At 71.5% G+C, this 49733-nt stretch carries 36 protein-coding genes, 1 tRNA gene and 1 pseudogene; 9 read left to right on the top strand and 29 right to left on the bottom strand.

Annotated features, from left to right (window positions below; translation table 11 throughout):
• Window positions 1–268: 268 nt before the first annotated feature.
• The 10 genes and pseudogenes from ACFVXH_RS40255 to ACFVXH_RS40300 all read right to left on the bottom strand — a co-directional run bounded on the left by ACFVXH_RS40255 (window position 269) and on the right by ACFVXH_RS40300 (window position 15634).
• Complete coding sequence (locus ACFVXH_RS40255) at window positions 269–1510, bottom strand: hypothetical protein (RefSeq protein WP_387831152.1); 1242 nt, start codon at window positions 1508–1510, stop codon at window positions 269–271.
• A gap of 316 nt (window positions 1511–1826) precedes the next feature.
• Window positions 1827–2024 carry an IS3 family transposase gene (locus ACFVXH_RS40260; RefSeq protein WP_387831153.1) on the bottom strand — a complete coding sequence of 66 codons (198 nt, stop codon included), beginning with the start codon at window positions 2022–2024 and terminating at the stop codon, window positions 1827–1829.
• Window positions 1949–2698 carry an IS3 family transposase gene (locus ACFVXH_RS40265; protein ID WP_387831154.1) on the bottom strand — a complete coding sequence of 250 codons (750 nt, stop codon included), beginning with the start codon at window positions 2696–2698 and terminating at the stop codon, window positions 1949–1951. Before ACFVXH_RS40265 ends, ACFVXH_RS40260 begins: the two co-directional genes overlap by 76 nt.
• Window positions 2695–2964 (bottom strand): annotated as a pseudogene (locus ACFVXH_RS40270) (transposase); the annotation flags it as partial. The pseudogene ACFVXH_RS40270 and the gene ACFVXH_RS40265, both read right to left, overlap by 4 nt.
• Before the next feature lie 130 nt (window positions 2965–3094).
• Window positions 3095–4573, bottom strand: coding sequence for a UvrD-helicase domain-containing protein (locus tag ACFVXH_RS40275; RefSeq protein WP_387831155.1), 1479 nt, complete (start codon window positions 4571–4573; stop codon window positions 3095–3097).
• On the bottom strand, window positions 4566–6581 hold the full coding sequence (locus tag ACFVXH_RS40280; protein ID WP_387831156.1) for an ATP-dependent endonuclease: 2016 nt from the start codon (window positions 6579–6581) through the stop codon (window positions 4566–4568). The genes ACFVXH_RS40275 and ACFVXH_RS40280 overlap by 8 nt, the downstream gene beginning before the upstream one ends.
• Window positions 6582–6774: 193 nt before the next feature.
• A complete protein-coding gene (locus ACFVXH_RS40285) occupies window positions 6775–9717 on the bottom strand; it encodes an RNaseH domain-containing protein (RefSeq protein ID WP_387831157.1) in 2943 nt (980 codons plus the stop codon).
• A 29-nt stretch (window positions 9718–9746) separates the two neighbouring features.
• Window positions 9747–13055: a hypothetical protein gene (locus tag ACFVXH_RS40290; RefSeq protein WP_387831158.1), complete on the bottom strand. Its 3309-nt coding sequence runs from the start codon at window positions 13053–13055 to the stop codon at window positions 9747–9749.
• A gap of 5 nt (window positions 13056–13060) precedes the next feature.
• Entirely contained in the window at window positions 13061–14332 is a 1272-nt protein-coding gene (locus tag ACFVXH_RS40295) for a hypothetical protein (protein ID WP_387831159.1), read from the bottom strand.
• 66 nt (window positions 14333–14398) lie between these two features.
• Window positions 14399–15634 (bottom strand): helix-turn-helix transcriptional regulator, encoded by a 1236-nt coding sequence (locus ACFVXH_RS40300; RefSeq protein WP_387831160.1) that lies wholly within the window; start codon window positions 15632–15634, stop codon window positions 14399–14401.
• 219 nt (window positions 15635–15853) lie between these two features.
• Here ACFVXH_RS40300 and ACFVXH_RS40305 point away from each other — a divergent pair, with 219 nt between their 5' ends.
• From ACFVXH_RS40305 to ACFVXH_RS40315, 3 genes are all read left to right on the top strand, one after another.
• Window positions 15854–16093, top strand: coding sequence for a hypothetical protein (locus tag ACFVXH_RS40305; RefSeq protein WP_387831161.1), 240 nt, complete (start codon window positions 15854–15856; stop codon window positions 16091–16093).
• Between the two features lie 48 nt (window positions 16094–16141).
• Window positions 16142–16456 (top strand): aKG-HExxH-type peptide beta-hydroxylase, encoded by a 315-nt coding sequence (locus ACFVXH_RS40310; protein ID WP_387831162.1) that lies wholly within the window; start codon window positions 16142–16144, stop codon window positions 16454–16456.
• Window positions 16457–16737: 281 nt separating this feature from the next.
• Complete coding sequence (locus tag ACFVXH_RS40315; RefSeq protein WP_387831163.1) at window positions 16738–17985, top strand: tyrosine-type recombinase/integrase; 1248 nt, start codon at window positions 16738–16740, stop codon at window positions 17983–17985.
• 350 nt (window positions 17986–18335) lie between these two features.
• Here ACFVXH_RS40315 and ACFVXH_RS40320 read toward each other — a convergent pair.
• From ACFVXH_RS40320 to ACFVXH_RS40345, 6 genes are all read right to left on the bottom strand, one after another.
• A tRNA-Pro gene (locus ACFVXH_RS40320) sits at window positions 18336–18409 on the bottom strand.
• Between the two features lie 136 nt (window positions 18410–18545).
• Entirely contained in the window at window positions 18546–19883 is a 1338-nt protein-coding gene (locus ACFVXH_RS40325) for an MFS transporter (protein WP_387831164.1), read from the bottom strand.
• 126 nt (window positions 19884–20009) lie between these two features.
• Entirely contained in the window at window positions 20010–20801 is a 792-nt protein-coding gene (locus ACFVXH_RS40330) for a DUF1684 domain-containing protein (RefSeq protein ID WP_074004698.1), read from the bottom strand.
• A 179-nt stretch (window positions 20802–20980) separates the two neighbouring features.
• Window positions 20981–21850 (bottom strand): acyl-CoA thioesterase II, encoded by an 870-nt coding sequence (locus tag ACFVXH_RS40335; RefSeq protein ID WP_117490115.1) that lies wholly within the window; start codon window positions 21848–21850, stop codon window positions 20981–20983.
• A 187-nt stretch (window positions 21851–22037) separates the two neighbouring features.
• Window positions 22038–22727 carry an alpha-ketoglutarate-dependent dioxygenase AlkB family protein gene (locus ACFVXH_RS40340; RefSeq protein ID WP_387831171.1) on the bottom strand — a complete coding sequence of 230 codons (690 nt, stop codon included), beginning with the start codon at window positions 22725–22727 and terminating at the stop codon, window positions 22038–22040.
• A gap of 375 nt (window positions 22728–23102) precedes the next feature.
• Window positions 23103–23921, bottom strand: coding sequence for a transglycosylase family protein (locus ACFVXH_RS40345; protein WP_387831165.1), 819 nt, complete (start codon window positions 23919–23921; stop codon window positions 23103–23105).
• A 591-nt stretch (window positions 23922–24512) separates the two neighbouring features.
• On the opposite strand from ACFVXH_RS40345, the gene ACFVXH_RS40350 reads away from it, so the two are divergent.
• Together ACFVXH_RS40350 and ACFVXH_RS40355 are read left to right on the top strand one after the other, a co-directional pair.
• The gene (locus tag ACFVXH_RS40350) at window positions 24513–25361 is read left to right on the top strand and encodes a hypothetical protein (RefSeq protein WP_375875585.1); all 849 of its coding nucleotides are present in this window, start codon (window positions 24513–24515) and stop codon (window positions 25359–25361) included.
• Between the two features lie 346 nt (window positions 25362–25707).
• Window positions 25708–26460, top strand: coding sequence for a hypothetical protein (locus ACFVXH_RS40355; protein ID WP_387831166.1), 753 nt, complete (start codon window positions 25708–25710; stop codon window positions 26458–26460).
• A gap of 135 nt (window positions 26461–26595) precedes the next feature.
• Here the strand turns inward: ACFVXH_RS40355 and der are convergent, their stop codons facing one another.
• The 3 genes from der to ACFVXH_RS40370 all read right to left on the bottom strand — a co-directional run bounded on the left by der (window position 26596) and on the right by ACFVXH_RS40370 (window position 30342).
• Entirely contained in the window at window positions 26596–28050 is a 1455-nt protein-coding gene (der, locus tag ACFVXH_RS40360) for a ribosome biogenesis GTPase Der (protein ID WP_049658414.1), read from the bottom strand.
• Between the two features lie 231 nt (window positions 28051–28281).
• Complete coding sequence (cmk, locus tag ACFVXH_RS40365; RefSeq protein WP_049658412.1) at window positions 28282–28995, bottom strand: (d)CMP kinase; 714 nt, start codon at window positions 28993–28995, stop codon at window positions 28282–28284.
• Between the two features lie 261 nt (window positions 28996–29256).
• On the bottom strand, window positions 29257–30342 hold the full coding sequence (locus tag ACFVXH_RS40370; RefSeq protein WP_049658411.1) for a prephenate dehydrogenase: 1086 nt from the start codon (window positions 30340–30342) through the stop codon (window positions 29257–29259).
• Between the two features lie 344 nt (window positions 30343–30686).
• Between ACFVXH_RS40370 and ACFVXH_RS40375 the strand changes: the two genes are divergently transcribed.
• From ACFVXH_RS40375 to ACFVXH_RS40385, 3 genes are read left to right on the top strand one after another with little or no spacing between them, the layout of a single operon-like run.
• On the top strand, window positions 30687–32960 hold the full coding sequence (locus ACFVXH_RS40375; protein WP_387831167.1) for a DUF4139 domain-containing protein: 2274 nt from the start codon (window positions 30687–30689) through the stop codon (window positions 32958–32960).
• Between the two features lie 3 nt (window positions 32961–32963).
• Window positions 32964–34511: a mucoidy inhibitor MuiA family protein gene (locus tag ACFVXH_RS40380; protein WP_387831168.1), complete on the top strand. Its 1548-nt coding sequence runs from the start codon at window positions 32964–32966 to the stop codon at window positions 34509–34511.
• Window positions 34512–34567: 56 nt separating this feature from the next.
• A complete protein-coding gene (locus ACFVXH_RS40385) occupies window positions 34568–34930 on the top strand; it encodes a DUF952 domain-containing protein (protein ID WP_049659481.1) in 363 nt (120 codons plus the stop codon).
• Between the two features lie 18 nt (window positions 34931–34948).
• Here ACFVXH_RS40385 and ACFVXH_RS40390 read toward each other — a convergent pair whose 3' ends face one another.
• From ACFVXH_RS40390 to ACFVXH_RS40435, 10 genes are all read right to left on the bottom strand, one after another.
• Entirely contained in the window at window positions 34949–35956 is a 1008-nt protein-coding gene (locus ACFVXH_RS40390) for a helix-turn-helix domain-containing protein (protein WP_049659479.1), read from the bottom strand.
• Between the two features lie 335 nt (window positions 35957–36291).
• Complete coding sequence (locus ACFVXH_RS40395; protein WP_387831169.1) at window positions 36292–37650, bottom strand: pseudouridine synthase; 1359 nt, start codon at window positions 37648–37650, stop codon at window positions 36292–36294.
• Window positions 37651–37712: 62 nt separating this feature from the next.
• Complete coding sequence (locus ACFVXH_RS40400) at window positions 37713–38306, bottom strand: SMC-Scp complex subunit ScpB (RefSeq protein ID WP_234348713.1); 594 nt, start codon at window positions 38304–38306, stop codon at window positions 37713–37715.
• 215 nt (window positions 38307–38521) lie between these two features.
• Entirely contained in the window at window positions 38522–39439 is a 918-nt protein-coding gene (locus tag ACFVXH_RS40405; RefSeq protein WP_375875578.1) for a segregation and condensation protein A, read from the bottom strand.
• Between the two features lie 374 nt (window positions 39440–39813).
• Window positions 39814–40377, bottom strand: a complete 564-nt coding sequence (locus ACFVXH_RS40410) for a hypothetical protein (protein WP_074004691.1) — start codon at window positions 40375–40377, stop codon at window positions 39814–39816.
• 41 nt (window positions 40378–40418) lie between these two features.
• Complete coding sequence (locus ACFVXH_RS40415; RefSeq protein WP_369808367.1) at window positions 40419–41486, bottom strand: ParA family protein; 1068 nt, start codon at window positions 41484–41486, stop codon at window positions 40419–40421.
• 425 nt (window positions 41487–41911) lie between these two features.
• On the bottom strand, window positions 41912–43027 hold the full coding sequence (gene ald, locus ACFVXH_RS40420; RefSeq protein ID WP_049659955.1) for an alanine dehydrogenase: 1116 nt from the start codon (window positions 43025–43027) through the stop codon (window positions 41912–41914).
• A gap of 261 nt (window positions 43028–43288) precedes the next feature.
• Entirely contained in the window at window positions 43289–45484 is a 2196-nt protein-coding gene (locus ACFVXH_RS40425; protein WP_380781871.1) for a tetratricopeptide repeat protein, read from the bottom strand.
• 217 nt (window positions 45485–45701) lie between these two features.
• A complete protein-coding gene (locus ACFVXH_RS40430) occupies window positions 45702–46349 on the bottom strand; it encodes an NUDIX hydrolase (RefSeq protein WP_049658738.1) in 648 nt (215 codons plus the stop codon).
• A gap of 95 nt (window positions 46350–46444) precedes the next feature.
• The gene (locus ACFVXH_RS40435; protein ID WP_375875575.1) at window positions 46445–48124 is read right to left on the bottom strand and encodes a CTP synthase; all 1680 of its coding nucleotides are present in this window, start codon (window positions 48122–48124) and stop codon (window positions 46445–46447) included.
• Window positions 48125–48840: 716 nt separating this feature from the next.
• Between ACFVXH_RS40435 and ACFVXH_RS40440 the strand changes: the two genes are divergently transcribed.
• A partial coding sequence (locus ACFVXH_RS40440; RefSeq protein ID WP_387831170.1) for a glycoside hydrolase family 15 protein occupies window positions 48841–49733 on the top strand: 893 nt, incomplete at its 3' end.

The following is a 49733-nucleotide window of genomic DNA, read 5'->3' on the forward strand; positions in this document are numbered from 1 at the left end:
AGTTGCCTGCGCGTCACATCCAACAGTCCTACCGGGTTCTGCCCCAGAGCGGGGCAGAACCCGAAGATTGATCACAACATCACACAGGCCCTAGCGTCGGCGGTACCCTGGCGGACCTTCCGCTGCTACAGGGGCCAGCGGCGTTGCCGGGCGCTTACTGGTCCGGCACCGTTCGCGATCACGTCATCTACGAGTCGCGCTTCGAACTGGCGAGGCTCCTCCTCGCTGATTTCGATCCATCCGTACGTTCCTATGCTGGTGCCCACGTTCACTCGTTTGGGGACTCCGTTGCCAGCGGGATAGCACACCGCCAGCAGCCGTTCGAGTGGTCGTCCTGGCAGATGTAGCCGATGGCTCCTTCCACGCACCATTCGGCGGCCTCCTCGGACAGCAGGTCAGGCCCGGCATGGAGCAGCCGACGGAATTCCGCGGTGTCCGCAATGTCGGTCGGGCGGTTGGTGAACCATTCGTCGAACCAGGGCTCGTCCCGGTGTATGCGCCAGTGCGCATTCTCCCGGTCGTCGACAGCTGTAAGGAACCGATCGACGATGCGTCCCCAACTCGGTGCTGCGAACCAGCCGTTGTCGAACGCGGAGAGGGACTCGATCAGGGTTCGCAGGCCGAATTCCTTCTCGTGAAGGCGGTACCTTCGCCCCCATGAGATCGCGACCTGTGCAATCTCCGCGAGGTCTTCTCGCGGATCAGCCTCGTGCGCCGGGTCGTCAGGGTTGTGGCAGGCCAGCCCGATCTCGAGCACGGACTGCCCGGTCGGTAGGACCCGAGACGGGTTGACGATCGCGAGACCGACAGCGATCCAGTCGACATGGTCGAACGACAGCATCGAGCGCACGATCCGGGTGGTTGCCGCGTTGATCCTCATCATCGTGCCGTCGTGCAGCGGGCTCTTCCCGGCATGCCAGTTCTCGACGGGTGTGTTGCGCCACAGGGCGAGCGTGATGCGGGTGGCGGCGAGCCAGAGCAGTGCGTCGTCGTCAAGGTGCCCGAAGCGGTTGGCACACTCTTGGGCGCCGTAGCGGATCAACTCTTGCGGGTTCGGCAGCGTGTGGCTGTCAGACCCTTCAGGCTCAGGCACGTACTCGTAGTCGCCGGCGTACTCGTCGAGGAACTCGCTCAACTCGGCTGCGCTGTAGGCCTCGCGGTACTCGGAGCCGTCATCGACGGTGTACCTGTCGTGGTCCCACGAGACATACACGTCGTCCCAGAGCATGACGTCGTCGCACTCGGTGGCGTTATCCGTCACAACAGGCCTGATGGTGATCGGCGCAGTACGCCCGTCGGTTCGCTCGTCATCTTTCTTGGCGGCCCATGCGGTGATGACCCCGAGCGGCTTCGGAACGAGAGGGCCGACCTCGGTGATGCTGAACGGCTCGTCATCGTCATCGGTGTCGAACCGGCTGTTGACGAACGCGACCGCCTCGGAGGGCGTGCTGACGATGGACTCGGTACCACTCTCGTTGTCCACCAGTCGCCACAACGCGCTGTTCTTCACGATGCTCTCCGATCGCGGTGAGGGCACCCGGGGCGGGTACGATGCGCCGGGCCGCTCGGCGCTGACTCCAATTATGAGCTGATCAACCCGTGCGTAGTCCCGCAGGTGCTTGGCGGCGATGATGCTCGGGACGTTCGTGCGCAACCTGCTCTACGCGACCGCGTCGGCACAGCCGAGATCACGCAAAGTGCACCAGCGTTTCCGCGCAACCTGCGCTGCACGCCAACAGGAACTGTAGGGTGTCAGGCCGCGTGGCACGGTCTCAGTCGATGGGGGTGAGCTTGCTCCGCTTTGACGGGCACCGTTGGCGTGGCAGTCAGGCTGCCAGAGCAGTCTCGTATTCGGCGGGACTGCGGTAGCCGAGGCTGCTGTGCAGCCTGCTCATATTGTACCAGCCTTCAACCCACTCGAAGATCGCGGTCTGTGCTGCGGCCCGGCTTAGCCACGGGCAGTTGCCGAGCAACTCCCGCTTGAGAGTGGCGAAGAAGGGATCGGCGAGCGAGTTGTCCAGCACTGGCCGGTCCGGCCGACCGACAGTCGAACTCCGACCTCGCTTGCGAGAAAGGCGAATTCACGGCTGGCGTTTTGGCATCCGCGGTCGGAGTGGAAGACGAGGGGCCCGCTCGGGCGGCGGGTTCGGTAGGCGGCCCGCAGCATGTCGGCGACCAGCTCCATCCGCAGGTGGTCCGCGGTGGCCCAGCCGACCACGCGGCGGGAGGCGATATCAATGACGGTGGCCAGGTAGAGCCAGCCCTCCTCAGTCGGGACGTAGGTGATGTCGCCGCACCAGCACACGTCGAGAACAGCGGCGTCGGGCCGGAAGTCACGCAGGACCAGGTCCTGCCGGGCGGCAGCTCGCGAGTCCGGGACGGTGGTGCGGTGGCGCCGCCTGCGGTGCCGGCCCGCAAGGCCGGCCTGGCGCATCAGCCAAGCGACCCGACGACGACCGCACCGGTCGCTGTTCTTTCGGAGCGCGGCATGGACTCGCGGGGCTCCGTAGCTTCCGCGTGAGTCCTCGTGGACCTTTGTGATCTTCTCGGTCAGCTCGGCGTCGCGGATCGCGCGGGGACCGGGGACGGCGGTGCGGCGTGCGTAGAAGGCGGTTCGGGAGACCTTGAGCAGTTCACACGCTCGCTTGACGTTGTGACCTGCCTGCTTCTCCGCCTCGATGAGCGGGTGCACCGTCACCGGGTCTCCTGCGCGAAGGAAGCCGTGGCCCTGCGGAGGATGTCCACGTCCTCCCGCAGGCGGCAGTTCTCCCTCCGCAACCTCGCCAACTCCTCGCGCTCGTCGCCGGTCAGGCCGTCGCCCTCGCCGCCATCGACCTGGGCCTGCTTCACCCAGTCCCGTACCGCCGTCTCGGTCAGGTCGAAGTCCTTGGCGACCTGACCGACCGAGCGGTCACCGCGCCGGCACAGCTCGATGATCTCGGCCTTGAACTCCGACGTGAACGAGCGACGAGGGCGTGGCTTCTTCCCCCATGCTCTCCATGATGGACATCATCCTTCTCGGGGCCGAAGCCCCAGATCAGAGGTGTCCGTCAAACCGAATCAAGCCCACACCTGGCCGCCCACGCACGGGTAGTCAGGGGTCGACGGCGATCGTCTTGCTGCGGGCCCGCGTCAGCGCCACGTACACCTTGCGGTGGTCCTCGTTGGCTTGGTCCAGCCCGAGGCGAAGCGCACCTGCGTCACCCGGCTTGAGGTGGACGGCCACGACATCCCACTCCCGGCCCTTGGCCTGGTGAGTGGTCAGGCCTGGAATCAGGTTGTCGGTTCCACGCCTGGCTCGGGCGCGGAGGTTGCGCAGGCGCGTGCGGTGACTGTGATGGCGGCCGGGCATCGTTCTGGGTGACTCGGTGGTGACGGCGGCGTGCAAGGCGTCGAGGACGGTGTCCAGAGCCTGCGGGCCAACGAGAGCGGCCAGGACCTCGTCGAGGAGCGGCTCGAGGCGGGAGTGGGCATCGGCGTCCAACTGCAAGGTGGTCAGAGCGTCGTTGGTGTAGACGGCGCGCTCACCGAATGCAGCGCGGGTGAGCTGGTTGAGCAGCAGCGTGGATGCGGCCTCTTGTACGTTGCCGGTCGCTGAGCGGAACGCCAGGGGGAGGACATCGGGGTCGATGTCCCAAAGGGGCTTCCACTCACGTGCCAGGACAGCATCGACGCCGGTGAGCGGTCCGACCTGAACAGTGATGGGTTCACGCTCGCGCAGGGCCGTGGCCAGAGCCTCCTGTTCCGGGGTGCGCCATCGGAAGGAGCGGCTCAACTGCAGTTCGGTTAGGTCGGCTTGCTCGATGAGGCGCGGGACCAGGTCGGGGCGGGCGCCCCGGAATCCGTAAAGGGCCTGCCAGGGATCGCCGACCACCGTGACGGACACGCCGGCGGCAGCGGCGAGTTCAACGAAGTGGAGGTCGAGGTCGTTGGCGTCGAAGATCTCGTCGATGATCAGGGCTCGGGTGGTGGCGGCCAGGTACTCGGTCAGACACGCGGAGACGTCGGGCAGGTTCCAGGCGAGTTCGAGGACGGCACGCACGTCGCTGTGGGTGCACCGGCCTTCGTTCACGCCGGCAGTGAAGTCGTGCAGGCTGACGTAGTTGCCCCGGCGCGGGTGATATGTGACGGCAGGGACGAGGATGTTGTCCTGCAGGATGAGCTGAGGCTCGCCGAACGTGAAGCCAGGGCTGTAGCGAGAGCTCCAGGTGTCGGAGACCTCCAGCTCAGTGTGGCCACCGGGCCAGCGCAGCACGCCTTGGCACAGGAGGTGGGTGAGCAAGTCGCAGATGATGGTGTCGAGGGTGACGATGCGGTGCGGAGGACTGATCGCGGCGCGTCCCCACAGTTGCCAGACGCGCGAGCGCAGTTCGGCGGTGGCGGACCGGGTGAAGCTGACGGCGACGACGGCGCGCCGGTCGCTAATCACTGCGAAGCGCTGGGCGCCGAACCGGTAGGCCGAGACTGTGGTCTTGCCGGAGCCGGGGGCAGCCTCGATGTAGACCCGGGTCAGTGGTGAGCCCGCCGCTATCAACTGCTGATTTGTCAGGGCGTCAAGGGCCGCGTCAGTCATGGTCGGGCTCCTCGTCGGACCATGGATCACTGGGAGAGATCTTCGGCCATTCTGCGGTGGGAGCCGTCGGCCTTGAAGGTGCCGTGGACCCGGCACCGGTCTGATCGTTGTCTTCTGCTTCCTGCCCCGGCCCTCCTGCGGGCGCGGGATACAGGTAGTCGAACAGGGAGCACAGGTGAGCAGGAAGGCGCGGAGGCGTGGCACCGACGTTGGCGTCGGCCAACTGCTGGGCGAGCGCGAGTGCGAACTCACCCTTGCGCTTGGAGCCGGGTCCCGCAGATTCAGCAGGCAAGTCGCCCTTGGCCTTGCGGGCGCTTTGGAACAGCGTGTGGACCGTCTCAGGGGTGATCTGTTCCGGGCCGGCGAGACCAATGTCGTCCAAAGCTGCGGCTATGAGCTTCTCGTTGCCCTCGGTGATGGCGGGCTCGAGGGTGGGGTGGCTGGTGAACACCTGGGCAACGTTCGGGTCGTGGTCCGCGATCCACGAGGGATCGGTTGGCGTCTCCTCGAAGCGCTTGTCGCTGTCACGCAGCACGGCGACTCTGGTGCACAGTTCCGCGTCCCGGGTAGCCAGCAGTCGCACTGCCCACGCCCCGACCTTGGTGCCCATCGGAACGATGCTCAGCGCTTCGACGAATGCCTGCTTGTGCGGGTCCGATTCCGCCCATGTCCTGGCGAATTCGCGCAGCACTGCGGCCTCCGTGACGCCCTCGACCAGAACCAGGCGTTCGGCGAAAAGGGCAGCTGAGCGGCTGGTGTCCAGGTGCAAGCGGGCCATCCGCAAGGTCCGGGCCCGGTCGGCCATCGGCACGCTGGCAATGGGACGACAGACGCGGCGGCCATCGTCGGTGCGGCGCAGCACCACGATTTCCTCGGGGTGGGCCGAGGTGATGACGTCAGTGGCATGGCTGGAGAGCACGATCTGCAGCTCCGGACGTTGGAGCACGGTCTTGCGCAGGTAGCGGACCAGGGCGTGTTGCAGTTGGGGGTGCAAGTGAGCTTCGGGTTCTTCGATGACGATGGTGGCGTGGAAGGGGTCGGCGGGGAAGAAGGAGTCCTCGGCCGATTCGGCCTCGGCCTGAGCCTGCTGGAGCTGTTCCCGGGCCTGCTCCGCGGCCGCTTCCTCATCGGCCGGGACGTCCGGAGGACGTATGTCGGTGTCTTGGTGCGGGGCTCCGGTGGCACGCTTGGCCGGGTCTGGGATCGCGGCCAGTGTGACGGCGATGTGGAGAAGGTTGACGTACCCGAGTCCGGAGACCTCCAGTGGGCGGGCGTTTCCGCGCCCCTCGATCACCGCGAGCATCAGTTCGAGGACCCGGGCCAGGTAGGCATCGTCGATGACCTGTCCGCGCACATAAGGCCACTGCTGGCTGACGCCGGCAGACAGTGCCGTTAGGTGAGCGCCGATGCGTTCCTCGATGGCAGCGATGACACCGTCCTTGGCCAAGTCCTCCAGCAAGTGTGAGGCACGCGCACGCAGCGGTACCAGACTGCGGCTGCCGTCGATGCGTTCCTGTTGGGCCCGCAGCAGCTCGATCAGGATCCGGACCTCGCGCCGGGCGAGCTCGTCCAGCGGGTGGCGCCATGCGGGAAGGTAGAGGACCTTGAACGGGTCAGCTGTGTCCAGAGGCCCCTGTATCGGCCCCATCTGGCTGCTGATGGTACCGAGGCTGCGGCCCAGCTGGGTGCTCCACCGCTGCGCGACCTCGCCAGAAGCTACGTGGTGCGCGCGGTGGAGCTGCTGGCCGAGGGGCCCCTCCGCCTCCGGGGCGTCCGCGAGGGTGTACTCGACGGTGATGCTGCGTTCGCCACGGCCCAGTGCGGCCGCGCTGGTACGCGGTAGAAAGGGAAAGCGCTGGGGATGTGCCAGGTAGAGAGCATCGGTCACCGTTGTTTTCCCGGCGCCGTTTGCGCCGATCAGGATGCTGAACCGGCCCGGAAGCCGGCAGTCGATCTCCGCCTCGGCACTGGCGCGCAGACCATTGACTCTCACCTGGCTCAGATGCACGCGAGCCGCTCCCCTCTTCAAGACCTCGGCTGTCGCACCCATCATCGCCTGCTACACGGACAGCCAAGCCCCGCAGAGAGAACGGAGTGCCGCGGATCCTTCGGCCGCACCGGCCATCCGATCAGTATCTGCTCTCTCGCCTGTCATCGTGCCCAGCCATCCTGGCTGGGCACGATGACGCGGCGCGCTGAGGCTACTCGTCAGCGTCCTGGTCCCCCGGTTCGTCCGGCGGTGCTGATCGGCGGTACTGCGGGTGATCGAGGTCCATCTGCTTTGCCGCGTGCAGCGGTACCGCGTACCGGGAGCGGTCCGCCCAGGCGATCGTCTGGTGGCACAGCCGCGCGGTGGCGCGGGCCAGCATCGTTCGGTCGATGCCGTCCGCGACGCCGACGGGGTAAATCTCGGTTGCTGTCATGGCCCACCACGGGGTCTTGAGTTGGTTCATCTCCCGCTCGCCTTCGTCACCGCCCTTGCCTGGATCGGCGTCCCAGCGGGTGATCTTGCTTCCGAGGTCACCGCCCTTGGCCTGGTAGTTACGTGGGACGTTGAAGAGGACCCAGAACGGGTGTCCGAAGTCCACCTTGGCGCGGTGCAGCTTGGTCGAGGTGAAGTCGATGTCCTCCTTGTGCGTCTTGGGGTCGCTCTCACGGGAGATGGGGACGTACTGGGGGACCTCCGTCGGGGCGACGTTCATCCGGATGACGGCGCTCGGCCTCCTGCGCGGGGCGTTCTTGCCCTTGCCGTACCCGGGTAGCCAGGTACGTGGATCGGTGCTGTCCCCTTCTTCGTAGCTCTGGTTCTCGTTGTGCAGGCCTGTCCACATCCGGCGGCAGGCGTGGCCGTCGACCAGGACGACGTAGCGTGTGCCGGGTTCCAGCTCGTCGCGGACGAGGCTGGCAAGGGCGTCTTCGACCTGGGCGGCGGCCTCCGCCCAGCGTTCCTTGTCCGTCTGGCCCTTGCCGTCGACGTGCAGCGAATAGTCGCTCGCGTGGAAGGCCACGATCGCCTCCCGGTAGGGCACCCATGCCCCGATCAGGGGAGTCCACGCCCGCAGCGTCCAGGCGCCCTCTTCCTCTTCCGGAGGGAACAGGGCCGTGGCGATGATGATGCGCTTGGTGTGCTTGCCGTCAGCCGTCTTGGCCTGTCGGCGGGCGTGGATGCCGCAGTAGACGAGGCTGCCGGCTTCGTCTCCCTTCCTGTCCTTCGCGATGGCCCGCGCGAGGCGCTGGTCGATGATTCCGAGCGAGCGGTACAGGTCGAGCAGTGCCATGTAAGCGGCGTGGTCCTTCCCCGGCTTCGGGGGGCTGATCTCCGTCGCGGGCTTTCCGAATGATCCCGGCTTCATCCCGCTCGTGAACTGGCAGACGAAGCCCTTCTTGGCCAGGAGACGGCGGACCCGGAACTTCCCGTCGTACCGCTCCGTGCGGAGCAGAAAGGCGTTCCGCTTCTCTCCGTCATTCTTCTTCAGGGACGGAAGCTCGGTCTCGCACCAGACGCCGACCATCACGTGCGCGTCGCTGTCGGCGAAGTCGTCTGCGAAGGCCTTGAACTCCACGGCCCGGTCGATGTCGTCACCGTGGGCCAGGAAGCGCTCGGCCTTACGGAAGACTGCGCTGACGCCGGGCGCGAGGGTGATCTCCTCGCCCGGCTGCGGGTCGCCGATGGCCGGGCTGTCCGGGAACGCCAGGGAGAGAGCGTTGACCATGCGCAGACGGGTGCTGTGGCGGTACCACAGGCACACGATCCGCAGGTTTTCGAAGCCCTGGGCGTTCACCGATGCGGTGATCTCCTCGGCCGGAGGGAAGCCGATGCTGTGGAGGACCTCGCCGGCCTTGATCCGGCGGTCCCGCTCCTGCGGGGACATCTTCTGCTTATCCGTGGGGCGCGGCTCGAAGACCATTGGCTCCACCGCGAAGTCGACCCAGGTGGCTTTCTCTCCTAGCACCTTGGTGACGTGTTCGGCGAGAAGCCGCAGGTGCAGGGTGCCAGGGCCGGTGCCGACGGCGAAGCTGTCGTTCTTCGCCATAAGCGGGCGAATGGCACCGGCGTCAGGGGTGATGAACGTGGGGAAGGCTCCGTCGTCCGCGGCCTTCTGTAGCACTGCCCGTTCCTCGGTGACGCGTGCCTGGAGTTCCTGCAGAAGGCTGACGTCCATCTTGTCGCGTGCCAGCAGCTCCAGGGCGCGCTGGTTGACCGCCCGGACGGTGCCGTTACGAACCAGTTCGGTGTGGAGGATCGGCAGTCCGTCGCTGCCCTGGTGGATGTGCGTCGACTTGGCACGAACCATGTTGCTGTCCACGCGGGTGACGTGGGCGTCCAGGAAGATGACGGGGTCGACGATGTTGGGCTCGGTCTTCATGACCACCGAGAGCCGGGACATCGCGTACTGGGCCTTGGTGGCGGCGTTGACCTCGGTTCCGTCGTCGCGGACGTTGTACTTGCGGCCGAAGGGTGCGTCCCAGGCGATGAGCCCGCCCCTGTTGTCCGGCAGGTAGGTAACCTCCCGCTTGTTCGGGTTGGCCTTCCAGCCGATCGTTCGGTTCTTGTGGACCTGGTCGCCGTTGGCGTCGAGTGTGGGGGAGCCGTCTTTCTCCTTGGCGGGTACCTTCTCGGTGATCGGGACGAGGTCGTAGATGGTGAACTTCTGCTCGGCGAGCTTCTTGGAGATCACCCATGGCACGGCGACGTACATCCAGTCGGGGCACTTCGGTTGCTTGCCAGGGGTCGGCTTGAGGAACCGGGTCATCTCGAATTCCTGCTCGGGCGTGCTCGCGATGGCTTCGGCCACTGGCGGCACTTCGAGGAGGACGGCCTGGTCGGTGTTCATCCCCTTGCTGTAGCCGACGATGCACCGGAAGACGTGGCGCAGGGTGTCGTCGTCGATCTTCTCCAGCGAGACCAGGTAGTTGAGGTACCGGTCGAGGTGGACGTATCCGCCGGTCTTGAACTTCAGGTAGGTGATGGCGGTCGAGTACGGCAGGTTCTTCTGCTCGTCGTCCCCGTCGCCCTTCACCTTCTCCCATTCGTCCCGCACGCTCCGCGGGAAGATGCGCACGTACACCTTCTGGCCCTGGACGAGTTCGGGGGTGCAGCGCAGGGTGAGGGTACTCGGGAGGGGTGTACTGCTGTCGGTCACTGCGGTGGTCTCTTTCGGGGAGCGCTTGGCTATGCGGAAAGGGTGAGGTCGACGCCCGCGTAGGTCAGGAAGGCGTTGACCGCCTCGCCGTACAGTTCGGCCATCTGTCGGCGTTCTTCCGGCCGCCAGCGGGAGGCCATACGGTCGATGATGCTGGCCAGGTCGGAGCTCCAGGTCTCGTCCTGGAAGGCGTAGTCCACGAAGTGCAGCTCCATGTTGGTGCCGCCGCGCCGGGCGCGGCCGGCGAGCTGGATGAGGGAGACCAGCATCCCGGCGACCATCTGCTCCTGGAGAACGAGGTCCATGGTCGACAGCTGTGGGGAGGAGCGCAGGATAGTGGCCAGATGATCGCGTGCTGCGGCGTGGGCGTTCTGCAGTGCCGCGACAGGGTCAGACGTACCGGATGAGGGGAGGGCGTTGATGCCTGCGGCGTTGACGCTGCCGTACATCCAGGTCGGATCGTCGATGATCAGCGGGGGCCTCACGCACAGGTAGATGGAGTGGATGGCCGAGCGGAGGTTGACGACGATGTTCAATCCCCTGGCGATGTTAGCCAGCGGGGCGACCAGGATGTCGCCGAATTCGGGGAACTCCTCGACCTCTTCGACGGTGATGCGGCGGACCAGTGTCGGATCGGGGAGGTACCGGACGTTGCTGTGGCGGTCTTCCTCACGGACGAGGACGCACACCCGGTGGGAGAGTCCCTTTGCCTTGGAGAGGCCAGTCGCGATGTGACCGCACTGCTCGTAGCTGTTGGCCGTCAGGATCACGCGGGCGCGGGTCTTGTCCGTCTTGGCCAGGCGGGCGAGTTTCCGCGACAGCTTCGTCTCGTACAGGCGCTCGCCGATTTCGCGCAGTGCTTCGGGCTTGTCGGAGGGGAACTGGCCGGCGATCGGGATGCGCTCCCCGGCTTTTCGGTGGCCGCTCCCGTAGGTGACGGCCGAGGACTCGACCAGGATGGACTCTTCCTGCGCGTCGGTCATCCACCACATCACGGGGGCGTGGATGTGCTCCTTGACCGCCTGGGGGAAGTAGGCCGTGGCGGAGAGCCCGAAGACGGGCCGTTCCACGCCTGTGGTGATCAGCGAGACCAGTCCGCCAAGTTCCGACACGTAGGTGTGCGGGTCACCGGCCATGTGCTGGGCGGAGAGTTTGGCGTCCTTCTCCGGGTTCTTCATACCGGTGACCCGGTACCCGTTGATGGGTTTGCCGATCGTTCCGTGCGGAAGCACATCGGCAATGCCGCCGGAGTGCATGGAGTCGATGATGCTGTTGGCGGAGATCAGACCAGAGTGGCGCAGGGTCTGCGCGGCATCGCGCAGACCGGCCAGGGAGCTGTCCAGTTCGCTCATCAGTGTGCGGATGAGGAGGTGGTCGATGGCCCGGTTGCGTGCGCGGCTGTCGCTGACGATCGGGACCAGTTCCTGGTGCAGCCTGAGTTTGAGCGCATCGCGCTGGTTGATACCGCGCGGCGACACGACGGTGCCCAGGATTCTGTTGACCCCTTCCCACTCGGGCTCAAGGAAGAAGGGCGTGCGGGCCCGCACGTCGTCCTCGCTGACGTCAAGGGCCGGCACCAGAGCGTCGAGCCGGTCGACGGCCTCACGGGGAAGCGGTTGTCCGTCGCCGACCTCGTACTCGGGGAACAGGATGCTGATGAGCTCGCGGTCCTTGGAACGCGGTAGGCGCCACCCCTCGTAGTCGTATTCGTGCCGAAGCCGAGCGACCCTGGCATCGTCGTGGTGGTTGAGCCGGAACGCCTTGGTACACAGCCCGGTCAGCAGGGACTCGGCCATGAGCCGGACATGGCTGATCGGTTCGATGAGTTGGTTCTCGAACCGCAGCGGCAGGTACTTGGCCGCGATGTCCAGGGTCTGTGGTTCCGCTGTCCACGGCTGCCGGGAGTGCAGGTCGACGGTGGTGGCGCACCGGTCGACGGCGACGGCCTGGAAGGCGTCGATCTCGTCGATGATGACGAAGTCGCTGGCGCGGAGAACGAATTCGCAGACGGTGACGGAGCGGATCGGGCGGCCGTCGATCTGGATGCCCACCCTCATAGTGCCCTGGATGAAGTTGTGATGGTTGGTGACGATCACTGTGGCGTCCGCGGCCTGGTAGGCAGGGGTGAACTTGCCGCAGGTCGGGATCCAGGGGCAAGCCAGCATGTCTCCGCCGCCGCGCAGGCCCAGACAGTTCTCCTTGCCGGGGTGGTAGGTGCCGGCTGAGTCGAGCCAGTGCTGCTGCGCGCACCCGTAGGCGAGGTGGTCGACGTCGCGGAGCCCTCGCTTGCCCCATTCCCCGGGGGCGTCGGGGTCTTCCTTGACCAGAGACGCGTGCTTGAGGGCCCGGTGGTGCCGCGAAGACGGTGACATCAGCGGGGCGCAGGTCGCCAACTGCTCGGTCTTGCCTGCCTCGTGCAGAATCTTGAGGTCGCGGCTGATGTCCCATACCGAGGCGAGCGTGGCCTTGACGTCGGGGACGAGCAGAGTGACACGGTGGTTGTTGAGCGCGGCCCACGAGCCCAGGAGTCGGACCAGCACGGACTTTCCGGTGCCGGTTGGCGCGTGGAAGATCTGAGTCAGGCCAGCCAAGAGGTCCAGCACATCGACGGTGTCGGTGTCGCGGGCCTTGAGGCGGTCGAGCAAGCCCGTCAGCACCTTGAGCAGCCAGGGGCCAGTCTCGGTGCTCTCGTACTGGGTGTCCAGGATCCGCGCGATGTCCTTGAGCTCCTGGACGGCGACCCTGATCGTGACGAGGCCTGGCCGGGTGGCAATGCTGGGAAGCGCGTCGTGGCCGAGCGGCTTCGTGAACGACGGGAAGCGGGGGATGGTGACCCGCCCGTGGACGATCTCGCTGCCCTCGGTGCGTTCACTCGTCTCATACATCTGGCCTGGCGCGGCGAAGTCGTGGGGCTTGCGTCGGCTGCTCGGCCGCCGGAAGGGCGCAAGAAGGCTCTCGACGTAGCCGAGGTAGTCCCCGCCCAGGTGGGGGCGGGCCGCGGTGGCGGTGAGCGGGTCGCCAGCCAGGGTGAACAGCTGGACCGACGTCTCCTCACCCTCCTCGTCACCGATGTCCATGGCGCCAAGGAGGATCCGGGCTGCGGAGGCGAACCGCCGTTCATCGGCGAGGACGGGGTTGGCGATCTTCATCACCCCGGCCACGAGCAGGCGTTCCTCGCTGCTCAGCTCGGTCCACCGGTCCCACGCCTGTGGTTTGCAGCTGGCGAAGAACGCCGCATAGCGGAATGAGGCCAGGGGCCTGCCGTCGTCGTCGCACTGCGGGAAGTAGTGAGCGGCAAGGGCCAGCGCGGCGCGGATGAAGGAGTCCTTGACGGTCATCTGGCTCACTCCCACACCACCCCGGCGCTCCGGCAGACCAGTTGAGCGAATTCGGTCATGGTCACGGCTTTCATTCCGTACTTCTCGCAGGTCACGGTCAGCAACGGGATCTGGTCGGCTCGGTGGTCGGGGACAACGAGCCAGTCGGCTCCGCCCTTGTCGCCCTCGTTGCGGTGCAGGCTCTCGGCCAGGACGCGGACATTGGAGTAGTCCTTCACGTCCACGGTGAAGACGTACGCGCTCCCGTCGGGGCCCTTGACCTCGATGCGGTGGTCGTACGCATCGCTCATCGGCCAGAGCATGATGGCCTCGTCCACATCCATCTGTCCTGCGGCCAGCCGCTCCCGCAGGACGGTATGCAGACGCAGCTCATACAGGCCCGGCACACAGGTGTAGCGCCACACGCCGCGTTTGAGCGCCAGATACCCCTCCGTCGGCCTCGCCTCCGGCACGGCACCCGTCGTCCCCAGCGCGAGCGCGGCCTCGTGCGGAGCGGGGGCGTCGGAGCTGTCAGGGTGCAACTGCGGTGCGTCTCCCGTGGTGGGCCAGAACGTGAAACTGGCACCGGTATCGGCATGCCGACCGTAGAGGCAGGCGACTCGGTAGTACTCGCGGCCTGCGGTCACCCGCCTGCTGACCTTCATAGGCCACTTGCACACCGTGCAGGGGAACCACCAGGTGTGGTAGATCGAGTGGTACGGGATCGCCTCGTAGTAGCCGATCGCGTTGAGAGGCAGGTTTCGCTTGTTCAGCTCCTCGGCCGTGCCGGCAGGGCACTCCACCAGGGTGGTGCGGTCCTTGACGTACTGAGCGTCGCCGCGTCCCTTGAGGATCTCGTACATCTGATCCTGGTCGACCTCATCCTGGAGCTGCTCCTCGGTGAACCGCATCCGGCCGATCCGCCGAAGCCGATTCAAGATCCGGTGCAACTGGGCGGTCTCCCACTGCAGATCGAACGCATTGGCGGTGACGCAGCCCTCCTCGTCGACCACGGGAAAATCGAGATCGTCGAAACCGGACCGGTCCAGCCACGGCGGGAGGAGTCCTTCAATGGGGCCGAGAAGCTTCTGGCGGAAGTCACCGAACGACAGCGGCACCCCAGGGCCATACGCGGCGAGCAAGTCCCCGTGGTACCGCATCAGTTTCTCGGCCCGGTGCCGCGGGCTCAGTTCCGGGGCGGTGATCGTCTGACAGGCTTTGATGAAGGTGAAGTTGATCAGCCGGAACGCCTCGAAGTGAGAGAACGTCAGACCGTCGTCATCGACATGGGTCGTCACGGCAGACGACCGTAGAGCACAGGTCTGACAAACCGCCCTGGAACGGCCGCCGACCGCCCGAAATGACTACTCCGGCGTAGGCGCCACGGCTGGGTACATCTCCCTGTAGACGTGCAGGTACGCGGCGATGTGCTGCTGCCCCAGGACGGTGGCGTGCCAACGGTATTCGAGAACATGCGTACCGCTAGGTGCCAGCCGCGGGCGCAGCTCGATGAACCCTCTGCTGGGGTGCGCCCGGCGCTTCGGCCGGTAGCCGACGGCAAGGTAGAACAGGGACTTGCCCGACAGTTCGCTCTCGTGGAGCCCCGCCGGGCCGGCCGTGGCGACACGCAGCAGAACGCCCCACAGCCATTCGGACAGCAGATGCACGGGAGGTGACGGTTCGGCAGGGTCTCCCAACCCGGCGCGGGCACAGGCGCGGCCACGGCGGGTGATCTCTACCAACGTGCGCTCCACCTCACCGATCCCGGGAACCTCCACACGGTCCTTGGAAACCTTGATCAGTCCCAACCGGCCCAGGGAGTGGAGGGTTGCGCCCGCGCCCTGATCGTGAACGGCTGCGCTCCGCAGGCGCTGCTGTAGACGCGTGCGCCCTACCACCTCGACGGGCCCGTCGAGGGCGAACGGCAGCTTCCGCCACTGTGCGGCTGACGGTACGCCCACCTGGTTCTGGCGGCGCATCCACATCTCGGCTTCGGTCATCTGATCGTCCCGCAGAATCTCGCCGAGATAAACCTGCTGACGGTCATTCAGGCACTCCCAGCGCTCGACCGCCGTTGCCGACGGAGCGTATCGCCCCTGTTCCGGCAGACGTGGGGGCTCGTCTGCCGGCCGCGTACGCATCCAGGCATCCAGGACCACACGGACCGGCACCCCGTACACGACCGCCAGCTGCTGCACGAGCCGGCCTGTGAACTCCGGTTTCTTCCAGTTCCAGCCGGACACCTGACGGTTCCGCTCCAGGCTTCGAATCTTGTGCGCGTCCACGAACAGGTCGCTTCCTGCAGGAGTGTCCCGCAGTTGACTGGCGACCTCCTCAGCGGTGAGACCGGCACCGTAGCGGAGGTCAATCAGCGTCTCGGACCCACTGGGCGTACCAGTGAGGTCAGCGGTGGCACAGCCGAGGGCATCAGCAAGACGCCGCACGTTCCGGGCTTCAGGCGCGTACCTGCCCTCCTCCCAGTACACAACCACGCGGTACGTAACCCCCATGCGATTGGCGAGCTCCTGCGAGGTGAGCCCGGCCTGCTCACGCAATGCCCGGATCTTGGTGTGATCAACGGTCAGCAGACGCCTTGGCATGTGCGCCAGAGAAGCTCATTGAAGACTTCATCGCAACTCTTTTACGCCGAACAGGCTGAAGCCTCTCGAGGCTGGCACACAGCCCGCTCGGCAGGTTCGGGTCGACAGAGCCAAACGGACAGCGCTGGCAGTGCTTGCCGTGGCCGAAGCCGACCGCGGCTCCGCTGCCCTCGGGCAAGTCGGGGGCGTCCGCGGGCAGGCCCATCGAGGTGATCAAGGATGATCGCCTTCAACCCGCCGATCACCTCCTCGTCGGTTCGCCAGCCGCGCAGCGGGTCGAGCATGACCGAGCCCGTGGCCGACCAGTTCTTCCACCTGCTCGGTCTCGACGAGCAGCGGGTGGCCCGGACCCAGCGCATCGCGCTGAGGTCCTCGGCAGCAGTCTCACCGGCCGGAGCCCGACAAGCAGGAACTGCTCGCAGCGGCGTTGGGCTCTTCCCACGAACACGGCTTCGGTGACCTGCTGGACCGCACGCGCCAATCATTTGCCTCGTCGAACGACGGGAAGTGCGCGACACCCTTTTCAGTTGGAGCATCACGCGCCTTCCCGGCACGGTGTTCACTGGCCAGGTGGACTCCCCGGAAGTTCTCGCGCGAGACCTCATTCACGAGGCCGGGCACCATTGGTTCAACGCCGTCCTGGCTGCGACATCGGTGTCGTTTCCGGAGAATTCGGTCCTCTATTCACCATGGCGGAAGGAAATACGTCCCGCATTCGGTTTCCTTCACGCCTGCTGGGCGTTTTCCCTCATCGCTATCTACAGCGCCCAGGCGGTCGACATGGCCCCGTCTCCGACGCATGGCTTTCTGTGCTACTACTGACCGACCGGAGTCACCTCCTGCGGGACACTCTGCCGCCCCTGGCCGACGCCATCGTGCCACTGTGCGTGCAGCTGTCAAAGGCCGTGGACGCAGCCTTGCGATGCACGCGGGGAGCAGTCCATCTGCTCCCCGCCCAGTAGCGGGTGCTCACCGGAAGACGCAGGTCAGGCCACAAATTCCGCATTGGTGATCGCATGGTGGTCGCAGTCGGCCATCCAGACGTGAAATCTGTAGCCTCGCGGGCTGATCGAGAAAGTCAGGACCGCAGGAGGCAGACAAAGATGCGCAGTTCGGGGCGGCGGGGCCGGGTCTACCGTCGGTGCGGATGCCGCGACACGGCTCGGCGCCAGCTCGGCGCCGGATGCCCACGCCTGATCGAAGAGGGGCACGGCACATGGACCTTCGCCGTCGACATCCCCTCGCTCAGCGGTCGCAGGCGCACGGTACGGCGCGGCGGTTTCGAGGACGGCTTCGCCGCCGAGAGCGCGCTGCGACGCTTCCTCGAGGGCCGCCAGCTGGGTTTCGACGCGGACCCGCACGAGACTGTGGCCGCCTACCTCACCAAGTGGCTGAAGTCGATGGAGTTCCTGCTCAAGCCCACCACGTACGCCCGCTATCGCACCTATGTGCTGTGCGAGTTGATCCCCGTGTTCGGCAAGCTGCGCCTGGAGGAGCTCGCCCACGACCACATCGCCGCCTACGCGCACGAGCAGCTCGAGTCCGGCCGCGGCCGCCAGGCCGTCTACCACTGCCTGGCCACGCTCTCCAGTGCCCTGGGCACCGCCGTCCGCACCCACCGGCTCCCCTACAACGCGGCCCAGCCCCTGCCGATGCGCCGGCCCCGCCCCGACGAACGCGTCCCCTGGAGCGCAGAGCAGGCCGTCACCTTCCTCACCCACTGCCGCGACGTCGACCCCGCCTTCGCCGACCTGTTCGAGGTCATCATCGGAACCGGCCTGCGCAAGGGCGAGGCACTCGGGCTTCAACGCCGGTGCGTCCGGATCGACGACCGCGTCATGTACATCCGCCACACCCTCTCCGCCATCGACAACCACGAACTCGTCCTGACCGCACCGAAGACGAAGAAGAGCCGCAACTGGGTGCCCCTGTCGGAGCGCGTCGCCGCCGCCCTCCAGCGCGCCATGGCCAGGACCACCTCCACCGACAACGACCATGTCTTCCAGGGCACGGACGGCAACCCCCTCCACCCGGCCGCGGTCCGCCGACGCTTCCACGAGCTGCGCAAGCAGACCGGCCTGCCCCACGTCACCATCCACGACCTACGGCACCTTGCCGCGACCCTCGCCCTGGAGGGCAACGTCTCCATGGCGGTCATCTCCAAGACGCTGCGGCACTCCACGCTCTCGACCACCGCGAACATCTACAGCCACCTGACCTGGGAAGTGGCGATGGCCGCGGTCCACACCATCGAAGCCAGGCTCTGCCTCGTCGAAGCCCGCGCGCGCGGCGTTGACTCCGTCGCCCTCAGCGGCCCGGCACCGAACCCACTCTTCAGCCACGCCGCCTGACGGCGCTACGACCACGTCCCACGCCAGGGGCGCACGGAACACCGGGCAGCCGGCCCATAGCTGACGTCCACCCAAGCAACCGCCCGCAACCGGATGCCGCGGGTCTCACAGGCATACCCGCCCACAGAAAAATCAACGTCACTCCGACGCCGAACAGCGTCCAAACGGGCTGTCAGCTGCGCTCAGCTCGCCAGCGAAGGACGGGCCAGCCACCTCGAGGAGCTCCCGAGTGCAGGTAGTGCCCTCCAAGTGCGACGTGAACGGGCGTTCACGACCACACTGCGACCACCAACCACGAAGGCCGTCTCCGCCATCCGGCGGAAACGGCCTCTGACCTGCAGTGATGCAAGTCGGGACGACAGGATTTGAACCTGCGACCCCTTGACCCCCAGTCAAGTGCGCTACCAAGCTGCGCCACGTCCCGTGGTCTCGGTGCCTGCAGCGGGGCCTGGGGGGCTCTGCTGTGGGCTTCTCGACCTTGTCTCCGGTTGTCCCGGCGACGTGGAAAACAATACAGCACGTCGGGGGGTGCTCGCTGCCAGGTTCGGGGGTGGGGCGGGTCAGGGGGTGGGGTGGCGGGCGTCGTAGGTGAGGAAGGCGGGGCGGCGGGCGGCGAGGAGGAGGACGGCGGCGACGCAGGCGAGGCCGCCGGTGATCACGGAGGTGGCGGGGTTGGTGAGGGCGGCGACGGTGCCGGACTCGAAGTCGCCGAGGCGAGGGCCGCCGGCGACGACCACGATGAAGATCCCCTGGAGGCGGCCGCGCATCTCGTCCGGGGCCGCGACCTGCATCATCGTGTTGCGGAAGATCATGCTGACGGTGTCGGCGCAGCCCGCGACCGCGAGCAGCAGGAGGCCGAGCCAGAGGTTGTGGAGGGCGCCGAAGGCCGCGATGGCCAGGCCCCAGGCGGCGACGGCGGCGAGGACGGCGACGCCCTGGCGGTGGACGCGGCCGACCCAGCCGGAGAAGAGCGCGCCGATCAGGGCGCCGACGGCCGGGGCGGAGACCAGCAGGCCGACGGTGCCGGCGTCGCCGCCGTAGAAGGTGACCGCGATGGCCGGGAAGAGGGCGCGCGGCATGCCGAAGACCATCGCGGCCAGGTCGGCGAGGAAGCTGGTGCGCAGGTTGGGCTGCTCGCGCAGGAAGCGGAGGCCGTCGAGGACGGAGGCACGGCCCTTGCGCTCGCCGAGCGGCCGCATGGCGGGCAGGCGCCACATCGCGTAGAGGGTGCCGGTGAAGGCGACGGTGTCGACCAGGTAGGCGGCCTGGGATCCGTAGGCGCCGATGAGGACGCCGCCGAGCATCGGGCCGACGGTGAGGCCGAGGTTCATGCTGACGGTGTTCAGGGCGTTCGCCGCCGGGAGCTGGTGGCTGGGCACCAGGCGGGGGATCATCGCGGAGCGGGCGGGCGAGCTGATCGCGAAGAAGCCGGCCTGGACGGCGACGGCGGCGTACAGGACGGCGACCAGGCCGAGGCCGGCCAGCGCCTGCGCGGCCAGGGCGGCGGAGACGACCGCCAGACCGGCCGAGCCGAGCAGGCCCAGCCGGCGCCGGTCGACGGTGTCGGCGATCGCGCCGCCGTAGAGGCCGAAGGCGACCAGCGGGACGAGGGAGAAGATGCCGACCAGGCCGGTCGCGAAGGCGGAGCCGGTCAGGTCGTAGACCTGGACGGAGACGGCGACGGCCGTCATCTGCTGGCCTATGGAGGAGACGGCCTGCCCGGCCCAGACCCGGCGGTAGTCGGGGTGGTCGCGCAGCGGGCTGAGGTCGGCGAAGGCCCGCCGGTACCAGGGTGAGCCGGCGGCTGCCTCCGGCCCGGGTCCATCCCCCGGTCCGGGTTCGGGTTCGGGATCGGCGGCGGAGGGCACGGAGGACGGGCCGGGCGCGGGGGACGGCATGGAATGTTGATTGTTCGACATAGTCCCTCATGCTCCGCTCCGCCCCCGGACAGCCCCACACCGGGGCCGCCCCAGCGAAAGCCCGCCCCCGCCCGCGACGCCCCGGCCCCACCCGCGAGGCCCCCGCTACCGGCTCAGCACCTGCCTCTCTCCCGCCTCCACCGCGAAGTCCAGCCGGTTGCCCGGCGGCGGGAACGGGCAGATGAAGTGGTCCGAGAAGGCGCACGGCGGCAGGTAGGCCCGGTTGAGGTCGAGGACCGTACGACCCTCGGCGTCGGGCGCGGGCAGGGTGATGAAGCGGAAGCGGTAGGTGTCGATGCCGCTGGTCGTGTCCGCGATCACGCCGCTGAGCCGATCGCCCGACCGGCTGACGGTCAGGGTGCGGTGCTCGCCCGCCACCGTGAAGGCGATCTGCCCGGAGACGGCCAGCGGGCGCTCCCGGCCGTCGGCGTTCGGCACGACGACCGACCGCGCGTCGTCGTCCTCGAACGGGGTGAAGACGGCGGGCACGGCCCACTCGGGCGCGTACGGGAAGGCGGAGATGCCCGCGAACGCCGTCCGGCGGGGTGCGGCCGGGTCGAAGACCCGCAGGGCCAGCTCGCCCTCGCGCTCGATCGGGACGAGCAGCAGGCCTCCCAGGACGGCGGTGTCGGCGGCCGGGTCGCTGTCCGGGCGCAGCAGCGCCTCGCCGTCCACCGGTGCGTCGGCGCCGTCGACCGTGATGCCGTCGGACGCCGCCGCCCGGACCCGGACGCCCTCGGCGTCGGCCCACCAGCGCCCGGGCAGGCCGGGGATCTCGGCGGGCTCGGGCTCCAGCCAGTGCGTGCCGGTGAGTGCGAGCTGGCCGTGCTGCGCGCTCACCGACGCCGCCCGGCCGTCACTCCAGTGCTTCCAGTCCTCCGCGGCCGTCTCCGTCATCGGTCCACCCTCCCGGTCGGTCCGTGGACGGCCCGCTGTTCGGGCCGCCCGTCCTCCGTCATCCACAACACCGTCCGCGCGGACGGATCATTCCCGTCGGCCCGATGTCGCCGAAACCGCAACACGGCGGCAACGCGCCGACACCGGGCACAACACGGGGCACCACTCCGGCCACACACCTACCCCTCGCGGCGCTTCAGCGGACGGAACAGCCCCTCCTGCACCACGGACACCACCAGCCGGCCGTGCCGGTCGAAGATCTGCCCGCGGGCCAGGCCGCGCGCGCCGTGCGCGATCGGGGACTCCTGCTGGTACAGCAGCCAGTCGTCCGCCCGGAACGGCTGGTGGAACCACATCGCGTGGTCGAGCGAGGCCATGTCGAAGCTCCGCTCGCCCCACAGCGGCTCGACCGGGGCGCGGACGGCGTCCAGCAGCGTCATGTCGCTGGCGTAGGTGAGGGCGCAGACGTGGATCAGCGGGTCGTCCGGCAGCGGGCCGTTGGTGCGCAGCCAGACGCCGCTGCGCGCCTCGACGCCCTCCAGCTCCTCCTTCGTCCAGCGCAGCCGGTCGACGTAGCGGATGTCGAAGGGCTGGCGGCGGCTGATGAACGGGGGCAGCTCGCCGAGCCGGGAGCCGACCTCGTCCAGGGCGCTGGGCAGGTCCTCGGGGGCGGCGACGGGCGGCATCGGGTACTGGTGCTCGATGCCGGCCTCCTCGGGTCTGTGGAAGTCGGCGGTGAGGGCGAAGATCGACCGGCCGCCCTGGATGCCGAGCACCCGACGGGTGGTGAAGGACCGGCCGTCACGGATCCGGTCGACCTGGTAGACGATCGGCACGCCGGGGACCCCGGGGCGCAGGAAGTAGGCGTGCAGCGAGTGGACCGGGCGCTCGTCGTCCACCGTGCGCCCCGCCGCGACCAGCGCCTGCCCGGCGACCTGGCCGCCGAACGTCCGTTGCAGCGCCTCCTCGGGGCTGCGCCCACGGAAGATGTTGAGTTCGATCTGCTCAAGGTCGAGCAGATCGACAAGGTCGTCGACGGGGGTACCCATGGGCACGTTTCCTCTCCGGACTCCGAACAATTCTCCAGCTCAATCGAATCCTTTGGCGACCCGGGTCATTCCCGCGCAGCGGTCCGGAACGCCCAGTTCACTCGAACGAGTAGGCGAGCCGACGAGCAGGTGACGGACGGGACGGCCCGGTCGGCCAGGAGGCCCCCACCGGCCGCACGACCTCCGGTTACGCCCCCAGCCCCGACTCCCGCACCGTGATGTTGAGCCGCCCGAGCAGCCCCAGCGCCGGATCGGCCGTCCCCGGCAGCGTCCGCACCACCCCGTGGTACGCGAACCGGGCCGGGCCGCCGAACACCAGCAGGTCGCCGCTGCGCAGCTCCAGGTCCGTCCACGGCCGGGTCCTGGTCTCGGTGTTCCCGAGCCGGAAGACGCAGCCGTCGCCCAGCGAGAGCGAGACCACCGGCGCGTCCGCCCGCTCGTCGCGGTCCTGGTGGAGGCCCATCTTCGCGCCGTGTGCGTAGTGGTTGACGATCGCGATGTCCGGCGCGTACGACGCCGCCCCCGCGACCTCCCCCAGCGCGGCCCCGTACGCCTCGGCGACGGCCCTGCGCGCCAGGTCCCCGAGCAGCCGCGGGAACGGCTTGACGGGCGCGCCGTCCTCGGCGACCTCCCGGTAGCCGTACGGGTACCAGTGCAGGCCGAGGCTCACCATCCGGACGGACATCATCCCGCCGGTGGGCATCCGCACGGCGTGCAGACCGGCCGGCGGGCGGGCCCACTCCCGGCAGGCGGTGACCAGGCGCCGCTGCGCGTCGAGGTCCAGCCAGCCGGGCAGCAGGACGGCGCCGGGGGCCGGCTCGGAGCGCTCGCGCGCGGCCGGGGACCCACCCGGATCACCGAACAGCTCGCCCTGGATCACCCCACCATCCTCCCGCACCGCGCCCGCCTGGGCCGACCCGCGCCCACTCGGGCCCAGCCCCGCGCCCAGCCCGGCCGCCGCCGACGGCGGGCACGCCCCCGCGCACCCCGACTCCCGCCCGCAGGAACGCCGACGGCCGCTCCCCCGACCGGCGGAGGAACCCGCGCGGCGGAGAAGCGGCCGTGAAAGCCGTGCACATCGGTACGCACATCCGTACGTCGACGCACCGACAGCCGACACACCGACAGATCAGCGAACCGACAGGTCAGCACATCGGCACCCGGTCGGGCACCGGCACGGTGAGCCCCGGGCAGCCGACACCGGCCGCGCACGGGGCCTCACGTGCTCGAGGAGGCCTCAGCTGGGCAGACCTCAGATGCTGAGGGTCTGGCCCGGGAAGATCAGGTCCGGGTTGCCACCGATGACCTTGGCGTTGTTCTGGTACAGGTCGTGCCAGTCCAGGCCCTGCGCGGCGGCGATGGAGCTCAGGGTGTCACCGGCCTTGACGGTGTAGTCGCCCGTGGCGGCCGGCTTGGCGTCGTTCGAGCGGTTCCAGGACTTGGCGCCCTGGTCGGCCTTCGGCGCGGACTTCTGGGCGTCGGCCTTCGGGGCGGCAGCCTTCGGCGCGGCGGCGTCGTTCTTCGGCGCGGCCTGAGCCTTCGGCGCGGCCTGGGCCTTGGGCGCGGCCTTCGGGGCCTCGGCCGGCTTGGCGGCGGGCTTCGGGGTCTGCGCCGGCTTGGCGGCGGTCGAGCCGGCGGCGGAGCCCGCCGAGGTGTCGACGGCGGCCGGGGCGCCGCCCTTGGTCAGGCCGGCCTTGACGGAGCAGACGGGCCAGGCGCCCGGGCCCTGCGAGGCGAGGACCTTCTCCGCGACGGCGATCTGCTGCGCCTTGGTGGCCTGGTTGGCCTGCGACGCGTAGGCGGTGCCACCGAACGCGGCCCAGGTGCTGGAGGTGAACTGCAGACCGCCGTAGAAACCGTTGCCGGTGTTGATGGCCCAGTTGCCGCCGCTCTCGCACTGGGCGACGGCGTCCCAGGTGGAGACGGAGGCGGCGGAGGCCGAGGTGGCCGTGACGAGGCCGGCCACCGGCAGGGCCGCGACAGCGGCGCCCGCCACGACAGCCATCCGAACGCGGTTGCGCTTGGTGGCGGTGGAGGTGGTGGCAGCGGCGGTCTCGTTACGGAAGGTCATGAGGTTCCTCTCGACAGCCCCGGGCGGGCATGCGGAACCAGACCCCGGGAAGGGCCGTGATCACTCGCTGCGTCCGTCGGGCGGCCGGGCACGTGTCGGACGTGCCGCTTGCCGCCCCGGCCACCCAGCCGCTCGCCGACGACGTGTTCGAGCGATCGCGTCGGCGGGCACCTGCCACGCCCGGCGGACCGGGGGGCTGTGCGTCGGGGGTGAACCCGGGTGGCGCTCGTTGCGCCGTCCAAGAAGCTACGAGCCGATCAACGGGGAATCCAAAACTTCGACGGTCTGCCCAGCTCAGCCAAGGGTTACCAGCGGTAACGACCATGCAATCATGCCCGAATTGTCCGCTTTAACCGTCGATTCCTAGATCAAACATCCGGACTCCGTGACTCACCTCACTGTTTGATTCCGGCAGTCCCGGCACCGACATCGACAGATTGCGACCACGAGAACACGCGGTGCGGTCGGATCCGAGGCAATTCACGTCAGCCTCCAGGGGCACCCGTGACGCCTGACACAAGGGCCCGTTGGGCATGGCGACCTCTCCGTGTCCGCCCCAGCACCCCATCCACACCCATCCGAGGAGACCCTGTGCCGCGCATGCTCGACGTCAGCGACGAGGTCCGGTCCGAGATCGGCGACGACGAAGCCGACCGCCTGCTAGGTGGCGACCGCGCCCCCGACGGCTACGAGTGCACCTCCTGCCGGACTCCCGGCGACACGCACGTGGAGCCCACCAGCACCGTGCTGTTCGTCGGCGACGAGACCGCCGTCCTCGCCTTCGCGCACGCCCGCTGCATCCCCTCCCAGGTCGTCCCGGTCTCCGAGGAGCAGCTGGCGGGCGCCGTCCGCAGCATCAGCCAGACCCAGCCCGGCGGCCCGGACCTCGCCGTCCCCGCCGCCGTGCCGAGCGCCCCCGCGCCGGCCGCGCCCGTCGGCCCGGCCCCGACCCAGCCGGCCGCCCCCGGCCAGGCCGCCATCCTCGGCATCACCTGCGGGCTGGTCCTGCACGGCAAGGTCGGGCACGCCTCGCTGGTGGTCGAGCCGACCGGGCCGGTCGGCCGCCCCGGCAGCACCTCGGGCGAGGACGAGTTCCTCGACCTGCTCCAGGACGCCGGCTTCCAGCCCGTCACCGACCTGGACGAGACCCCGGACCAGCTGCCCGGCTGGTCCGTCCTGGTCGCGATGGGCAAGCTGCACGCGATCCTCCAGCCCGCCGCGGCCGGCGGCAGCACCGGCTGGTGGCAGGCGCACCAGCCGCTCCAGGTCACCGACGCCTGGCGGATGGCCGCGAGCCAGCTCTCCGAGGTGACGATGTACGCCGTACCGGCCGGCATGGTCGGCCGGCAGCCCCGCGAGGACCTGCTGCGCCAGGCGCTGGAACGGGCGGTGGCGCTGGGCCAGGTGGTCGCCGCCTCCCTCCCGCTCGCCGGCACCTGATCCGGCTCCGCGCCCCGACCCGCCGGACGGCCGCCTCCCACCCCACGGCAGCCGTCCGGCGGGCGCACGCCCGCGACACCCAGCCGCGCGCCATGCCGGGGAACACCCCGCCGCACCCCGCCCGTGCCCTGCGCTCCCCGCTTCACTCCGCCGTGCCCGCGTCCGCCCCGGCGTGCCCACACCCCGCCCGGCGCGCGCACCCGTTGCGCACTCCGGCGTGTAGGCGCACCCCCGCCCCCAGGGCCCGCATCCCCCGCCCCTCTCGCTCGTTGGCCCCTACGTGTACAGCTACGACGTCTCCGCGTCCCCCGGCCGGTCCGCCAGCGCCTCGCGCTCGATCCCGGGCATGCGCCCCTCCTACGACGCCGAGCACCCGCACTCCGCGACGCCGATCTACGACGAGCTGTACTCCGAGTACCGGCGCCTCTTCCGCGCCCTGCCCGGTGACCGCTCGAACGAGGAGGACCTGAAGTTCACCGGCTTCGCGGTCCGCGACAGCTACCCGCTGCACGGCGAGCAGCGCCCGTACCCGCCCCAGCAGCAGACCTTCCACACCCTCCCGGGCCAGACGCCGGGCCTCCCCCAGTTCATGCCGGGCTCCCAGCACCACGGCTCCGGCTCCACCGGCGGCCAGCAGCACAGTCACAGCGGGGGCCACACCGGCGCCCACGCCACTCCCCACAGCAACTCCCACACCGGCAACCACACCGGCGGAGGCCACCCCGGCACGCACGCCGGAAGCCACACCGGCCGTCACACCAGCAGCGCCCACCCCGGTACCCACAGCACCGGCCACCACCACGGCCACCACCCCGAGTCCCCCACCGGCGACGGCCTCGGCCTCGCCGCCCCGGCCCCCGTCCAGGACCAACCCGCCGTCCCCGCCGCCCAGTTCACCGATGGTCAGGGCTGGGTCGCGGCCGGCTACCTGGGCGCGGCTCCGCACCCGATGCCGGTGCCCGCGCCCGCACCGCCGGCGCCGCCCGCGCCCTCCCCGGTGATGGGCACGGCCACCGGTCTGGCCCCCGCGCCGTCCAGTGGCGGCCGCCACCGCCAGATGCTCTCCCTCCCCCCGGGCCCCACCGTCGACCACCGCTGACACCCGGCCCGCACCCCGGACCGGCCCCGACCGGGAAACCCACCCCGGACACGCCGGAGGGCCCCGCCACCACCGTGGCGAGGCCCTCCGGCCGTCGGTCGGCGGACCGACCGGTCCTACCGACTGCTGCTCCTACTACTTCTTCTTGCGCTTCTCCCGGACCCGCACCGAGATCGAGATCGGCGTCCCGACGAACCCGAACTCCTCGCGCAGCCGGCGCTCGATGAAGCGCCGGTAGCCGGCCTCCAGGAAGCCCGAGGCGAACAGCACGAAGCGCGGCGGACGGGTGCCCGCCTGGGTGCCGAACAGGACACGCGGCTGCTTGCCGCCGCGGATCGGGTGCGGGTGGGCGGCGACCAGCTCGCCGAGGAAGGCGTTCAGGCGCGCGGTCGGGATGCGGGTCTCCCAGCCCTCCAGCGCGGTCTCGATCGCCGGGACGAGCTTCTCCATGTGCCGGCCGGTCTTGGCCGAGACGTTGACCCGCGGGGCCCACTGCACCTGGACGAGGTCGCGCTCGATCTCGCGCTCCAGGTAGTAGCGGCGCTCCTCGTCGAGCTGGTCCCACTTGTTGTAGGCGACGACGACGGCGCGCCCGGCCTCGACGGCCATCGAGATGATCCGGGTGTCCTGCTCGGCGAGGGTCTCGCTGGCGTCGATCAGGACGACCGCGACCTCGGCCTTCTCCAGCGCGGAGGAGGTGCGCAGCGAGGCGTAGAAGTCGGCGCCGGCGGTCAGGTGGACCCGGCGGCGGATACCGGCGGTGTCCACGAACTTCCAGGTCTTGCCGCCGAGGTCGATCATCTCGTCGACCGGGTCGCGGGTGGTGCCGGCCAGCTCGTTGACGACGACCCGCTCCTCGCCGGCGACCTTGTTCAGCAGGCTGGACTTGCCGACGTTGGGCCGGCCGATCAGCGCGATGCGGCGCGGGCCGCCGGGGGCGGCGTCGCCGAAGGTCTGCGGCGGGGCCTCGGGCAGCGCGTCCATGACGGCGTCCAGCAGGTCGCCGGAGCCGCGGCCGTGCAGGGCGGAGACCGGGTACGGCTCGCCCAGGCCCAGCGACCACAGGTAGGCGGCCTCGGCCTCGGTGGAGGGGCCGTCGACCTTGTTGGCGCACAGGACGGTCGGCTTGCCGGCCCGGCGGATGATCTTGATCAGGGCCTCGTCGGTGTCGGTGGCGCCGACCTTGGCGTCCACCACGAACAGCACCGCGTCGGCCTGCTCGATGCCGAGCTCGGCCTGGGCGGCCACCATGGCGTCGATGCCGAGGACGTCGATCTCCCAGCCGCCGGTGTCGACCACCTTGAAGCGGCGGCCGTTCCAGCTGGCCTCGTACGTGACCCGGTCGCGGGTGACGCCCGGCTTGTCCTCGACGACGGCCTCGCGGCGGCCGATGATGCGGTTCACCAGGGTCGACTTGCCGACGTTCGGGCGGCCGACCACGGCCAGCACCGGCAGCCGGACGTGCGCGCCGCCGTCCTCGGCGTCGAAGCCGTCGAGGTCGATGCCCTCCTCGGCCGCGAGGGCCATGAACTCGGCGTAGTCGGCGGCGTCCAGCCCGCCGTGATCGGCGGTGTCGTGCTCTGCGGTCATGTTCGTCTGTTCCGTTTCCCGGCCCGGCCCTTCCCAGGGGCGTGCCGTGCGTACCTGCCCCGCTCGGGGCAGCGCGATGGTTTCCGCCGCGGCGCCTCGACGGCCCGCGGTTCGTTCAGTGGGTCGGACCGGCCTCCACGGCCGCTCCGGTACCCGGTCGATCAGCGCCGGTCCGATGTCCGGTCGGCCGATCAGCCGATCAGTCGGTCGGACCATCGGCCGATCGGTCGGTCAGACCGACGACAGCCCGGCCCGCTCCTCCACCAGCCCGGCGATCCGGTCGATCACCTGCTCCAGGGTGAGCTCGCTGGTGTCCACCAGCACCGCGTCCGCGGCCTGGGCCAGCGGGGCCGTCTCCCGCGAGGAGTCGGCGGCGTCACGGCGCGCGAGGTCGGCGGCCATCGCGGTGATGGTCGCCTCGTCCACGCCCTTGGCCCGCAGCTCGGCCGCCCGGCGCGCGGCCCGGGCCTCCACGGAGGCGGTCAGGAAGACCTTGACGGTGGCCTGCGGGAACACCACGGTCCCCATGTCCCGGCCCTCGGCGACGATGCCGCGCTCGGCAACCTCGGCGCAGCCGCGCTGCAAGTCCACCAGCCGGGACCGTACGGCCGGCACCGCGGACACGGCGCTGACCTTGGCGGTCACCTCGGGGCCGCGGATCGGGCCGGACACGTCCTGGCCGTCCACCGTGATGGTGGGGCCGTCGGCGTCCGTCCCCGACACGATGACGGGCTTGCCGCACGCGACGGCCACCGCCTCCGGGTCCTCGACGTCGACCTCGTTGACCAGCATCCACCAGGTCATCGCCCGGTACATGGCGCCGGTGTCCAGGAAGCTCAGGCCCAGCCGGGCGGCGACCGCCCGCGAGACGGTCGACTTGCCGGAGCCGGAGGGTCCGTCGATGGCGACGACGACCGGGGCGTGCGCTCGGTCGGCAGTGTCCACGGGCGAACCTCTCTCTGAGCATGGGAGCCGGAGCCTGGGCAGGCGGACGGCCGGGGATGTCTCCCTCAAGGTTAATGGACCGCCGCCGTGACCCGCTCCGCCGCCGGTCGGCCGACCTCCGGGCCCGGGACCAGGCCCGGGACCAGGCCCGAGACCAAGCCCGAAACCAGGCCCGACCGCCAGGCCCCTCCGACCCGCCCGGACCGGCCCCGCACCTCAGCCCCGCACGCCCCGCACCTTCAGTCCCGCACGCCCCGCACCTCAGTCCCGTACGCTCCAGCCGCTCGCCCGCAGCGCCTTGGTCAGCCGCTTCACCGCCGTCGGCGCCACCGACAGCTGGACGAAGCCGACCTGCTGCCCGGTCGAGTGCTCGATGACGACGTCCTCGATGTTGACCCCGGCCTCGCCGACCTCCCCGAACAGCCGGCCCAGCTCGCCCGGCTGGTCGCCCAGGACGACCGCCAGGGTCTCGTAGCGGGTGGGCGGCGCGCCGTGCTTGCCGGGGATGCGGGCCTGGCCGGTGTTGCCGCGCCGCATGACCGCCTCGATCCCGGCCGCGCCCACCCGGCGCTCGCCCTCCTCGTCGGCCTGCATGGCGCGCAGCGCGGTGACGGTCTCGCCGAGGTCGCGGGCGACCCCCTCCAGCACGTCGGCGACCGCGCCGGCGTTGGCGGAGAGGATGTCGACCCACATACCGGGGTTGGAGGCGGCGATCCTGGTGACGTCGCGCACGCCCTGGCCGGAGAGCCTTATGGCGGTCTCGTCGGCGTTCTCCAGGCGGGCCGCGACCAGCGAGGAGACCAGCTGCGGGGCGTGCGAGACCAGGGCGACCGCCCGGTCGTGCTCGGCGGCGTCCATCACGATCGGCACCGCGCCGCAGAGCGCGACCAGCTCCAGCGCGGCATTGAGCGTCTCGGTGTCGGTGTCCGCGGTCGGGGTGAGCACCCAGGGGCGGCCCTCGAAGATGTCGGCGCGGGCGGCCAGCGGGCCGGAGCGCTCGCGGCCGGCCATCGGGTGACTACCGATGTAGTGGACGGTGTCGCAGCCGAGCTCGGCGACCTCGCTGCCCGGACCGGCCTTCACGCTGGCGACGTCGGTGTACCAGTGGGCCAGGTTGCGGCGCTGGCAGTCGGCGAGCACCTTGCCGACCAGCGCGGGCGGCACGGCGATGATCGCCAGGTCCACCGGGCCGTCGACCGGGTCGGTGATGCCCGCGCCGAGCGACTCGGCGGTGCGGGCCGCGTCCGGGTCGGCGTCCTCCAGGTGGACGGTCAGCCCGCGAGCGGTCAGGGCGAGCGCGGCGGAGGTGCCGATCAGTCCGGTGCCGACGACGACGGCAGTGCGCATGGCGGGTCGCTCTCCTCATCACGATTCTCGACAGGTGCCGGAACCGTCCGGGAGCACCCGCGCCCCATCCTCCCTCATCCGCCCCGCCCAAGTCCCCACCCGCCACCCGGCAACCACGGGGGCGGCCCCGGCAGCTTCCGGCACCGGCAACCGCCACGCGCCCGCCCCCGTCCCACACAGTGCACGCGCCGCACCCGGAAATCCTGCGACGTCCGCCCCGAAGCCGGGCAGACTGGCCGCCCGGGAAAGGGGAAGGCACGGGCGAGCACCGCGGGAACAGCAGGACAGCAGGACAGCACGACGAGCGCCACGCGGCGGGCGACACGCGAACGAAGGGGTTGCGCATGGACGATCAGCACAGCGGCCGGAGCGGGCAGTCGAAACCGCCGGCCGTACCGGCCCACCCGTCGGCCCTGGACTCCGTCGTCGTGTACGCCGAGGGCGCGGTGTGCCGCCGACGGGCGACCGTCCCGGTCCCGCCCGGCGGACGGCTGCGGCTGACCGGCCTGCCCGCCGCCCTGGACGGCCGCTCGCTACGCGCCCGGGTGCTCGCCGGACCGGCCGGCGCCGCCGTCACCGAGGCCCGGCTGGAGCTGCTCGCCGAACTCCGTGAACCGGACGAACTCCCGGAACTGAAGCGGGACTTGGACGAGGCCAACGAGCGCCGCAGCGCGCTCGGCGAACGCCTGCGGCTGGTCCAGGCCTCGGTCGCGGAGACCGCCGCGCTGCGCGCCGTCCCCCCGCAGCGCCGACGCGACGAACCGCTGCGCCGCACGCCCGCCGACGCCTGGCTGGAGCTCGCCGACTTCGTCGAGGAGCGGCTGGCCCGGCTCCAGGAGCGCGCCGAGGAGCTCACCCGGCAGCTGGAACTCGCCGACCACGAGCGCGACCTGGCCGCCGACCGGCTGGAGCGGGCGTCCACCGCCGACCGGACCGAACCGGTCGGCACCAGCACCACCGTCCTGCTCACCCTCACCACCGCGAGCACCCACCCCGACCAGGACCAGGACCAGGGCCACGACCAGGACCAGGACCAGGACCAGACCATGGAACTGGAGCTGGAACTGGAGTACGGCGTCCCCGCCGCCCGCTGGGTCCCGGCCTACCGGCTGTCCTACCGGACCGGCGCCGACACGGCCCACCTGGTCCTGCGCGCCGCCGTCGCCCAGCGCACCGGCGAGGACTGGACGGGCGTGCGCCTCGCCCTGTCCACCGCCGACCTCGACCGCCGCACCGACCTGCCCCGGCTCGCCTCGCTGCGGATCGGCCGCAGCCAACCCGCCCCGCCGCCCTCCGGCTGGCGCGAGCCCCCGGCCGGCCTGGCCGACCTCTTCACCGGCTACGACGCGGCCGGCGCCGACCGACCCGCCCCGCGACGCGAGACCCCGATCGCGGTGTCGGCCGCCGTGGCGCCCCGCTCCGCCCGCCTCGGCGGCGTCCGTCCGGGCGGCTCCCGGGCCGAGGCCTTCGCGGCCGAGGAGCAGTTCGCCCCCACCGTCCCGTACGGCGGAGGCGGCCTGCTGAACGCCGACCAGCCGATGCCCGCGCCACCCGGTGCCCCGATCGAGCCGGGCGCCCCGATCGCCCCCGGCGGCTTCGCCGGCTACGGCGCCCCGCCGCCCACCCCTTACCCGGTCGCCGCCGCCGCGCCGCCGCCGCAGGGCCCGGGCGGCTTCCCGCCCGGGGAGGCCCGCCGTCGCGTCGGCCACGGCGCCCCGCCCCCGCCGCCACCCGGCCTCGCCCCGGACGCCACCCTGCTCGACTACCCCGACCTCGTCCTGGCCGGCCCCGAGGAGCCCGCCACCCGGCGCGGCACCCTGCACCCCCGCCCCGAACGAACCGGCCGCATCACACGGCCCGCACAGTTCGAGCGATTCGAGTACGAGGAACCCGCCTGGACAGCACCCGGCGGCGCCGGCACCGCGCAGCTCCGCACCCTCGCCCTCCCCCGGCACGCCGTCCCGCCCCGCGAGTCGGCCGGCTCCTTCGACCACCGCTTCGACGCCGCCGCCCCCGCCGACATCCCGTCCGACGGCACCTGGCACACCGTCACCGTCGGTGAGATCCCACTCGCCGTCCGCCCCGAGTACGTCACCGTCCCCGCCGTCGAGGAGAAGGTGTACGCGACCCTGGTGCTCGCCAACCGCACCGACCAGGCCGTCCTGGCCGGCCCGGCCGAGGTCACCGTGGACGACGAGTTCCTGCTCACCGCCGCCCTGCCCACGCTGGCCCCCGGCGGCACCCGTCGGCTGGGCATCGGTGTCGCCGAGAGCATCGAGGTGGCGCGCCGCACCGAGCTGCACGAGTCCACCACCGGCATGCTGAAGGGCAACAGCACCGTCCTCGACCACCGGGTGCACGTCCAACTGGCCAACCGGCTCGGACGCGCCGTCACGGTGGAGGTCCGCGAGCGGGTGCCGGTCGGCTCCGACGCCGAGATCCGGATCGAGGAGCGGGCCGACTGGCACGCCCCGACCGTCTCCACGCCGGACTGCCCGCCCAGCACCCGGCTCTGGCGGGTCGACCTGCCGCCGGGCGGACGCACCGAACTGGACGGCGGCTACCTGATCAAGATCCCGGCCGGAAAGGCCATCGTCGGCGGAAACCGGAGGAACTGAGCGATGACCGTCGAGACCCGTCCCCTCCCCGTCACCGCCGTGACCTGCCTGGAGGACCGCGGCCAGGTCGAGCGCGGCACGACGGTCGCGCTCGCCGCGGGCGTGCAGCGGCTGCGCCTCGGCCCGCTCACCGCCCTCGCCGTCGACCGCACCCTGCGCGTCGAGTCCGGCACCGACGGCGTCCGGGTGCTGGAGTCCCGGCTGGTGCGCGGCTGGGCCCCGCGCGCCCCGCTGCCGCCAGGCCCGGAGGACTCCGACCTGCGCCACCGGCTGCACCGGCTGGACGCCGAGAGCCGGCTGGCCGACCAGGCCCGGGCCCGGCTGGAGGCCCGGCTGGCCCTGCTCGCCCAGCTCTCCGCGGACCTGCTGCGCGAGATCGGCGAGGCGGCCGGCCTCGGCGAGCTCGAACCCAACCGCTGGGCCCGGGAGCTCGACCGGGTGGACGCCGAGCGGGAGCGCTACGGCGAGGAGCTGCGCGCCACCCACTCCCGGCTGCGCCGCCTGGAGGAGGAGCGCTCGCAGGCCCTGACCGCCCTGGACGAGGCCGAGGAGGACCCGGCCGAGCTGACCGCCCACCTGGAGCTCACGGTCGAGGCGGCGCGGCCCGGCCCCGCCGAGCTGACCGTCTCCCACCTGGTGCCCTGCGCGCTGTGGCGGCCCTCCTACCGGGCGACCCTGGACGGCGGCGAGCTGCGCCTGGAGTCGGAGGCGGTGGTCTGGCAGCGCACCGGCGAGGACTGGACGAACGCCCGGCTCACCTTCTCCACCGCCCGCTCCGCCCTCGCCACCGCCCCGCCCGCGGTGGCCGAGGACGTCCTGGTGCTGCGCGAGCGCACCGACGAGGAGCGCCGCACGGTCGAGGTCGAGCTGCGCGAGGAGGCGGTCGCCGTCCTGGGCCCGGCCTCCCGGGTGCCGGGCGTGGACGACGGCGGCGAGGTCCGGGTGCTGCCCGCCCCCGCCCCCGCGACCGTGCCCTCCGACGGCCGGGCGCACCGGGTGCCGCTGGGCGCCTTCACCGGCCCGGCGGGCAGCGAGTACGCCTGCGCCCCGGAGCTGTCCCCGCTGGTCACCCAGGTGGTCCGGTTCCGCAACGCGGCCGGGCACCCGCTGCTGTCCGGCCCGGTCGAGCTGGTCCGCGGCAGCGGCTTCACCGGCCGCGGCGAGCTGCGCTTCACCGCCGCCGGCGCCGAGGCCGAGCTGTCCTTCGGCAGTTCGGACGGCTACCGGGTGGTCCGGGAGAGCGAGGAGCGCCAGGCCACCGCCGGCCTCACCGGCCGCCAGACCACCACCCGGACGGTCCGGCTGCACCTGTCCCGCTTCTCCGGCCCGGAGGAGCGCGACGAGCGGGTCGTCACGGTGCGCGAGCGGGTGCCGGTCTCCGAGGTGTCGGCGGTCGAGGTGCGGCTGCGCAAGGAGGAGTGCTCCCCGGCGCCGGACTCCTTCGACGCCGAGGGGATCGTCCGCTGGGACGTCCCGCTCGCCCCCGGCGCCCGGCGCACCCTCACCCTGGTGTACGAGGTGTCCGCCTCCGCCAAGGTGGCCGGGCTCTGACCGCCGCGGGCGGCACCCCAGGACCAAATCCGGAGACAACGGGTAGAAAAGGAACCATGATCCTCCACCTCGCCCCCCTGGACGACTGGCTGTCCGACCCCGGCCGCCCGTACGCCACCGCGTCGCTGCTCACCGACGGGTTCATCCACTGCTCGGCGGACGAGCGGACGGCGCTCGCGGTGGCCAACGCCTTCTTCTCCGACACCCCCGACCCGCTGATGGCGCTGCTGATCGAGGAGTCGCTGGTGGAGCCGATGGTGAAGTGGGAGGCCCCGCACGGCGCCCCGCCGCCGGGTGCCACTCCGGGCGTGCTGTTCCCGCACATCTACGGGCGGCTGAACCGCACCGCCGTGGTCGGCCTGGAGAAGGTCGAGCGCGGCCCGGACGGCCGCTGGGCCTCGCTCAGCCCCTGGAGCTGACGGGGCCTCCCGTCCCCGCTACAGCCACCCCCGCTCCCGGGCCGCCATCCCGGCCTGGAAGCGGGTGGTGGCGCCCAGCGAGCGCATCAGGCTCTGGAGGCGGCGCTGGGTGGTCCGGGCGCTCCAGCCGAGCGACCGGGCGATCGACTCGTCGGTGAGACCGGCCGCCAGCAGGCCCAGCAGCTTGCGGTGGTCGGTCTCCGGCTCCGACCCGGCGTCCTCGGTGCCGACCGCCGCCTGCAGGCGGACGGCCCGCTCCCACTCCGCCTCGAACAGCGTGTCCAGCGCCTGGAGCAGCGCCGAGGGGTGGATCACGTACGCGGCGTCCAGCACGCTGTCGCCGACGCTGATCGGGATGATCGCCATCCGGTCGTCCGAGATGATCATCTTCATCGGCAGCGTCGGCCGGACCCGCGCCTCCTCGCCGTCCTCGACGCCGACCAGGATGTTCTTCTCCAGCCGCCCCGGCCAGGCCACCGCCTCCCGGTCGTAGACCGTCCGGAACTTCACGCCCTCGCGCAGCCGCCGCCGCTGCAGGGTCAACGGCGCCACCGGGTCCTGGATGTACGGCGGGCGGTCGAAGCCGCGCACCTGGTACTGGCTGGTCTCGGTGATGTGCTCCAGCCGCTGGGCGATCGCCTCGCCGCCGGTCAGCACCTCCACCGAGTGCGCCGGGTCGGTGTACCGCGAGGCCTCCCGGAAGGCGTCCATCAGCCGGTGCATCTCGGCCCGGGCGTAGCGCAGCTCCGACTCCCGGTGGCCGATCAGGGTGCCGATCGCGACGTCCGGGGGGACGGGCAGGTAGCGGTGCCGGTCCACCGGCGCCCGGGTGGCCATGCCCTGCTGCGCCAACCGGTCCAGGGCCCGCACGCTCTGCTGGAACGTCAGCCCGCAGCTCTCCGCCAGCTCCTCCGCCGTGGACTGCGGGCTGGCCACCAGGGCCGCGTAGACCTGCCCGTCCGGCTCCGCCAGTCCCAGCGCGCCGAGGGCCTGTCCGCCGGCCCGCCCCAGTGCTGCATCGGACACGACGCCCTCTCCCCCTGCTCGCCCGTTTCCGTCGGCCGCTCCCGCCCCGACCCGCGCACCCCGTGCTGGCGCACTCCCGCCACCGGGCGGGGCGGCGCTCCGGTGGCCATCCTCGGCCACGGATCATGGCGCTGACAAGGCCGTGACCAGCGGTTGCGTCCCGGCTCACACGACCCGTCCGAAACGTGGACATCCGCCCCCGGACATCCCCACAGCACATCCGCACCGGGCGTCCGCGCACGGACGCCCGCACGCCGACCCGACCCCGCCGCGGGAACGCCGGAGCCCCCGGCCGCAGCATGTGCGACCGGGGGCTCCGGTGGAGCGGACGGGGCCTACAGGCCGACCTCGCGCATCAGCTGGCCGACCTCCGGGTTGGTCAGGCGGCGCAGCCAGCCCGACTTCTGGTCGCCCAGGGCGATCGGGCCGAAGTGGGTGCGCACCAGCTTCTCGACCGGGAAGCCGGCCTCGGCCAGCATCCGGCGGACGATGTGCTTGCGGCCCTCGTGCAGGGTCACCTCGACCATGTAGTTCTTGCCGATGTTGGAGATGACCTTGAAGCTGTCGGCGCGCGCGTAGCCGTCCTCCAGCTCCACGCCCTGGGCCAGCCGCTTGCCCAGGTCGCGCGGGATCGGGCCCTGGATCGCGGCCAGGTAGGTCTTGGTCACGCCGTAGCGCGGGTGGGTGAGGCGGTGGGCCAGCTCACCGTGGTTGGTGAGCAGGATGATGCCCTCGGTCTCGGTGTCCAGGCGGCCGACGTGGAACAGCCGGGTCTCCCGGTTGGTCACGTAGTCGCCCAGGCACTGGCGGCCGTCCGGGTCCTCCATGGTGGAGACCACGCCGGCCGGCTTGTTCAGCGCGAAGAACAGGTACGACTGGGTGGCGACGGTCAGGCCGTCCACCTTGATCTCGTCGTTCTGCGGGTCGACCCGCTTGCCCTGCTCGGTGACGCGCTTGCCGTTGACCTCGACCCGGCCCTGCTCGATCAGCTCCTCGCAGGCGCGCCGGCTGCCGATGCCGGCCCGGGCCAGCACCTTCTGGAGGCGCTCGCCCTCGGGCTCGCCGAAGGTCTTGGGCAGCTTGACGGCCGGCTTGTCGTGCCGGGCGAGGACGGCGTCCTCGATCTTGGCCTGGAGCTCGCGGGAGCGCTGCGGCTGACGGCGCGGGTCGCCCGGGGCGCCCTGGCCCTCACGGCGCGGGCGCGGGGCCGGGCTGGGGCGCCGGCCGGCGTAGCCGCCGCGGGCCGGGGTGGCGTTGGGGCCGCCGCCGTACTCGGGGCGGTCGTACCGGCGCTCCTCGGGCCGCAGCGGGCGGTCCGGGTAGCGCCGGTCGTCCCGACGGTCGTCCCGACGGCGGTCGTCGCGCCGGTCGTCACGGCCGAACGAGCCGCCGCGCGAACCCGCGCTCGAACCCGAGCCCGAACCGCCACGGCCGCCCCCGTACGAGGAACCGCCACCGCTGCCGCCGCCGTACGAGCCGCCGCGCGAACCCGAGCCCGAACCGCCACGGCCGCCGCCGTAGGAGGAGCCGCCACCGCTGCCGCCGTACGAACCCCCGCGCGAGCCCGAGCCGCCGCGGCTACCGCCGCCACTGCTGCCGCTGCCGTAGGAGGAGCCGCCGCCCCGGCCCCCGCCCTGTCCGCCGCGACCGCTACCGCCGCCGCTGCTGTTCCTGCCGTTGCCACTGCTACGCATCAAAGTGTCCGTACGTCGTTCCGTCTGGGATGTGCGGTCGTTTCGGCCGACCTCACCGCCCCCTACCGATCGGGCCCGGCCCGACCGGCCTCGCCACTGCCGTCCGCGGCCTGCGCGGCAGCGGCGGCGACCGCCTCCGCGATCATCGTGCCCTCCAGGGACTCCGCTTCCACGTCGTCGACCTCGGGCAGGAAGGGAGCGAGCTCCGGCAGCTCGTCCAGGCCGCGGAGCCCCATCCGTTCCAGGAAGTAGTTCGTCGTCCGATACAGGATCGCACCTGTTTCGGGCTCGGATCCGGCCTCTTCCACCAGTCCTCGCTGTACCAGGGTACGCATCACGCCGTCACAGTTCACACCACGGACGGCGGAAACCCGGGATCTGGACACCGGCTGCCGGTAGGCGATCACCGCCAGGGTCTCCAGTGCGGCCTGGCTGAGCCGGGCCTGCCGGCCGTCCAGGAGGAAGCGGTCGACGGCCGCGGAACAGGTGTCCCGGCTGTAGAACCGCCAGCCGCCCGCGACCAGCCGCAGGTCGAAACCGCGGCCCTGGGCCGTGTACTCGGCGGACAGCTCGCGCAGCGCGGCGGCCACCTCGGCCCGGGGCCGCTCCAGCACGCCGGCCAGCCGCTCCTCCGCCACCGGCTCGTCGACGACCATCAGCACGGCCTCCAGGTCGGCCCGCAGCCCGGCGTCGTCGGGCCCCTCGGCACCGGAGGCCGGCGGGGCCGACTTCTGGTGCACGACGACCGGCCCCGCGGGCTCCACCGGGTCCGGCAGCAGCGCGAAGGCCGGCTCCAGCCACTCCTCGGCCCTCGGCCGCCCCGGCATCCCCAGCGGGCGCCGCACCGGCCGCCCGCCCTCGTCCCGTCCGCTCATCGCCGCCGACCCTCCTCGACCCCGCCGTCTCCACCGACCCCGCCGTCTCCACCGGCCTCACCGGCCGGCCGGTCGAACTCGTCCGTCACCTCGACCGCGCTCCGCCCCTCCTCGGCCACCCAGCGCACCAGCAGCTCGCCGAGCGCCTCCGGCTGCTCGAAGGCGAGCACCCGCTCCCGGTACAGCTCCAGCAGCGCCAGGAAGCGGGCGACCACCACCAGGTCGTCCGGCGCGTCCTCCACCAGCCGCCGGAACGAGGCCTCGCCCAGCTCGGTGAGCAGTCCCACCACCAGGGAGGCCTGCTCCCGCACGCTCACCGGCGGGGTGTGGATGTGGTCCACGTACACGACCGGCGCGGGCCTGGGCTCCATCGCCTTGGCCGCCAGCTCGGCCAGCCGCCGCGGCCCGATGCCGAGGACGACCTCCGGCAGCAGCTCCGCGTGCCGGGGCTCCAGGGCGGCGGTCCGGGGCCGGCGCAGCAGCTCGGCCGCCCAGCGTTCGCCGAACAGCGCCGCGGCCCGCTTGTACGCCCGGTACTGGAGCAGCCGCGCGAACAGCAGGTCACGGGCCTCCAGCAGGGCCAGGTCGGCCTCGTCCTCGACCTCCGCCACCGGGAGCAGCCGGGCGGCCTTGAGGTCGAGCAGGGTGGCGGCCACCACCAGGAACTCGGTCGCCGCGTCCAGGTCCCAGTCGGGGCCCATCGCCCGGATGTGCGCCATGAACTCGTCGGTCACGGTGGCCAGCGCCACCTCGGTGACGTCCATCCGGTGCTTGGCGATCAGGCTGAGCAGCAGGTCGAAGGGGCCTTCGAAGTTGTCCAGCCGTACCCGGAAGCCGCCCCGCGACTCGTTCTCGGTCGCGCTCGCGGCTGTGGTGGCGGTGACGGTGGCGGCTGGTCCGGCGGTTCTGGGCATGACGGTCCATCTTCACCCGTCGCCGCCTCCGGCCCCGCCCGGGGCCGACCGACACGCCGTGCCATCCGCGCCCCGGACCGGCGCCCGCCCGGCGCTCCGCCGGCGCTCACCGGCCCGTACGAGCCCCTCCGCACGCACCCGTCCCGTCGAACAGGCCACGGTGGGTCCCCCCGGGCCCCGGGAACGCCCCTGCGGCACCCGACACGGCCCTCCGGCACTCGGGACGTCGCCGGCCCTCCGGCCCGCCTCCCGCGGGCCTCCTGCCACCCTTGCGGCGCCCTGCGGCGCCCGACACGGCTCCGGCGGCCTCCCCACGCCGGGCCCGCGGCCCCCCTCGACGCCCGGCGCAACCGCCGGCCGCCCTTCCGCGCCGCCTACCGGCCGCGCAGCCGCCGCACCAGGATCGAGGCCTCGCCCCGCTGCTCCAGGTCCGCCAGGACGACCGCGATGGCCTCCCGGACGATCCGCCCGCGGTCCACGGCCAGGCCGTGCTCACCGCGCAGCACCAGCCGGGCGTGCTCCAGGTCCATGAGCTCCTCGGCGGACACGTACACCGTGATCTTCTCGTCGTGCCGCTCGCGCCCGCTGGGCCGGCGCGGCGCGCGGCCGCGCGGCCGGGCACGGCCGGCGGCACCGGACGGCTCCTCGGCGGCGCCCTGGTGGGTGCGGGCCGCCGGGGCGGCACTCCGGCCGCCCTGGACGGCCTGCCCGGCCGCGGCGACGCCTGCGGCGGGCCCGACGCCCGCTCCGGACCGCTGCGCGGGCGCCGGCACCGAGGCGCCCGCCTGCTGCTCCGGCGTCACCTGCCGGTCGTCCTGGGCGCCCTGGGCGGCCTCGGTGCCCTCGGCGCCGTCCGGTCGGCCGTTGACGGTCCGCGCGGTCTCCGGTCTGGATGCCTCGGCGGCCGGACGCGGCGCGAGGGAGGGCGACAGCGCCATCCCTCCCGTGGTCCGGAACAGCTCGTCGGCACCCGGGAGACTCACTCGGCGGGGCGGCACCGGTCGAGCACCTCCCTGGCGAGCTGGCGGTAGGCGGCGGCACCGACCGAGTTGGTCGCGTACGTCGTGATGGGCTCGCCGGCGACGGTGGTCTCCGGGAAGCGCACGGTCCGCCCGATGACGGTGTGGAAGACGTGCTCGCCGAACGCCTCGACGACGCGTGCCAGCACCTCGCGGCTGTGCACGGTGCGCGAGTCGTACATGGTGGCCAGGATGCCGTCCAGGCGCAGGTCGGGGTTGAGCCGCTCGCAGACCTTCTCGATGGTCTCGGTCAGCAGCGCGACACCGCGCAGCGCGAAGAACTCGCACTCCAGCGGGACGATCACGCTGTGAGCGGCCGTCAGCGCATTGACCGTCAGCAGGCCCAGCGAGGGCTGGCAGTCGATGATGACGTAGTCGTAGTCGGGCAGCAGCGGCTTCAGGGCGCGCGCCAGCGCGGACTCCCGGGCCACCTCGCTGACCAGCTGCACCTCGGCGGCGGAGAGGTCGATGTTGGACGGCAGCAGGTCCATCCCCGGGACCGCCGTCTTCAGCAGCACCTCGTCGGCCGTCAGGCCCCGCTCCATGAGCAGGTTGTAGACGGTGACGTCGAGCTCCATCGGGTTGACGCCGAGACCGACCGAGAGCGCGCCCTGCGGGTCGAAGTCGACGAGCAGCACCCGGCGGCCGTACTCGGCCAGCGCCGCGCCCAGGTTGATGGTCGACGTGGTCTTGCCGACGCCGCCCTTCTGGTTGCACATGGCGATGATCTGGGCGGGGCCGTGCTCGGCGACCGGCGCGGGGATCGGGAAGTACGGCAGCGGACGGCCGGTCGGGCCGACCCGCTCGCGGCGCTGGCGCGCGGCGTCGGGGGCCAGCGTGGCGGCGTACTCCGGGTCCGGCTCGTACTCGGCGTCCGGGTCGTCGTAGGCGCCGTAGGCGAACTCGCCGTAGGCCAGGCCGTAGGCCGCCAAGTCGGCGTCGTGATCGGTCACCGTGGTCACCTGTGCTGTGTTCTGGCGTGCTTCGAAAGTACGGAGTGCGACCGAGCCGACCTCGGCCGAGCCCACGGAGGGCTGCCGGGCCCCGGGCTCCTCACTCGGCTGGCCGGCGGTGAGCGCCGCCAGTCCTGGCTGACCACCCCCGGGAGCAATTGTCGACTCATTCACAAGTCGTCTTACCTCCTTGGGCATCCAGGACTCTATGTCGATTCGTCAGCGTGGCAGCATGCCGACGGTTTGCGACTCTAGGCCGTTCAAGGCGTTCGCAGCAACACAATCCACGGTAGTGGGCAGGATGTGTCGACTATCGAGCGGGCTGCTGTCAAGGGATGAGCGGGTCACCGGCCCCAACGTTTCTGCGGGCGGGTGACGTGACCGACAGATATTGACGACAGAGCGACCTACCCGATCCACCCGCCGTTCACGGGCACGGCGAAGCCCCCGGCCCGAAGGGATCGGGTCGGGGGCGAACGACCGCCGGGCGGTCAGGGGGTTCAGGCGAGCACGCTCTCCAGGGAGACCGACTCCAGGCCGAAGGCCTCGGCCACGGCCGGGAAGGTGATCTGGCCCTCGTGCACGTTCAGGCCCTTGGCGAGCGCGGCGTCGCGGCGCAGCGCGTCCTTCCAGCCGCGGTTGGCCAGCTCCAGCACGTACGGCATGGTGGCGTTGGTCAGCGCGTAGGTGGAGGTGTTCGGGACGGCGCCCGGCATGTTGGCCACGCAGTAGAAGACCGAGTTGTGGACCTTGAAGGTCGGGTCGTCGTGCGTGGTGGCGTGCGAGTCCTCGAAGCAGCCGCCCTGGTCGATGGCGATGTCGACGAGCACGGAGCCCGGCTTCATGCGGGAGACCAGCTCGTTGGTGACCAGCTTCGGGGCCTTGGCGCCCGGGATCAGCACGGCGCCGACCACCAGGTCGGCCTCCAGGACGGCCTTCTCCAGCTCGAAGGAGTTCGAGACGATGGTCTTGACCTTGGTGCCGAAGATGCGGTCGGCCTCGCGCAGCTTGTTGATGTCGCGGTCCAGCAGGGTCACCTCGTAACCCATGCCGACGGCGATGGTGGCCGCGTGCCAGCCGGAGACGCCGCCACCGATGACGACGGCCTTGGCCGGGTGGGTGCCGGGCACGCCGCCCGGCAGGGTGCCGCGGCCGCCGGCCGGACGCATCAGGTGGTACGAGCCGACCTGCGGGGCCAGACGGCCCGCGACCTCGGACATCGGGGCGAGCAGCGGCAGCGCGCCGTTCGACAGCTGCACGGTCTCGTACGCGATGGCGGTGGTGCCCGAGGCGATCAGCGCGTCGGTGCCGGCCCGGTCGGCCGCCAGGTGGAGGTACGTGAAGAGGGTCTGGCCCTTGCGCAGCCGGTGGTACTCGGAGGCGATGGGCTCCTTGACCTTCAGCAGCAGGTCGGCGGTGGCCCACACCTCGTCGGCGGTGGGGAGGATGGTGGCGCCGGCGGCCACGTACTCCTCGTTCGGGATCGAGGAGCCGACACCGGCGTTGTCCTCGATGTAGACCTCGTGTCCGTTGCGGACCAGCTCATGCACGCCGGCGGGCGTGATGGCCACGCGGTACTCGTGGTTCTTGACCTCGCGGGGGATGCCGACCTTCACGGCTAAACACGTCCTCTTGCCATGGGGGTCCCGACCGGAGAAGACCGGTGGGCGACGCGCACGTGGGGAAGCCTCCGGGACAGCCCGGGGCCGGGATCGCTGCGCGACTGAGTTCGAGTGTAATGAAGCCCAGGCGGCGTGTCAGCCTTCCAAAGTGAATAAATTTTCCGAACACATTGGCAGATTCGTAGGCTTCCCCTGCGACTTACCCACCAAAGACGTCGTAACCGGGCACTTCCGACAATACCTCCGAAAGGCCCATCACCACCCGGCGTCGACGCGTTCCCGCAGGTCCGCGAGGGCGCCCCCGACGGCCTCCAGGCCCCGCTCGTCGCCCAGCCGGCGCAGCACCGCGAGCGCGGCCCGGTACTCCCGGTCGGCCTCGTCGAAGCGGCGCTGCGCGGTGTGCGCCTCGGCCACCCGGGCGAGCAGCCGGGCCTCGGCCGCGTGGTCCCCGAGCGCCTGCCGCAGGCCGAGCGCCCGGCCGTACCAGTCGGCGGCCCGCACCGCGTCGCCGAGCGCCCGGTGGCAGTTGGCGGCGCTCTCCAGGGCCCGGGCGCAGAGCGGTTCGTCGTCGGCCCTCCGGGCGTGCTCCAGGGCGGCCCGGTAGTGGGCAGCGGCCTGCTCCCAGCGGCCCGCCGAGGCCTGGAGGTCGCCCAGGTTGAGCAGCGCGGCCGAGGCCCGGCGGGGCCGGCCGTTGCGCTCGGCGACGGTCAGCACCAGCTCGTGCAGCCGGTAGAGGTCGGTGGGGGCGGCGGCTCCGGTCAGCGGCAGGGCCCGCAGCAGCGCGGTGACCAGCCGCCCGGCCGATCCGTCCAGGTCGCCCTGGCCGATCGCGTCGGCCACCGCGCCGAGCAGCAGCTCCCGCTCGCCGAGCAGCCACTCGCGGGCGTGCGCGGCCGAGCGCAGCCGCAGCGGGGCGGGCAGCGGGTCCTGGCCGGAGCCGGGGCCGGCCGCCGGGTCGAGCAGCGCGCGGGCCGACTCGGTGAGCCGGACCAGCCGCTCCAGCAGCCGGGCCCGGGCCAGCTCGGTCTCGGTGGGCCGGTCCTCCTGCTCGCGCAGCCGGACCAGTCGGGGGTAGAGCCGCCCGGGCACCCGGTAGCGCGGGGTGCCGTCGGCGGTCGGCGCCTCCTCGCCGAGCAGCTCCCGCTCGGCCAGCGCGGCCAGCGTCGCGGCCGCGTCCGGCACCGGGCAGCCGACCAGGGCGGAGGCGGTGCGCGGGTCGGCGGTCTGCGCCGGGGCCAGGGTGAGGGTGCGCAGCATCCGCGCCTGGGCGGCCGGCAGCCCGCGGTACAGCAGGCTGAACGCGCCGAGCAGCGGATCGTTGTCGGGGACGGGCACCGGCTCGGCCGGCTCCGGGCCGGGCTTCACCCAGGCCGCCGGGTCACCGGCCGACTCGGTCACCGCGGCGGCGGCCGCGGCGGGCTCACCGGCCCGGCCCTCCGCCGGCTTCCCCGGGGCCGCCTTCCCCGAGGGGCCCCGAGCGGCCCCGCCCGGCCCGGCGGCTCCGGCCGCTCCGGCGGGCCCGGCCGAAGGGGCACCGGAGGCCTTGGCCGCCCGCTCCCCCTCCTTCTTCTTCGGCGCCCTCCCCTTCTCCTTCTCCTTCTCCTTCGACGAAGCAACCGCGGCGGCCTCGCCGCCCGCGGCCGGCTCCGCGACGGCCCCCGTGACCGCCGTCTCCTCCCCCACCACCCGGTTGAGCTCGCGCGCCGCCTCCGTGACCGCGATCTTCGGGTTCCCGCGCAGCCACCCCGCCATCAGCCGCAGCGCGGCCGGCCGGGAGGCGCAGGCCTCGGCGAGGTCCGCCCCGCCGACCGGGTCGCAGGAGATCCGGGTGCCGCCGACCAGGTCGGCCAGCAGCTCGCCGGAGGCCTGCCGGTCCAGCCCGCCGAGGATCACCGGGTCGATGTCCTCGATCCCGGTGAGCGGCCCGGCCGTGGTGGCGAGCACCAGGCAGCCCGGTTCGTCGGCGAGCAGCGGCCACACCTGCCCGGCGTCCCGGACGTCGTCCAGGACGAGCAGCACCCGCAGCCCGGCGAGCGCCTCGCGCAGCGCCACGCAGCCCGGCTCGTCCCGCCCGTCCTCGCCCGTCCCGGGCAGCGGCACGGCGGTCTGCGGGTCGAGCTGCTCCAGCAGCAGCCGGGCGGCCCGGGCGGGCGGCACCCGGCCGCCGTCCGGGGCGGACAGCCGGACGAACAGCACGCCGTCCGGGTAGTCGGCGGCGACGGTACGGGCGAAGCGGGCGGCCAGTACGGTCCGTCCGGAGCCGGGGCGCCCGGCCAGCACCAGCACCGGGCAGCGCCCGCTCGCCGGGCGGGCGGCGGCCGCCCGCAGCGCGGCCAGTTCGGCGCGCCGCCCGACGAACAGCGTGGGTGCGGCCGGCAGCCGCTCCAGGCCCGGGACGGCCCCGGCGGGCGCGCCGGGGCCGGGGTCCATCGTCGCCGTCTTCCTCGCCACCCGTGCCACTCCCGACGTCATCCCGCGCTCGGCATCCGACACCCGGCTTCCGGTGCCCGGCCTCCGGAGTTCAGCGGAGGCGGCCCGGGACGGGCGCCCTGTCTGCGAAGCGTAGTTCGACCGTCCGGCTCAGCCGAGGTGACATCCGGTCGTACGAATCCGCAAATCACCCCAACGACTCAACGACCGGCGGCCGGCCGTCCCCCGAGCGGCCGACTCAGGCCTCGAAGGGGCGGGCCGGCCAGGGCGAGTCCGCCGGGCGCAGCGCGTCCAGCCCGTCCGGGCCGGTGAGCGCGGCGTGCACGGCGAGGGTGCCGGTGACCAGGGTCGGGTTGTGCAGCTTCCCGGCCTGGATCAGCCGGATCAGCTCCGGCACCGGCACCCAGGCGACCTCGATCTCCTGCTCCTCGCCCTCGGCCGCGTAGCGCTCGCCCTCGGCCGGCGCCAGGTCGGTGGCGAGGAACATCCGCAGCGCCTCGTCGGTGCCGCCCGGGGAGGTGTAGTAGTCGGCGAGGATCCGCCAGGTGCCGGCCTTGCAGTACGCCTCCTCGTACAGCTCGCGCTGCGCGGCGTGCCACGGGTTCTCGCCGGGCACGTCGAGCAGGCCGGCGGGCAGCTCCCACAGCCGCTGGCGCACCGGGTGGCGGTACTGGCGCAGCACCAGCACCCGCTGCTCGTCGTCCAGGGCGAGCACCGAGACCGAGCCGGGGTGGGTCTGGTAGTCGCGGCGGGCCCAGCTGCCGTCGGGCATCCGGACCTCCTCGCTGCGGACCCCGGTGACCTTGCCCTGGAAGGGCGTCCCGCCGGCCCGGACCTCCCACTCCTCGGCCACGTCGGCGATCCCCTGGCGGCTCTGCTCGTCCATCGCTCTCCCCTTTTCGTCAGTACGACACAATCTAACGCCGAACGGCGGCCCCGCGGGAATCGCGGGGCCGCCGTTCGGTGAACGACCGGGGAGGACTACTCGGAGACCGCGGTCTTGATCTCGATGGCCGCCTTGACCAGGCCCGCGAACAGCGGGTGCGGGCGGGTCGGGCGGGACTTCAGCTCCGGGTGGGCCTGGGTGGCCACCAGGTAGGGGTGCACCTCGCGCGGGTACTCGACGTACTCGACCAGGTCGCCCTTGGGAGAGAGGCCGGAGAACTCCAGGCCGGTCTTCTCCAGGTCCGCGCGGTAGGCGTTGTTGACCTCGTAGCGGTGGCGGTGGCGCTCCTCGACGTACTGCTCGCCGCCGTAGACCTCACGGACGATCGAGCCCTCGGCGAGCTTGGCCGGGTACAGGCCCAGGCGCATGGTGCCGCCCAGGTCGCCCTTGCCGTCGACGATGGCCAGCTGCTCGGCCATCGTGGAGACGACCGGGTGCTTGGCGGCGGCGTCGAACTCGGTGGAGTTGGCCTCGGGCAGGCCGGCCAGGTTGCGGGCCGCCTCGATGACCACGCACTGCAGGCCCAGGCACAGGCCCAGCAGCGGCACCTTGTTCTCGCGGGCGAAGGTGATCGCGCCGACCTTGCCGTTGACGCCGCGGTCGCCGAAGCCGCCGGGGATGCAGATCGCGTCGACGTCGCCGAGCTGCGCCCGGGCGCCCTCGGGGGTCTCGCAGTCGTCCGAGGTGACCCACTTGATCTCGACCCGGGCGTTGTTGGCGAAGCCGCCGGCGCGCAGCGCCTCGGTCACCGACAGGTACGCGTCCGGCAGGTCGATGTACTTGCCGACCAGGGCGACCTTGACGATGTGCTGCGGCTCGTGGACGCGGCGCAGCAGGTCGTCCCAGGTGGTCCAGTCGACGTCGCGGAACGGCAGGTCCAGACGGCGCACCACGTACGCGTCCAGGCCCTCGCCGTGCAGCACCTTGGGGATGTCGTAGATCGACTTGGCGTCGATGGCCGCGACCACGGCCTCCTCGTCCACGTCGCACATCAGCGAGATCTTGCGCTTGATCGCCTGCGGGACCTCGCGGTCGGCGCGCAGCACGATCGCGTCGGGCTGGATGCCGATGTTGCGCAGCGCGGCGACGGAGTGCTGGGTGGGCTTGGTCTTCAGCTCGCCCGAGGGGCCGATGTACGGCAGCAGGGAGACGTGCACGAAGAACACGTTGTCCCGGCCGACCTCGTGGCGGACCTGGCGGACGGCCTCCAGGAACGGCAGCGACTCGATGTCGCCGACGGTGCCGCCGACCTCGGTGATCACCACGTCGACGTCCTCGGTCGCCATCCGGCGGATCCGGGACTTGATCTCGTTGGTGATGTGCGGGATGACCTGGACGGTGTCGCCCAGGTACTCGCCGCGGCGCTCCTTGGCGATGACCGTCGAGTACACCTGGCCGGTGGTGACGTTCGCCGAGCCGTGCAGGTTGGTGTCCAGGAACCGCTCGTAGTGACCGATGTCCAGGTCGGTCTCGGCGCCGTCGTCGGTGACGAACACCTCACCGTGCTGGAACGGGTTCATGGTGCCCGGGTCCACGTTGAGGTAGGGGTCGAGCTTCTGCATCGTCACGCGCAGGCCGCGGGCCTTGAGCAGCGCGCCGAGGCTGGAGGCGGTCAGCCCCTTTCCGAGCGAAGAGGCGACACCCCCGGTGACGAAGAGGTGCTTGGTCGTCACGGCGCGGCCGTTCGCTGCCTTGCCGGAATGGGGCTGTGCCAAGAGGGGGCTCCCGTGGGTCGCGTGTCGAAGCAGACGTGGGCGGGAGGCTCGGGGTTCGCCGTGACGGGAGGCCGGCTCGGTGCGCGGCGCTCACTGGGTCGTCGGTTCGGCTGGTCCGGGGCGTTTGATCCCGCCGGTCCACGGGATACCAGGGTATCAGTGACGCGACCCGGACGCCGATCGAGGCACGCGCACCGCGCCGGGAGCGCGCGCGGGGCGCACGACCGGCGCATCACACGCCACAGGTTTCACACCGGTCGCACAACCCGCCGGACCGGGCCAGAGCGCGGTGTCCGTCCGGACCATCCCGGCTCCCCCTGCCGGGCCAGGCGGAGGTGATCCTTCCGGACCATCCTGCGCCGCGCCCTCGCGATGCACGGCATTTCCGCCGAATTGCGGCGCCACACCGGGCTGCGTCCGCGTGCTTCGCCCCTTTCGTCCGTCGTAAGCTGCTCGGACGCATCGCCGACAGCACGAGCACGCGGAGGGCGTGGGAGGGTCAGGACACTCCCGGTCCCCGATGCGCGACCGGACCTCCCCGTATTCCCGCTCATCCCCACCCACTCCAGGGGCTCGACCGAGCCCCGCGGACACTCCAGCAAGGCCCGCCACCACCCCCGGCAGGCCGGACGTCCCGGGGTGGACCTCCGGCCCCGCAGACCGCTCGCTCCCTCCGCTCGCCGATGCCCTGACCACATTGCGAACTGGAGATCCACGTGGCCGGCCGTATCGAGGACTACGCACTCATCGGGGACATGCAGACCGCTGCCCTGGTCAGCAGGGACGGGGCGGTGGACTGGCTCTGCCTTCCCCGCTTCGACTCGCCGGCCGTGTTCGCCGGCCTGCTCGGCACCGATGAACACGGCTTCTGGCGGATCGGCCCGGCCGAGGCCGTCGTCACCTCGGTCCCCCTCCCCGCGACGGCCCCGGCCCCCTCGCCCGCACGGGTCCGCATCGCCGAGACCGCCGACCTGCGGGTGCCCCCGCCCACCGCCGCCGCCCCGGCCGTGCCCGCCGACCGCCGCCGCTACCGGGGCGACTCGCTGATCCTGGAGCAGGAGTGGGACGCCCAGGGCGGCACCGTCCGGGTGATCGACTTCATGCCGCCGCGCCCGCTGGCCGGCAAGGACGCCGTCCCCCAGGTGATCCGGATCGTCGAGGGCGTCTCCGGCACCGTGCGGATGCGCTCCGCGCTGCGGATGCGCTTCTCCTACGGCCGGGTGGTGCCCTGGGTGCACCGCGTCGAGCAGGCAGACGGCGGCCACCGCACCGTCGCCGTGGCCGGCCCCGACTCGGTCTGGCTGGACGGCAGGGCCGAGACCTACGGCCGCGACCTCACCACCTACGCCGACTTCACCGTCACCGCCGGGGAACGGATCGCCTTCGCCCTCACCTGGCAGGCCTCCCACCTCGACGCGCCCAAGCCCCCGGACGCCGAGGGCATGCTCGACGCCACCGCCGACTTCTGGCACGACTGGGCCGACCAGTGCACCTATCAAGGCCCCTACCGCGAGGCCGTGATCCGCTCCCTGATCACCCTCAAGGGCCTCACCTACGCCCCCACCGGCGGCATCGTCGCCGCCCCCACCACCTCCCTGCCCGAGGACAT

The sequence above is a fragment of the Kitasatospora sp. NPDC058184 genome (genome assembly GCF_042883725.1).
GTDB lineage: Bacteria > Actinomycetota > Actinomycetes > Streptomycetales > Streptomycetaceae > Kitasatospora.

Excerpts from the sequence above, each read along its gene's own strand:
- ACFVXH_RS40370 (WP_049658411.1), bottom strand. The coding sequence starts at position 30,342 with ATGCGCACTGCCGTCGTCGTCGGCACCGGACTGATCGGCACCTCCGCC.
- ACFVXH_RS40400 (WP_234348713.1), bottom strand. The coding sequence starts at position 38,306 with ATGGTCGTCGACGAGCCGGTGGCGGAGGAGCGGCTGGCCGGCGTGCTG.
- ACFVXH_RS40405 (WP_375875578.1), bottom strand. The coding sequence starts at position 39,439 with ATGCCCAGAACCGCCGGACCAGCCGCCACCGTCACCGCCACCACAGCC.
- ACFVXH_RS40345 (WP_387831165.1), bottom strand. The coding sequence starts at position 23,921 with ATGACCTTCCGTAACGAGACCGCCGCTGCCACCACCTCCACCGCCACC.
- ACFVXH_RS40410 (WP_074004691.1), bottom strand. The coding sequence starts at position 40,377 with ATGGCGCTGTCGCCCTCCCTCGCGCCGCGTCCGGCCGCCGAGGCATCC.
- ACFVXH_RS40275 (WP_387831155.1), bottom strand. The coding sequence starts at position 4,573 with ATGACTGACGCGGCCCTTGACGCCCTGACAAATCAGCAGTTGATAGCG.
- ACFVXH_RS40355 (WP_387831166.1), top strand. The coding sequence starts at position 25,708 with ATGCGCCCCTCCTACGACGCCGAGCACCCGCACTCCGCGACGCCGATC.
- ACFVXH_RS40300 (WP_387831160.1), bottom strand. The coding sequence starts at position 15,634 with ATGCCAAGGCGTCTGCTGACCGTTGATCACACCAAGATCCGGGCATTG.
- ACFVXH_RS40395 (WP_387831169.1), bottom strand. The coding sequence starts at position 37,650 with ATGCGTAGCAGTGGCAACGGCAGGAACAGCAGCGGCGGCGGTAGCGGT.
- ACFVXH_RS40315 (WP_387831163.1), top strand. The coding sequence starts at position 16,738 with ATGCGCAGTTCGGGGCGGCGGGGCCGGGTCTACCGTCGGTGCGGATGC.
- ACFVXH_RS40325 (WP_387831164.1), bottom strand. The coding sequence starts at position 19,883 with ATGCCGTCCCCCGCGCCCGGCCCGTCCTCCGTGCCCTCCGCCGCCGAT.
- ACFVXH_RS40290 (WP_387831158.1), bottom strand. The coding sequence starts at position 13,055 with ATGACCGTCAAGGACTCCTTCATCCGCGCCGCGCTGGCCCTTGCCGCT.
- ACFVXH_RS40305 (WP_387831161.1), top strand. The coding sequence starts at position 15,854 with ATGATCGCCTTCAACCCGCCGATCACCTCCTCGTCGGTTCGCCAGCCG.
- ACFVXH_RS40375 (WP_387831167.1), top strand. The coding sequence starts at position 30,687 with ATGGACGATCAGCACAGCGGCCGGAGCGGGCAGTCGAAACCGCCGGCC.
- der (WP_049658414.1), bottom strand. The coding sequence starts at position 28,050 with ATGACCGCAGAGCACGACACCGCCGATCACGGCGGGCTGGACGCCGCC.
- ACFVXH_RS40430 (WP_049658738.1), bottom strand. The coding sequence starts at position 46,349 with ATGGACGAGCAGAGCCGCCAGGGGATCGCCGACGTGGCCGAGGAGTGG.
- ACFVXH_RS40335 (WP_117490115.1), bottom strand. The coding sequence starts at position 21,850 with ATGGGTACCCCCGTCGACGACCTTGTCGATCTGCTCGACCTTGAGCAG.
- ACFVXH_RS40330 (WP_074004698.1), bottom strand. The coding sequence starts at position 20,801 with ATGACGGAGACGGCCGCGGAGGACTGGAAGCACTGGAGTGACGGCCGG.
- ACFVXH_RS40385 (WP_049659481.1), top strand. The coding sequence starts at position 34,568 with ATGATCCTCCACCTCGCCCCCCTGGACGACTGGCTGTCCGACCCCGGC.
- ACFVXH_RS40380 (WP_387831168.1), top strand. The coding sequence starts at position 32,964 with ATGACCGTCGAGACCCGTCCCCTCCCCGTCACCGCCGTGACCTGCCTG.